The 56042-nt window shown below is 66.9% G+C and carries 53 protein-coding genes and 2 tRNA genes (2 of these 55 cut by a window edge); 32 read left to right on the forward strand and 23 right to left on the reverse strand.

Features of this window, described 5'->3' with window-relative positions:
- The 4 genes in view from G539_RS0115400 to G539_RS0115415 are tightly spaced (each overlapping or abutting the next) and all read left to right on the forward strand, a layout consistent with a single transcriptional unit that may run on beyond the window.
- Positions 1-1175, forward strand: partial view of a phenylacetate--CoA ligase family protein gene (locus G539_RS0115400; protein WP_029075985.1) — the 3' portion only. The gene continues 223 nt to the left of window position 1, outside the view; 1175 of the gene's 1398 nt are visible here — the last part of the coding sequence; its start codon lies beyond the left edge, outside the window; the stop codon is at positions 1173-1175.
- On the forward strand, positions 1172-2515 hold the full coding sequence (locus tag G539_RS0115405) for an amidase (RefSeq protein WP_051231479.1): 1344 nt from the start codon (positions 1172-1174) through the stop codon (positions 2513-2515). Before G539_RS0115400 ends, G539_RS0115405 begins: the two co-directional genes overlap by 4 nt.
- On the forward strand, positions 2515-3111 hold the full coding sequence (locus tag G539_RS25045; protein ID WP_051231481.1) for a GAF domain-containing protein: 597 nt from the start codon (positions 2515-2517) through the stop codon (positions 3109-3111). The genes G539_RS0115405 and G539_RS25045 overlap by 1 nt, the downstream gene beginning before the upstream one ends.
- Positions 3108-4844: an acyl-CoA dehydrogenase family protein gene (locus G539_RS0115415; protein ID WP_029075987.1), complete on the forward strand. Its 1737-nt coding sequence runs from the start codon at positions 3108-3110 to the stop codon at positions 4842-4844. The genes G539_RS25045 and G539_RS0115415 overlap by 4 nt, the downstream gene beginning before the upstream one ends.
- Before the next feature lie 115 nt (positions 4845-4959).
- Here the strand turns inward: G539_RS0115415 and G539_RS0115420 are convergent, their stop codons facing one another.
- The 6 genes from G539_RS0115420 to G539_RS0115445 all read right to left on the reverse strand — a co-directional run bounded on the left by G539_RS0115420 (position 4960) and on the right by G539_RS0115445 (position 9762).
- Positions 4960-5319, reverse strand: a complete 360-nt coding sequence (locus G539_RS0115420; protein WP_029074845.1) for a RidA family protein — start codon at positions 5317-5319, stop codon at positions 4960-4962.
- A gap of 24 nt (positions 5320-5343) precedes the next feature.
- Complete coding sequence (locus tag G539_RS0115425) at positions 5344-6603, reverse strand: D-amino acid dehydrogenase (RefSeq protein ID WP_029075988.1); 1260 nt, start codon at positions 6601-6603, stop codon at positions 5344-5346.
- Positions 6604-6691: 88 nt separating this feature from the next.
- The gene (locus G539_RS0115430; protein ID WP_029075989.1) at positions 6692-7459 is read right to left on the reverse strand and encodes an amino acid ABC transporter ATP-binding protein; all 768 of its coding nucleotides are present in this window, start codon (positions 7457-7459) and stop codon (positions 6692-6694) included.
- Positions 7460-7470: 11 nt separating this feature from the next.
- Positions 7471-8127, reverse strand: a complete 657-nt coding sequence (locus tag G539_RS0115435; protein WP_029075990.1) for an amino acid ABC transporter permease — start codon at positions 8125-8127, stop codon at positions 7471-7473.
- Positions 8128-8132: 5 nt separating this feature from the next.
- Positions 8133-8795 carry an amino acid ABC transporter permease gene (locus G539_RS0115440; protein ID WP_029075991.1) on the reverse strand — a complete coding sequence of 221 codons (663 nt, stop codon included), beginning with the start codon at positions 8793-8795 and terminating at the stop codon, positions 8133-8135.
- A gap of 133 nt (positions 8796-8928) precedes the next feature.
- Positions 8929-9762, reverse strand: coding sequence for a transporter substrate-binding domain-containing protein (locus G539_RS0115445; protein WP_029075992.1), 834 nt, complete (start codon positions 9760-9762; stop codon positions 8929-8931).
- Between the two features lie 118 nt (positions 9763-9880).
- Between G539_RS0115445 and G539_RS0115450 the strand changes: the two genes are divergently transcribed.
- Complete coding sequence (locus G539_RS0115450; protein ID WP_029075993.1) at positions 9881-10681, forward strand: IclR family transcriptional regulator; 801 nt, start codon at positions 9881-9883, stop codon at positions 10679-10681.
- An 80-nt stretch (positions 10682-10761) separates the two neighbouring features.
- Here the strand turns inward: G539_RS0115450 and G539_RS0115455 are convergent.
- Positions 10762-10846, reverse strand: a tRNA-Leu gene (locus tag G539_RS0115455).
- Between the two features lie 204 nt (positions 10847-11050).
- On the opposite strand from G539_RS0115455, the gene G539_RS0115460 reads away from it, so the two are divergent.
- Positions 11051-11722, forward strand: a complete 672-nt coding sequence (locus G539_RS0115460; protein WP_029075994.1) for a hypothetical protein — start codon at positions 11051-11053, stop codon at positions 11720-11722.
- 9 nt (positions 11723-11731) lie between these two features.
- Here the strand turns inward: G539_RS0115460 and G539_RS0115465 are convergent, their stop codons facing one another.
- Entirely contained in the window at positions 11732-12595 is an 864-nt protein-coding gene (locus G539_RS0115465; protein WP_029075995.1) for a LysR family transcriptional regulator, read from the reverse strand.
- Positions 12596-12733: 138 nt separating this feature from the next.
- Here G539_RS0115465 and G539_RS0115470 point away from each other — a divergent pair, with 138 nt between their 5' ends.
- Entirely contained in the window at positions 12734-13639 is a 906-nt protein-coding gene (locus G539_RS0115470; RefSeq protein WP_035831461.1) for a DMT family transporter, read from the forward strand.
- A gap of 73 nt (positions 13640-13712) precedes the next feature.
- On the opposite strand, the gene G539_RS0115475 is transcribed toward G539_RS0115470, so the two are convergent.
- The 3 genes from G539_RS0115475 to G539_RS0115485 all read right to left on the reverse strand — a co-directional run bounded on the left by G539_RS0115475 (position 13713) and on the right by G539_RS0115485 (position 15419).
- Positions 13713-14054, reverse strand: a complete 342-nt coding sequence (locus G539_RS0115475) for a hypothetical protein (protein ID WP_029075997.1) — start codon at positions 14052-14054, stop codon at positions 13713-13715.
- A 12-nt stretch (positions 14055-14066) separates the two neighbouring features.
- Complete coding sequence (gene gpt, locus G539_RS0115480; RefSeq protein WP_029075998.1) at positions 14067-14564, reverse strand: xanthine phosphoribosyltransferase; 498 nt, start codon at positions 14562-14564, stop codon at positions 14067-14069.
- A 96-nt stretch (positions 14565-14660) separates the two neighbouring features.
- On the reverse strand, positions 14661-15419 hold the full coding sequence (locus tag G539_RS0115485; RefSeq protein WP_029075999.1) for a competence/damage-inducible protein A: 759 nt from the start codon (positions 15417-15419) through the stop codon (positions 14661-14663).
- A gap of 215 nt (positions 15420-15634) precedes the next feature.
- On the opposite strand from G539_RS0115485, the gene map reads away from it, so the two are divergent.
- The gene (gene map / locus G539_RS0115490; protein WP_029076000.1) at positions 15635-16468 is read left to right on the forward strand and encodes a type I methionyl aminopeptidase; all 834 of its coding nucleotides are present in this window, start codon (positions 15635-15637) and stop codon (positions 16466-16468) included.
- The gene (gene radC / locus G539_RS0115495; protein ID WP_029076001.1) at positions 16465-17166 is read left to right on the forward strand and encodes a RadC family protein; all 702 of its coding nucleotides are present in this window, start codon (positions 16465-16467) and stop codon (positions 17164-17166) included. The genes map and radC overlap by 4 nt, the downstream gene beginning before the upstream one ends.
- Here the strand turns inward: radC and G539_RS25050 are convergent.
- Complete coding sequence (locus G539_RS25050) at positions 17153-18640, reverse strand: MFS transporter (RefSeq protein ID WP_084640031.1); 1488 nt, start codon at positions 18638-18640, stop codon at positions 17153-17155. The two genes, radC and G539_RS25050, sit on opposite strands and share 14 nt — an antisense overlap.
- Positions 18641-18969: 329 nt before the next feature.
- On the opposite strand from G539_RS25050, the gene G539_RS0115505 reads away from it, so the two are divergent.
- The 4 genes from G539_RS0115505 to G539_RS0115520 are packed head-to-tail and all read left to right on the forward strand — an operon-like array spanning position 18970 to position 22440.
- On the forward strand, positions 18970-19872 hold the full coding sequence (locus tag G539_RS0115505) for a metal ABC transporter substrate-binding protein (protein WP_156912061.1): 903 nt from the start codon (positions 18970-18972) through the stop codon (positions 19870-19872).
- Positions 19869-20744: a manganese/iron ABC transporter ATP-binding protein gene (locus G539_RS0115510; protein WP_029076003.1), complete on the forward strand. Its 876-nt coding sequence runs from the start codon at positions 19869-19871 to the stop codon at positions 20742-20744. Before G539_RS0115505 ends, G539_RS0115510 begins: the two co-directional genes overlap by 4 nt.
- 35 nt (positions 20745-20779) lie before the next feature.
- Complete coding sequence (locus tag G539_RS0115515; RefSeq protein ID WP_051231774.1) at positions 20780-21601, forward strand: metal ABC transporter permease; 822 nt, start codon at positions 20780-20782, stop codon at positions 21599-21601.
- 35 nt (positions 21602-21636) lie between these two features.
- The gene (locus G539_RS0115520; RefSeq protein ID WP_051231776.1) at positions 21637-22440 is read left to right on the forward strand and encodes a metal ABC transporter permease; all 804 of its coding nucleotides are present in this window, start codon (positions 21637-21639) and stop codon (positions 22438-22440) included.
- Positions 22441-22553: 113 nt separating this feature from the next.
- Here G539_RS0115520 and G539_RS25055 read toward each other — a convergent pair whose 3' ends face one another.
- The 3 genes from G539_RS25055 to G539_RS0115535 form a co-directional block, all read right to left on the reverse strand.
- A complete protein-coding gene (locus tag G539_RS25055; RefSeq protein ID WP_084640032.1) occupies positions 22554-24227 on the reverse strand; it encodes a L,D-transpeptidase family protein in 1674 nt (557 codons plus the stop codon).
- Entirely contained in the window at positions 24208-25218 is a 1011-nt protein-coding gene (locus G539_RS0115530) for an amino acid ABC transporter substrate-binding protein (RefSeq protein ID WP_029076006.1), read from the reverse strand. Before G539_RS0115530 ends, G539_RS25055 begins: the two co-directional genes overlap by 20 nt.
- Before the next feature lie 242 nt (positions 25219-25460).
- Positions 25461-26327 carry a class I SAM-dependent methyltransferase gene (locus G539_RS0115535; protein ID WP_425402370.1) on the reverse strand — a complete coding sequence of 289 codons (867 nt, stop codon included), beginning with the start codon at positions 26325-26327 and terminating at the stop codon, positions 25461-25463.
- Positions 26328-26800: 473 nt separating this feature from the next.
- Here G539_RS0115535 and G539_RS0115540 point away from each other — a divergent pair, with 473 nt between their 5' ends.
- Complete coding sequence (locus G539_RS0115540) at positions 26801-27793, forward strand: AraC family transcriptional regulator (RefSeq protein ID WP_029076008.1); 993 nt, start codon at positions 26801-26803, stop codon at positions 27791-27793.
- Positions 27794-27845: 52 nt separating this feature from the next.
- On the opposite strand, the gene G539_RS0115545 is transcribed toward G539_RS0115540, so the two are convergent.
- Positions 27846-29177, reverse strand: coding sequence for a ferredoxin reductase family protein (locus G539_RS0115545; RefSeq protein WP_029076009.1), 1332 nt, complete (start codon positions 29175-29177; stop codon positions 27846-27848).
- Between the two features lie 227 nt (positions 29178-29404).
- On the opposite strand from G539_RS0115545, the gene G539_RS0115550 reads away from it, so the two are divergent.
- Positions 29405-29746 (forward strand): YciI family protein, encoded by a 342-nt coding sequence (locus G539_RS0115550; RefSeq protein ID WP_029076010.1) that lies wholly within the window; start codon positions 29405-29407, stop codon positions 29744-29746.
- Between the two features lie 70 nt (positions 29747-29816).
- Here G539_RS0115550 and G539_RS0115555 read toward each other — a convergent pair whose 3' ends face one another.
- A complete protein-coding gene (locus G539_RS0115555) occupies positions 29817-29981 on the reverse strand; it encodes a hypothetical protein (protein ID WP_156911995.1) in 165 nt (54 codons plus the stop codon).
- A gap of 305 nt (positions 29982-30286) precedes the next feature.
- Between G539_RS0115555 and G539_RS0115560 the strand changes: the two genes are divergently transcribed.
- Genes G539_RS0115560 through G539_RS0115580 form a run of 5 tightly spaced genes read left to right on the forward strand, consistent with a single transcriptional unit; the run spans position 30287 to position 33903 of the window.
- Positions 30287-30568 (forward strand): PepSY domain-containing protein, encoded by a 282-nt coding sequence (locus G539_RS0115560; RefSeq protein WP_029076012.1) that lies wholly within the window; start codon positions 30287-30289, stop codon positions 30566-30568.
- A complete protein-coding gene (locus tag G539_RS0115565; RefSeq protein WP_156911996.1) occupies positions 30561-31136 on the forward strand; it encodes a cytochrome b/b6 domain-containing protein in 576 nt (191 codons plus the stop codon). The genes G539_RS0115560 and G539_RS0115565 overlap by 8 nt, the downstream gene beginning before the upstream one ends.
- Positions 31133-31813, forward strand: coding sequence for a response regulator (locus G539_RS0115570; protein WP_029076014.1), 681 nt, complete (start codon positions 31133-31135; stop codon positions 31811-31813). Before G539_RS0115565 ends, G539_RS0115570 begins: the two co-directional genes overlap by 4 nt.
- Positions 31806-33284: a sensor histidine kinase gene (locus G539_RS25060; RefSeq protein ID WP_051231489.1), complete on the forward strand. Its 1479-nt coding sequence runs from the start codon at positions 31806-31808 to the stop codon at positions 33282-33284. The genes G539_RS0115570 and G539_RS25060 overlap by 8 nt, the downstream gene beginning before the upstream one ends.
- Positions 33202-33903 carry a VIT1/CCC1 transporter family protein gene (locus G539_RS0115580; protein ID WP_029076015.1) on the forward strand — a complete coding sequence of 234 codons (702 nt, stop codon included), beginning with the start codon at positions 33202-33204 and terminating at the stop codon, positions 33901-33903. The genes G539_RS25060 and G539_RS0115580 overlap by 83 nt, the downstream gene beginning before the upstream one ends.
- A gap of 323 nt (positions 33904-34226) precedes the next feature.
- Here G539_RS0115580 and putA read toward each other — a convergent pair whose 3' ends face one another.
- Both putA and G539_RS0115590 read right to left on the reverse strand, forming a co-directional pair.
- The gene (gene putA / locus G539_RS0115585) at positions 34227-38102 is read right to left on the reverse strand and encodes a trifunctional transcriptional regulator/proline dehydrogenase/L-glutamate gamma-semialdehyde dehydrogenase (protein WP_342665073.1); all 3876 of its coding nucleotides are present in this window, start codon (positions 38100-38102) and stop codon (positions 34227-34229) included.
- Positions 38103-38250: 148 nt separating this feature from the next.
- Positions 38251-39693: a Glu/Leu/Phe/Val family dehydrogenase gene (locus tag G539_RS0115590; RefSeq protein WP_035831462.1), complete on the reverse strand. Its 1443-nt coding sequence runs from the start codon at positions 39691-39693 to the stop codon at positions 38251-38253.
- Positions 39694-39813: 120 nt separating this feature from the next.
- On the opposite strand from G539_RS0115590, the gene G539_RS0115595 reads away from it, so the two are divergent.
- On the forward strand, positions 39814-40305 hold the full coding sequence (locus G539_RS0115595; protein ID WP_029076018.1) for an Lrp/AsnC family transcriptional regulator: 492 nt from the start codon (positions 39814-39816) through the stop codon (positions 40303-40305).
- Positions 40306-40482: 177 nt separating this feature from the next.
- On the opposite strand, the gene G539_RS0115600 is transcribed toward G539_RS0115595, so the two are convergent.
- Both G539_RS0115600 and G539_RS25065 read right to left on the reverse strand, forming a co-directional pair.
- The gene (locus G539_RS0115600) at positions 40483-42078 is read right to left on the reverse strand and encodes an ABC transporter substrate-binding protein (RefSeq protein ID WP_029076019.1); all 1596 of its coding nucleotides are present in this window, start codon (positions 42076-42078) and stop codon (positions 40483-40485) included.
- Positions 42075-42728 (reverse strand): helix-turn-helix domain-containing protein, encoded by a 654-nt coding sequence (locus G539_RS25065; protein WP_029076020.1) that lies wholly within the window; start codon positions 42726-42728, stop codon positions 42075-42077. Before G539_RS25065 ends, G539_RS0115600 begins: the two co-directional genes overlap by 4 nt.
- Before the next feature lie 211 nt (positions 42729-42939).
- Here G539_RS25065 and G539_RS0115610 point away from each other — a divergent pair, with 211 nt between their 5' ends.
- Genes G539_RS0115610 through G539_RS0115635 form a run of 6 tightly spaced genes read left to right on the forward strand, consistent with a single transcriptional unit; the run spans position 42940 to position 48321 of the window.
- Positions 42940-43944 carry an ABC transporter permease gene (locus G539_RS0115610; protein ID WP_051231491.1) on the forward strand — a complete coding sequence of 335 codons (1005 nt, stop codon included), beginning with the start codon at positions 42940-42942 and terminating at the stop codon, positions 43942-43944.
- Complete coding sequence (locus G539_RS0115615) at positions 43944-44849, forward strand: ABC transporter permease (RefSeq protein WP_029076022.1); 906 nt, start codon at positions 43944-43946, stop codon at positions 44847-44849. The genes G539_RS0115610 and G539_RS0115615 overlap by 1 nt, the downstream gene beginning before the upstream one ends.
- Positions 44846-45676: an ABC transporter ATP-binding protein gene (locus G539_RS0115620; protein ID WP_029076023.1), complete on the forward strand. Its 831-nt coding sequence runs from the start codon at positions 44846-44848 to the stop codon at positions 45674-45676. Before G539_RS0115615 ends, G539_RS0115620 begins: the two co-directional genes overlap by 4 nt.
- Positions 45673-46413 carry an ABC transporter ATP-binding protein gene (locus G539_RS0115625; protein WP_029076024.1) on the forward strand — a complete coding sequence of 247 codons (741 nt, stop codon included), beginning with the start codon at positions 45673-45675 and terminating at the stop codon, positions 46411-46413. Before G539_RS0115620 ends, G539_RS0115625 begins: the two co-directional genes overlap by 4 nt.
- A gap of 45 nt (positions 46414-46458) precedes the next feature.
- On the forward strand, positions 46459-46965 hold the full coding sequence (locus tag G539_RS0115630) for a GAF domain-containing protein (RefSeq protein WP_029076025.1): 507 nt from the start codon (positions 46459-46461) through the stop codon (positions 46963-46965).
- 54 nt (positions 46966-47019) lie between these two features.
- A complete protein-coding gene (locus G539_RS0115635) occupies positions 47020-48321 on the forward strand; it encodes an alpha/beta fold hydrolase (RefSeq protein WP_029076026.1) in 1302 nt (433 codons plus the stop codon).
- Between the two features lie 618 nt (positions 48322-48939).
- Here the strand turns inward: G539_RS0115635 and G539_RS0115640 are convergent.
- A tRNA-Gln gene (locus G539_RS0115640) sits at positions 48940-49013 on the reverse strand.
- A gap of 545 nt (positions 49014-49558) precedes the next feature.
- Between G539_RS0115640 and G539_RS0115645 the strand changes: the two genes are divergently transcribed.
- The 5 genes from G539_RS0115645 (at position 49559) to G539_RS0115665 (ending at position 55703) form a co-directional block, all read left to right on the forward strand.
- The gene (locus G539_RS0115645; protein ID WP_029076027.1) at positions 49559-51247 is read left to right on the forward strand and encodes an arylsulfatase; all 1689 of its coding nucleotides are present in this window, start codon (positions 49559-49561) and stop codon (positions 51245-51247) included.
- Between the two features lie 410 nt (positions 51248-51657).
- Complete coding sequence (locus G539_RS0115650) at positions 51658-52761, forward strand: ABC transporter substrate-binding protein (protein WP_029076028.1); 1104 nt, start codon at positions 51658-51660, stop codon at positions 52759-52761.
- A gap of 188 nt (positions 52762-52949) precedes the next feature.
- Complete coding sequence (locus G539_RS0115655) at positions 52950-53834, forward strand: ABC transporter permease (RefSeq protein WP_029076029.1); 885 nt, start codon at positions 52950-52952, stop codon at positions 53832-53834.
- Complete coding sequence (locus G539_RS0115660; RefSeq protein ID WP_029076030.1) at positions 53831-54616, forward strand: ABC transporter permease; 786 nt, start codon at positions 53831-53833, stop codon at positions 54614-54616. Before G539_RS0115655 ends, G539_RS0115660 begins: the two co-directional genes overlap by 4 nt.
- Before the next feature lie 16 nt (positions 54617-54632).
- A complete protein-coding gene (locus G539_RS0115665; RefSeq protein WP_029076031.1) occupies positions 54633-55703 on the forward strand; it encodes an ABC transporter ATP-binding protein in 1071 nt (356 codons plus the stop codon).
- Positions 55704-55840: 137 nt separating this feature from the next.
- Here G539_RS0115665 and G539_RS0115670 read toward each other — a convergent pair whose 3' ends face one another.
- Positions 55841-56042, reverse strand: partial view of an aldehyde dehydrogenase family protein gene (locus G539_RS0115670; protein WP_029076032.1) — the 3' portion only. Its footprint extends 1235 nt past the window's final position; the window shows 202 of its 1437 coding nt (coding positions 1236-1437); its start codon lies off the right edge, out of view; its stop codon occupies positions 55841-55843.

A 56042-nucleotide genomic window follows, 5' to 3' on the forward strand; every position in this document is an offset into this window, starting at 1 on the left:
TCGAGGACATCGTCAAGCTGCCGGCCTATTCGAAGTCCGACCTGATGGCCTCGGTCGAGGCGCATCCCCCAATCGGCGACTTCCACGGCCTCGACGCCTATCCCGCCGACCAGCGCCCGCCCCTCGTCTTCCAGACCACCAGCGGCACGACAGGCAAGCCGCAGCCGCTCCTCTTCGGCGCGAAGAGCCGCGAGATCCAGAACCTCCTGCTCGGCCGCTTCTATGCGCTGCAGGGCATCACGCGGGACGACATCGTCCACTCCGTGTACGGCCACGGCATGGTCAATGGCGGTCACTATGTCCGTGAATCGATCCTGCACTGGGTCGGCGCGCAGATGATGACGGCCGGCACCGGCGTCGAGACGCGCTCCGCCAACCAGGTCGGCCTGATGAAGGAATTCGGCGCCACAGCGATCGTCGGCTTCGGCGACTACATCAAGCGCCTGTCCGACGTCGCCCGCGAAGCCGGCCTCGAGCCCGGCCGGGACATCCCGGTCCGCGTGATCTCCGGCCATATGGGCGCGGAAAGCCGCGAGACCATGAGCCGCGCCTGGGGCGGCTCGCAGGTGTTCGACTGGTACGGCGTCGGCGACACCGGCGCGATCGCCGGCGAAGGCCCCGACCTTTCCGGCATGTATGTGCAGGAAGACGCCCAGTATCTGGAAATCCTCGACATCGCGACGGGCGCGCCGGTCGCCGACGGCGAGAGCGGCGACATGGTCTGCACCTGCCTGTTCAAGGACGACGTCTTCCCGATCATCCGCTTCAACACGCACGACGTCTCGGCGTTCAAGACCGATTCCTCGCCGCTCGGCCTCAACCTCCGCCGCATCGTCGGCTTCCTCGGCCGCAGCGACAACATGGTCAAGCTGCGCGGCATCAACATCTATCCGACCGGCATCGGCGCCCTTCTGACCGAGAACCACGCCGATCTGATGAGCGAGTATGTATGCCAGGTCGAGCGCGTCGGCGGACGCGACGAGATGACGGTGCATATCGAGGCGAGCGGCGCGCTCGACCGGCCGACCGAGGCCTATGAGGCGCTGCTCAAGACCCGCCTCGGCGTCGAGATCGCGGTCAAGCTGGCCGCGCCGGGCGCGCTGGTCCACCTGACGCAGATCGAGGTGCGCCAAAAGCCGATCCGCCTGATCGACAACCGCAAAGACGCGTCATGAGCGACCTGCCGAGCGCCACGACGCTGGCCGGCGATCTCGCGGCCGGGCGGACGAGCTCGGCCGCGCTGACGCGGGCCGCGCTCAACCGCATCGCCGCGACCAACGACGACTGGCACATCTTCATCACCGTCGCGCCGGAGACGGCGCTGACGGAGGCGGCGGCGAGCGACGCGCGGCGCGCCGCCGGCCGTCCGCTCGGCCCGCTCGACGGCGTGCCGATCGCGGTGAAGGACAATATCGACGTCGCCGGCATGCCGACGACGGCCGGCATCGCCGCCTATCGCGACCGCGTGCCGGCGGAAGACGCCGGCGTCATCGCCCGGCTGCGCGCGGCCGGCGCCGTGCTGCTCGGCAAGCTCAACCTGCACGAAGGGGCACTCGGCGCGACGACCGACAACCCGACCTATGGCCGCTGCGAGAACCCGCGCGTGCCGGGCTGCACGCCGGGCGGCTCCAGCGGCGGCTCCGGCGCGGCGGTGGCGGGCGATCTCGCCGCCATCACGCTCGGAACCGACACGATGGGCTCGGTCCGCATCCCCGCTGCCTATTGCGGCACATGGGGACTGAAGCCGACCCGCGGCCTCATCGGCAATTCCGGCCTCACCTATCTCTCCTGGACACTCGACACGATCGGCCCGCTCGCCCATTCGCCCGCCGACCTCGCGCTCGCCATCGCCGCCATGGCGGGAGCGGACGCGAGGGATCCGCGCAGCGTCGCAGCGCCGGCCGGATGGGACCCGACGCCCGTTCCGGCCGACCTCGCGGGAGTGGTGCTGGGACGCCCCTCCGTCGTCGACGCCGTGCCCTGCGAAGAGGAAGTGCGCGCCGCCTATGACGCGCTGCTCGCCCGCGCCGAGCGGGCCGGCGCGACCATCCGCGACGTGACGATCCCGGGCTGGGATACCGGCAAGGCCCGCCGCGCCGGGCTGCTGATTTCCGAGGCCGAAGCCGGCAGCCTGCTCGCCCACGATCTCGACACGCTCGGCGCCGGCTTCTCGGACGGCTTCCGCAGTTTCCTGAACTATGGCCGCAAGGCGCCCGGCGAGCGGATCGCCGCCGCTTACTGGGCGCTGGAGCAGCTCGGCCATGCCGCGCGGCAGTCGCTTGACGGCGTCGACGCGCTGATCCTGCCGACGGCGCCACAGCGCGCTTTCCCGCACGGATCGCCCGCACCGGCCGACCAGGCCGACTTCACCGCGCTCGCCAATATCGCCGGCCTGCCCGCCGTCGCCTTCCCACTGCCGGGCGACAAGCCGAACTCCGCCCAGCTCGTCGGCCCCGCCTTCGCGGAAGGCCGCCTGCTCGGCATCGCCTCTGCGCTTTCGGAGATGACAAGCTGATGATCGACGACCCGCTCGACTTCGTCGCCGCCGCCGGCCGGGAGGCCATTCAGGCCAGCAACGCCGAGGCCGCCATCCACACCATCATGCGCCGCGCCTCGGAGCTCGGCGATCCGGACGCGCATACCCGTCCGGGCGCGCTCGATCCGGGCCAGAAGCAGTTCTACGTGTCCGGCGGCTTCATGATCACGCCGGACCGGGACTATCTGATGCTGGTCGGCAATACCGGTTTTCCCGCCGAGCAGAGGCGCCTGATGGTGCCGATCGACGGCGGCAATCCGGGCTGGGTGGTCGCCAACCGGAAGTCGCTGGTGCTGCCGAACACCGACGAGGACCGCTCGTTCCGGCAATATCTGAAGACATCGCGCATGGGATCGGCGCTCTATGCCCCCATGCTCTGGGAGGGTGAAATCCTCGGCCTGATCCTCGTGGCGGCGCAGGCGCGCAACACGCTGAGCAGCGCGGATCTCGCCATCCTGGATGCGCTGGCGCCGCTCGCCGCCGCGAGCTGGGTCGCCAAGGGCGGTCCGGCCTGGATGGCCTCGACCTATCCGCCGGCCGACGCCTGGCGCGCTTCCTCGGAAGGATTGAAATGACCTGTGCCGCTCCCGTCGCCGACATCCTCGCGACGCTCCGCGCCTCCGGCGAGCTCGACAGCCTGCTGGACGACACTCTGACGCTCGATCTTGTCGAGACCATCCTGACGGAAGCCACGCGTTTTGCCGCCGAGGCGATCGCGCCGCTGAACGCCATCGCCGATCGCAATGGCCCGCATCTCGCTGAGGGCGTCGTCACGACCTCGCCTGGCTGGAAGGCGCTCTACACCGACTGGCGGACGTCGGGCTGGAACGCCCTCTCGGCTCCCGAGGCCTGGGGCGGACAGGAACTGCCCGGCATCGTGCAGGCGGCCTGCCGCGAGATCTGGAATTCGGCGTCGATGTCGTTCGGCATCGGCCCGACCCTGACCGAGGGCGCCATCGAGGCCCTGATCAGCCATGCGCCGGAAGCCCTGCAGCGGCTCTATCTGCCCCGCCTCGTCTCCGGCGAGTGGATGGGCACGATGAACCTGACCGAGCCGCAATCGGGCTCGGATCTCTCGGGCATCCGTACCCGCGCCGAAGCTGCCGACGACGGCACCTACCGGATCTTCGGCCAAAAGATCTTCATCACCTATGGCGAGCATGACCTGACGGAGAATATCGTCCATCTCGTGTTGGCGCGGTTGCCGGGAGCCCCCGAGGGGACCCGCGGCATCTCGCTGTTCCTGGTGCCGAAATTCCTCGTCAATCCGGACAGCTCGCTGGGCGAACGCAACGACCTCGTCTGCGTCGGCCTGGAGCACAAGCTCGGCCTGCACGGCTCGCCGACCTGCACCATGGCGTTCGGCGAGGCGGGCGGCGCGATCGGCTATCTGATCGGCGAGGAGAATCGTGGCCTGAACTGCATGTTCACCATGATGAACAACACCCGCCTCGCCGTCGGCATCCAGGGCGTCGGCGTCGCCGAGCGCGCCTACCAGAAGGCCCGTGCCTTCGCCGCCGAGCGCCGCCAGGGACGCGCCGACCCGGCGGTCAAGGAACCGTCGCCGATCCTCGCCCATCCCGACGTCCAGCGCATGCTCCTGACCATGAAGGCGCAGACGGCGGCGGCGCGCGGCATCTGCTACAGGGCGGCGGCCGCCATCGACCGCAGCGAGCACGCCGAGGACGAGGCAGAGCGACGGCGCGCGCTGGCGATCGCCTCGCTGCTGACGCCGATCGCCAAGTCGTTCGCCACCGACACCGGCGTCGAGGTCGCGTCGCTCGGCGTCCAGGTGCATGGCGGCATGGGCTATATCGAGGAGACGGGGGCTGCCCAGTATTATCGCGATGCCCGCATTGCCCCGATCTACGAGGGCACCAACGGCATCCAGGCGATCGATCTGGTCACCCGCAAGATCGGCCAGGAGGACGGCGGCGTCATCGCAGCGCTCATCGCCGAGATGGAGACGGTGCTCGCGGCATCGACCAGGGAAGCCGACAATCGTCACCTTCGCGCGGCCGTGGAAATCCTCCGCGCCACGTCCCGTCACTTGCTGGACGGGATGGCCGGCGGACGGCGGGACGAGGTTCTGGCGTCGGCGACACCCTATCTCCGGCTGTTCGCCCTGACTCTCGGCGGCATCGAGTTGCTGAAGCTGGCCAACGCGGCCGGCGATGCGGCGCCGGCCCGCCGCCTGCTGTCGCGCTTCTTCAACGCGACGCTCGCCAGCACCATCCCGGGCCTCGGCCAGTCGATCCTGAACGGCGCGCCCCTGAACCCGGCCGAGGCGGATAGCGCCCTGAGCTGAACGTCCCGTCTGACAGGTTGGAAGCGAAACGGGCCCGCCATCCCTGAGGGAGGCGGGCCCGAGCCTTTTCAGTCGACGCGATACGCTGCCATGCGGCAGGCGACGTCGATCCCGGTTACGACGCCTTGTGGGCGAAGACCTGGATCTCGACCTTGAGCGCCGGATCGGCGAGCTTGGCCTCGACGGTGGCGCGGGCCGGCGCCGAACCGGGGGCGAGCCACTTGTCCCAGACGGCGTTCATGGCGTCGAAGTCCCCAATGTCCGGCAGCCAGATGTAGGCATAGAGGGCATCGGCCTTGGAGACGCCGGCATCGGCCAGCAGGCGGTCGATCTTCGCCAGCACGTCGGCGGTCTGGCCGGCGACGTCGAGCGTCTTGTCATCGGCGACCTGGCCGGAGACGACGACCATCGAGCCGGAGGCGGGCCAGGTGACGACGCCGCTCATGCGCTGGTTCTGGTGCAGACGAGTGATCATGAAATGTCCTCTCTCGTTCAGGGGTTATTGGTAACGGGTGCCCGAAAAGGCGGAAATGTCGACGGCCGGCCGACGCCCGGCGACCAGATCGGCGAGAACGCCGGCCGCGCCGCAGGACATGGTCCAGCCGAGCGTGCCGTGTCCGGTATTGAGGTAGAGATTGCTGATGCCGGTCTTGCCGATGACCGGCGGACCATCCGGCGTCATCGGGCGCAAGCCGCTCCAGCGCTCCGCATTGGCGATCGCCTCGCGGGAAATCTTCGGGTACAGCGCCTGCGCCACATATTCGAGCCCCTTGTAGCGGTGCTCCGGGCGCGAAAGATTGTAGCCGGCCAGTTCGGCGGTTCCGCCGACGCGGATGCGGTCGCCGAGATAGGTGACGCCGATCTTGAACGTCTCGTCCGAGACGGTCGAATGCGGCCCGATCGCGTCGCTATCCGCCTGGATCGTCAGCGAATAGCCCTTGAGCGGATAGATCGGCAGCTTGATCCCGAGCGGGGCCAGCAGCCTGGCGCTACCGACGCCGAGACAGGTGACGACCGCGTCGCAGCTGTATTCGTCCTTGTCCGTGATCACGGAGCGGACGCGATCGCCGCTGACCTTCAGCTCTCGGATCGTCTCGCCATAGCGGAAGCTGACGCCGTCCTGCACGCATTGCGCGGCGAGCGCCTGCGTGAAGCGGTGGCAGTCGCCGGTCTCGTCGCCAGGCAGGAGCGCCGCGCCGACGATGCCGTTCTCGCGGATGGCGAGGTTCGGCTCGCGAAGCGCCAGCGCATCGGGGCGCAGCGTCTCGGCCGGCACGCCCATCGCGGCGAGGGTCTTCATGTCGCGCTCGTAGATGCCGAGCTGCTTCTCGGAGCGGAACAGCACCAGCGTGCCGCGGTCGCGCCCGTCATAGTCGATCTGGATCGCGCTGCGCAGCTCGCGGAAGCGGTCGCGGCTGTATTCGCCGATCGCCACCATCGCCCGCTTGGAGCGCTCATATTGCTCCGGCGAGGCGGCGCGCCACATGCGCCACAGCCAGCGGACCATTTCCGGATCGGGAAACTTGCTGATGATGAGCGGCGGGTATTTCTCGAACATCCAGTGCAGCGCCTTGCCGACCAGGCCGGGAACCGCCCAGGGGGCGGAAAGCGCCGGCGATATCTGGGCGGCGTTGGCGTAGCTGGTGCCGAGACCGGCGGCGGGCTCCTTCTCCAGGAGGACGACCTCATGCCCTTCCTGACGAAGGGCATAGGCCGTTGTGACGCCGATGACTCCGCCACCGAGCACAATGATACGCATATGAAAGTCTCCAGAATGAACTGTGCTCGGTGGGGCCGGCCCGAGAGGCCGGGCCCTCCCTGGTCAGGGCGAGGCGGCGCCCATCATATTATTGGAATTTCGACTTTCCGAGGAATTCGGCGAGCCGCTGCGACTTCGGGTTGTGGAACATTTCCTTCGGGTCGCCCTCTTCGGCGATCACGCCATGCTCCATGAAGATGACCTTGCTCGACACCTGGTAGGCAAAGCGCATCTCGTGGGTGACGAGCAGCATGGTCATGCCGTCATTGGCCAGGTCCTGAATGACGTTCAGGACCTCGTTGACGAGTTCCGGATCGAGCGCCGAGGTGACCTCGTCGAACAGCATCAGCTTCGGGTTCATGGCGATGGCGCGGGCGATGGCCACGCGCTGCTGCTGTCCGCCGGAAAGCTGGATCGGATAGTGGTTCTTGCGCTGGGACATGCCCACGCGCTCCAGCCACTTCTCGGCAACGGATATCGCCTCGTCCTTGCCCATGCCGCGGGTCTTGCGCAGGCCGAGCGTGACGTTGCCGAGGGCCGTCATGTGCGGGAAGAGGTTGAACTGCTGGAACGCCATGCCGGTCAGGGCGCGGTTCTTGGCGCGCTCGCGCTCGGGAAGGGCAACGCGCTTGCCGTTGCTGGTCTTGTAGCCGATGAGCTGCCCGTCGATGCGGATGTCGCCGCCCTGGAACTCCTCGAGCAGGTTGATGCAGCGCAGCAGCGTCGTCTTGCCGGAGCCGGAGGAACCGATGATCGAGACGACCTCACCCGGCTTCATGGACAGGTCGACGCCCTTGATGACCTCGAGCGGGCCATAGCTTTTGCGGAGGCCTGAGATTTCGAGAATGCTGTTCATGATGGATTTCCTCAGAATGCCAGACGCTTTTCGACCAGCTTGCCGAACTTCGACAGGGTGAGGTTGATGGCGAAATAGATCAGGCCGCAGACCAGGTAGAACTCGGCGTTCATGAAGTTGCGCGAGACGATCTGCTGCGTCGTGAGCAGCAGTTCCGGGACGCTGATGACGGCGAGGAGCGACGAGGCCTTGACGATCTCGACCGCCGCGTTGATCCAGGCCGGCAGGGCCTGGCGCAGCACCTGCGGCAGCAGCACGTAGAACAGGATCTTCGGGAAGGTCAGGCCAATGCTCTTGGCGGCCTCGGACTGGCCCGGCGGCACGGCGGCCAGGCCGCCGCGGAACACTTCGGCCACATGCGCCGTGCAGAAGGCCGACAACGCAAGAATGCCGGCGCCGGTCGACGACAGGCCGAGGCCCGCGAGCGGCACGATGTAGAAGCTCGCCAGCATCAGCACCAGCACCGGCGTGCCGCGGATGAAGTCGAGGTAGATCCAGCCGCAGATGCGGGCCGGCATCCGGCCGTAGAACATCATCAGGCCCAGCAGCGAGCCGAAGACGCTGCCGATCGCGATGGCCTGGAACGAGACGGTGATCGTCGCGATCGAGCCCTGCAGCAGGCGGGGCCAGACATTGGCCAGTTCGACGAAGAAGGCGGAAAGATCCATGACCGTCACCTCTTGATGACCAGACGCGCCTCGAGGAGGCGGAGCAGCGAGGCAATGGTGAAGGTTGCCGCCACGTAGAGCAGGCTGGTGACGATCCACGTCTCGATGATGCGGAAGCTCTCCACATTGATCTTGCGGGCGTAGAAGGTCAGCTCCGGCACCGCGATCGCGGCCGCCAGCGACGTATCCTTGAAGAGCGAAATGAACGCGTTGCCCATCGAGGGCAGCGTCGAGCGCAGCATCAGCGGAATGATGATCGAGAGGCGGATCTGCATCGGGCGCAGGCCGACGGCGAGCCCCGCCTCGGTCATGCCCTTCGGGATCGCCTGCAGGCCGCCGCGGAACACTTCCGCCAGATTGGCGCCGGCATAAATCGACAACGCCGCGACGAACGACGTGATCTTGCTGAAGCGGATGCCCAGCTGCGGCAGAGCGAAGAACATGAAGAAGATGACGAGGAGGATCGGGATGTTTCGGATGAAGGAAACATAGAGACCCGCGATCCAGGCGGTCGGCTTATTCTTCGAAACCAGACCGAACGCCACGATGCCGCCGATCACAACTCCGATCAGAATCGACAATGCCGCCAGCGAGAGACCGATCCCGAGGCCGTACAGCAGGGTGTCGAAGTTGCGCCAGATCGGCACAAAGTCAAATGAGTAGTTCATTCACGTTTCCGTCGAAGCTGTCGATGGCGACCGAATGCGCCGCCCTCCCCGCCGGAGAGAGCGGCGCCCACGCATGCTTCCGTCCTGTCCGATGGCCCCGCAAGCGGCGCCACCGGACAGCGAACCGTCCCGACTAGCGGAATTCGACGGGCGCACCGATCGCCGGCGGGGCCAGCTCGATGCCGAAATACTCGTTATAGGCCTTGGCGTAGTCGTCGAAGTTGACGCCGGCGATGGCCTCCTGGATGGCCGTATTCAGCCAGTTCAGCCACTCCTGGTCGCCCTTCTTGACGGCGCAGGAATAGGTCATCGGCTGCCAGTAGTAGCCGATGTCGATGTACTTCGCCGGATCCTGCTTGACGAGCCAGCGGATGTTCGAGGCGTCGATGACCGCCGCGTCGACGCGGCCGCTGTTGACGGCCTGGGCCACGAGGTCCTGGCTCTCATACTGGTCGACCGTCGCCTCGGGCAGCGTCTTGTGCGTGAACTCCTCGGCGAAGACGTTCTGCAGCATGGAGACGGTCACCGAGCTGCCGGCGGCCTTGAGCTCCTCGAGCGTCTTGTACTTCGAGTTCGGGCTGACCAGGAGGCCGACACCTTCGCGATAATAGGGCGCGGTGAACTCGACCTGCAGGGCGCGCTGCGGCGTCACGGTGATGAACTGGCAGGTGATGTCGACCTTGTCGGTCACCAGGTTCGCGATGCGCGCGTCGGCCGACTGGTCGACGAACTCGATCTTGGTCTCGTCGTTGAAGAGGCTCTTCGCGATGATCTTCGAGATCGCGACGTCGAAGCCCTTCAGCTCGCCCTTCTCGTCGATGTAGTGCCACGGCGCATTGGTGCTGCCGGTGCCGACAACGATCTTCCCGCGCTTCTGCACGTCCTCGAGCTTGCCAGCGAAGGCGGCGCTGCCCGATGCGGCCACGGCTGCGGCGGCGATCAAGGTTGCTGCGAGCGATTTTTTCATTGCACGTCCCCTCTTTCTCTTACAAGAGACATATGTCCTTGTAAGGACGAGTATTCACTATAGGGGACATGGCGTGTCAAGCGCGTTTGTGAAAAATGAAAACGACAGGGGGAATCAGATGCAGCGCGCCAAGGGAACCGACCGCATCCTGGACATTCTCGATTTTTTCGAGAGTTCGGACGGGCCAGCGACGAGGAACGCCATCGCCAGCGCCATCTCCTGTCCGCGTTCGACGCTGTATACGCTTGTGGATATGTTGATCGATCGGGGCTGGCTGGCGCAAACGGCCGACGGGCTCATTTCGCCCGGCAACAAGTTCGCGCGGATGGGTTTCGCCTATTCCCGCCACGCGAAATTCGAGCAGATCGCGCGCGAGATCCTCGGCAACCTGGCCCGGGAGACCGGCGAGGTGATCGAGCTCAACATCATCGACAACTGGAAGCAGCTGATCGTGCTGTCGGCCACGCTCAAGGAGCACAGCTACCTGCGCACCGTCGAAGGCGCCATGGTGCCGGTGCCGGCCACGGCGGCGGCGCGGGTCCTGCTCTCCGACGTCCCGGCGGCGATCATCGCCAGGCATGTGCCGGCCAGCGATTTCACGCTGAATTCCGGCGTCCGGATCTCGCTCGACGAGTTCATGGCCGAGATCGAGCAGGCCAGGATCGACGGCTATTTCGTCGGCTACAAGCTCATCGACGACTTCGTCAGCACCATCGCCGTGCCGATCTTCAACCGGCGCAGCGAGCGAATCGGCGCGGTCAGCATCGTCATGCCGACCTCGCACCTGGAATCCCGCACGCAGGAGCTGGTCGAGAAGCTCGCCCGGACCGCCGAGCAGGTCAGCGACTTCCTCCGCCTGACGCCCTGGGACCTCGGCCAGAGCGCCTATGAAAAGCTGATGGCCGCGAGCGCGGCCTGAGGCCCGAGGGCCTCGCCTACTCGCAGAATCTCAAGGCTTCCGGGCATCGGACCACCGAGCGACAGCATGTATCGGGACGATGGTGCGGGCGGCGGGGATCGAACCCGCATGACCGAGGTCGAGGGATTTTAAGTCCCTTGCGTCTACCAGTTTCGCCACGCCCGCAGCGGCGGCTTTCTGCCATTTCCGGAAGGGGTTGGATAGCCTCCTTGCACAACCGCCGCGCCGGTTGTGCAAATCCGCCGCTGGCGGCCTGGGCGGCGGCGGCCTTCCAGCAGCAAGCGCCGCCTGCTACATCCCGGATCGGGTGAACGTGGCACCACGACGGCTCGCCCCTGATTCTCTGCTCCGAGCCAAAGAGGTGCTTCCATGACCGAACCCGCTTCCCATCGCCATGCCCTGCCGCTGGAGCCGCTCGCCGTGCTCGGCCGCGTTCCCGCGATCGGCAGCGTCCTGATCGGCATCCGGGCCGGCGGCGCGCTGCTCGAGGGAATCGGGACGATCGAGAGCGTCGGCGAAGAGGCCGGCGACATCGTGCTTCGTGGCCCCGGCCGGGAGACGCGAATCGCCGCCGATGCGATCGCCCAGGTCGTCATCGACCAGATGGCGATGAAGACCGTCATGCCGTTCATCGAGCTCTTCGACGCCGACGGCAACGCCCTCGCCAAGATCACGGCGCTGGACGGGCTGGAGCCTTTCGACGCCGCGCTCGAAGGCATCGCCCGCACACCGCTCGCCGCCGCAGCTCCCGCCGCCCGCCCGGCGCCCGGCGAGGGCGAACCGGCCGACGGGCCCCTCAAGGCAGCCGCCGACGCCGGCAAACCGGTGACGCTGGCAGCAAAGAAGCCCGGCATATCGCATCGCTGGACCGGCACGATCTCCGGGGCCTCCTTCAGCCACGGCTTCCTGAACCTGATCCAGCCCGACATGCACCTGCATGTCCGCGCCGGCGCGATCGCCGACTGGCGCGAGGGCCCGGACGGCACGTTCGGCGCACTCGACGCCGACGGCAAGGCAATCGGCCTGACCCTGACGGCCTGAGCGTTTGCCTCACGCTGCGCGCGCGAGTCCCTCGCGCTCGCAGAAGCGGATGATCAGCTCGGCAAGCTCCAGCACGGGGCGGCGCGCGCCCGGCGCCATGCGCAAGGCGAGCTCGGTCGGTGGCACGGAAGGAAACCCGTCCGCCGGCGCCAGGACACGATAGCCCGGCTTCTGCGCCCGCGCCTCGATCAGGGCGACGCCCAATCCCCCCGAAATCGCCGCCTCGACGCCGATCAGGCTGGCGCTCTCATAGGCGACGCGCCAGCGCCGGCCGGATGCCTCGAGCGCATGGACGGCGCGGTTGCGATAGCGGCAGCCCTGCGGGAAGGCGATCAGCGGCACGGGATCGGCGCGGCGCCAGTCGCGCCCCTCGCCGCCTACCCAGAGCAGTTGCTCGCGCCACGCGCCCTCGGCCGGACCGCCATCGGCGTCGCGCTTCACGAGCACGATGTCGAGATCGCCCCGTTCCAGCCCCGTTTCCAGCGCCACCGACAGATCGCAGCGGACGTCGAGCCGGCAATCCGGACGCATCTTCGAGAAGTGCGACACCAGCCCGGTCAGCTCGGCAATGGCAAAATCCTCCGTGAGGCCGAGGCGCACCTGCTCGACGGAAGCGGCAGCGCCCACGGCGCTGCGCGCCTCTTCGGAAAGGGCGAGGATGCGGCGCGCATAGCCGACCAGCCGCTCGCCCTCGGCGGTGAGCCGCACCCCGCGCCCCTCACGCAGCAGGAGCGTCGCGCCGGCGGCCTCCTCGAGCTTGCGGATCTGCTGGCTGACGGTCGACTGGGTCCGGTGCACGCGCTCACCCGCCCGCGTAAACCCGCCGGAATCCACCACCGAGACGAAGGTCTTCAACAGGTCGAGCTCGAACATCGCCGCGCCTCCGGATCGATATTTCAAATGCAAGACATCCAGACATCGAATTTCATAATAGCATGGAAACGGGCTATTGCAGCGTGCAACCGGCCCGGCCGGGACTTCACCAGCGGCAGGCGGACGATGACGGATCGAATGACAGCAATCGCGGCGGCCACGGCCCCTCGTCCGGGACGCGCTGGCAATCTCGCCGGTCTCGGCATGATTGCGCTATTCTGCCTGATATGGAGCTCGGCCTTCGCGGCGGCGAAGTTCGCCCTGCCCTATGCGCCGCCGCTCTCGCTGCTTTCGAGCCGTTTCGTGGTCGCGGGCCTGCTGCTACTCGGCCTCGCCTGCGCGGCCGGCCGCTTCCAGGCGCCCGATCGAACGACGCTGGCAAAGCTCGTCGTTCTCGGCGGACTGAACAGCGCGCTGTATCTCGGCCTGAGCTTTTCCGGCATGCAGACGGTTTCCTCCGCCTTCACGGCCGTGCTGATCAGCGCCAACCCGCTTCTGACGGCGCTGCTGGCGGCGCCGATGCTCGGCGAGCGGCTGACACCGCTGAAGCTCGGCGGCCTGCTGCTCGGCATGATCGGCGTCGCCATCGTGCTGCGCTCGCGGCTTTCGGGCGGCACCGAGGACTGGCACGGCACGCTGCTGGTGCTGGCCGGCCTGCTCTCGCTCGTTGCCGGCACGGTCTTGTTCAAGGCGTGGAAGCCGGCGGGCGATCTCTGGACCGGCACGGCGATCCAGTCGTTCGCCGCCGGCATCCTGCTCTTGCCCGTCGCGCTGGCGCTGGAAGATCCGGCCGCGATCCAGTTCACGCCGTCGCTGATCGGCGGCTGGCTCTATCTCGTCGGCCCCGTGTCGATCGGCGCCTATCTGCTCTGGTTCCGCCTGCTGCAGACCAAGACCGCGACCGAGGCGTCGTCGCTGCACTTCCTGATGCCGCCACTCGGCCTCGCCTTCGGCTGGCTCATCTTCCGCGAACCGGTCAGCCTGGTCGATTGCCTCGGCATCGTGCCGATCGCGCTGGGGATCGCGATGGTCACGCGCGGCTGAGGCGGAGCGGACATGAAGACGGCGGCGCCCGCGAGGGCACCGCCGCTTCCGGAATTTGCGGATCGAGACGGGCTCAGGCCTCGCCTTCGCCCTCTTCGCGCTGCGCCTTGACCTCGGCGATGAAGCCTTCGGCGTCCTGCTTGGCCGAGCGAGCATGCTCCTCGGCGTCCTTGTTGAAGCGGTCGAGCTCCATCTTCAGGCCGCTGACGGACGGCTTCTCGACGCTGTTGGCATAAGCGATCATGCGCAGCGAGACGGCCAGGTCGAGCACCATGGCGGCGAGCAGGCCGTCATCGAGCTGCTGGTCGTCGGCGTAGTCCGAGATCAGGTCATAAAGAGCGTCGCGATGCTCTTCATATTCCTCGGCAAAGGCCTCGAAATCCTCGTCGTCGGCGGGCTCGTTCGGTTCGCTCATCTTCGTAGTCTCCTAGCCGACGATCGGCGGTTGGAATGCGAGACCCATGTCCCACGGAAAATAGATCCACGTATCCTGTGACACTTCGGTGATGAATGTGTCGACGACGGGGCGGCCCATCGGCTTGGAATAGAGCGTGGCGTAGTGCGCCTTGGGCAGCATCTCGCGGACGAGGCGAGCGGTGCGGCCGGTATCGACGAGATCGTCGATGACGAGCACGCCGGCGCCCTCGCCGCCGCCGATGTTCATGACCTCGTCGCTGACCGGCTTCAGGACCTTGAGCGCGCCCTGCTCCTGATAGTCATGGTAGGAGGCGACGCAGATCGTCTCGATCATGCGGATGCCGAGCTCGCGCGCCACGATCGCCGCCGGCACGAGGCCGCCGCGCGTGACACAGACGATCGCCTGCCACTTCTGGTCACCGGAAAGGCGCCACGTCAGGGCGCGCGCGTCCCGGTGAAACTGGTCCCAGGATACGGGGAACGCCTTGTCGCTGCGAGCGTCGACCATCATTGTCTCCTGCGCGTGTTTGGAGCGGAACCTGTGTGATGCGGCTCCTTGCCATGCAATCGGGCCGGATGTCGATCCACAGAATTTGCCGTCATGTCAGCCATTCGCCTGCATCATGGCTGCCACCATCTTCTCCACCGCGGTTGCAGCCTCGTCGAGGCGGCCCGCATCGCGCGAGCGCAGCACGATGTCGGTGGCGAAGGCGCCGTCGAGCATCTTCGGATAGCTGCCGATCGACACGTCGGGAAAATCCGCCTGGATCGCACCAAGCTGGCTGGCGATCCGCCCCTCGCCCATGCCGACGGGCACGGTGCGCGACAGCATCTTCGCGCCGGTCGGGATCTTCGCCGTCACCTCGTCGAACATCGCCTGCATGATCGAGGGCACGCCGGCCATGACATGCACGTTGCCGAGCGTGAAGCCGGGCGCCTTGGAAACCTTGTTGAGGATCAGCTCGGCGCCGTCCGGGATGCGGGCCATGCGCAGCCGCGCCTCGTTGAGCTGGCCGGGCGGATAGTGGTCGGTCAGGATGGCGACGGCGCGCGGATCATGGTCGATCGGAACCCCGAAGGCGGCCGCCATCGAATCCGCCGTGATGTCGTCATGCGTCGGCCCGATGCCGCCGGTCGAGAAGACGTGGTCGTAGCGGGCGCGCAGCGCGTTCACCGCCGCGACGATCTCTTCCTCGACATCCGGGACGATCCGTACCTCGCGGATGTCGATGCCGATATTGGTGCAATATTCGGCGATGTAGCCGATGTTCTTGTCCTTGGTGCGCCCCGACAGGATCTCGTCGCCGATGACGAGGATCGCTGCGGTAACGACGGGCGCGGCTTCCGTGGCGGGTTCAGCCATTCACAAACTCCATCGGTCTGCCCCCCGGTTTAGCGCTCCCGCACCCGCCGCTCAAGGGAGCTCGGGCACGGCGGCGCAGCGTCGCGCCTGGCCGCCTTCGGCGTGAAAACTCTTGTAACTCGCCGCCCGATACGCCAGATCGGGGGCAATCCTTCAATATTCAGGCTTGTCCCGAAGGCCGCGCAGTGATGTGCTGACGGAACACGGAGTATCCTATGGTCACCTATGTCGACGCCGATGCCACCCCGCTGAGGAACACGGGGCAGATCCGCCTCTATGGCAAGGAGGCCTTCGCCGCGATGCACCGGGCTGGCCAGCTGGCGGCCGCCTGCCTCGACGGTCTCGCCGACATCGTCAAGCCGGGCGTCGCCACCGACGAGATCGACCGCTACGTCTACGAATTCGGCGCCGCCCATGGCGCGCTGCCGGCGACGCTTGGCTATCGCGGCTACACCAAGTCGACCTGCACCTCGATCAACCACGTCGTCTGCCACGGCATTCCCGACGACAAGCCGCTCAAGGACGGCGACATCGTCAATGTCGACGTCACCTACATCGTCGACGGCTGGTACGGCGATTCGAGCCGCATGTACCTGGTCGGCGACGTCAAGCGCGCCGCCGTCCGCCTGGTCGAGGTCACCTATGAATCGCTGATGCGCGGCATCGCGGCGGTGAAGCCCGGCGCCACCACCGGCGACATCGGCTACGCGATCCAGTCCTATGCCGAGGCCGAGCGCTGCAGCGTCGTGCGCGATTTCTGCGGCCATGGCGTCGGCAAGGTCTTCCACGACACGCCGAACATCCTGCACTACGGCAATCCCGGCGAGGGCGTCGAGCTGCGCCCCGGCATGATCTTCACCATCGAGCCGATGATCAATCTCGGCCGGCCGCATGTGAAGGTCCTGCGCGACGGCTGGACCGCCGTCACCCGCGATCGCTCGCTCTCGGCCCAGTTCGAGCACACCGTCGGCGTCACCGAGACGGGCTGCGAGATCTTCACGCTCTCGCCGCGCGGCTATGGCTGCCCGCCCTACCCGACAGGGGCATGAGCAGGTTCGCCGAGAACCCCGAGGATGCGCCCCATTTCCTGGGGCATCGCGAACGGCTGAAGACGCGTTTCCGCGACCAGGGCGGCGACGCCATGGCCGACTATGAGCTGCTTGAGCTGATCCTGTTCCAGGCCGTGCCGCGGCGGGACACCAAGCCGCTCGCCAAGGCGCTCATCGCCCGCTTCGGCACCTTCTCCGACGTGCTGGCGGCGCCCGAGGCGCGGCTCGTCGAGGTGCCCGGCATCGGCCCATCGGTCGCCACCCACCTCAAACTGGTGCACGCCGCCGCCACGCGCTATGCGCGCGGCGCCGTTCGGCAGCGCCCCCTGCTCGGTTCCTGGAGCGCGGTGATCGACTATTGCCGCGCCGCCATGGCCTATGAGGAAAAGGAAAAGTTCCGCATCCTCTTCCTCGACCGCAAGAACGTCCTCATCGCCGACGAAGTGCAGCAGGTCGGCACCGTCGACCACACGCCCGTCTATCCGCGCGAGGTGATGAAGCGGGCGCTGGAGCTGTCCGCGACCGCGATCGTGCTGGTGCACAACCATCCCTCCGGCGACCCCACCCCCTCACGCGCCGACATCGACATGACCAAGACCATCGTCGAGATCGCGCAGCCGCTCGGCATCGCCGTGCACGACCACATCATCGTCGGCCGCCAGGGCCATGCGAGCTTCCGCGCCCTCAAGCTGATCTGAGCGACACCGTCTGCCGGGCCGGCGGCGGCTCCGGCGCGTCCGGGGCGTGGCGCGCCTCGAGGCTCTTGGCCCCGCCGAGTTCCTCGACCAGCAGCGCCGTGATCAGGGCGCCGGCCAGACTGACCAGCGCCACCAGCATCAGGACCGCCGAGAGGCCGTACTCCGCCTTCACTACAGGAAGGAAGAAGGCGCCGAGCGCCGCACCGACCTTGGCGGAGGCCGAGGCGAGGCCGGAGCCGGCCCCGCGCAGCTGCGTCGGGAACAGCTCCGCCGGCAGCGCGAAGGTGGTCGAATGCGGGCCGGCATTCATGGCGAGATTGAACAGGATGAAGCCGGCGAAGATCACCGCCACCGCCGGATGGGCCGGGTTGCCTGCCCAGAGCGCGGCGACGAGCACCAGCATGCCGACCGTCATGCCGAGGAAGCCGGCGACCTGCGGACGCAGATGCCCATAGCGCGGCACCACCCAGAAGGCGGCGAGGAAGCCGACGACCAGGAAGATGTCGATCAGCGAGGTGCCGCCGATCTCCGAGAAATCGGCCGCGACGAGATTGCTTCGCGTCGAACCGAAATGCAGGTCCGCCAGCAGCATCGGCGTAAACAGGCCGATGCCGTAGGAGGCGATGTCCATCAGGAACCACGGCACGCAAGCAAGCGCGGTGCGGCGCCGGTAGGCGGCGCCGAACAACGCCGCGTTGCCGCGGTTCTTCACCTCCTCCGGCGCCTTGGCGACGAGATGCACCGCATCGGCGGCCCCGTCGCCGAGAGCCGCGAGCTGTTGCCGGTCGGCGACGATCACGGCCCCGATGGCGTCAGCGGCCGCGCGGTTGCGCCCCTTGCCCATCAGCCAGCGCGGGCTCTCCTGCATGAACAGGCGGCCGATCAGGAACAGCAGCGGCAGCGCCACCAGCGTCGCCATGAAGCCTCGCCACGCCGCATCGGCGTCGACGACGGCCAGGATCGCGGCGGTCAGCGCCGCCGCCACCATGAAGCCGACCGCCTGGAAGGTGATCGTGGCGACCATGACGCGGCTGCGCGTCGCCGCCGGCATCCACTCGGCGACGTAGCTGCTCGACACCGGATAGTCGATGCCGACGCCGACGCCGAACACGAAGAGGCCAAGCGTCAGCATCGTGGCGTCGCCGGCGAAGGCGGCAATCAGCGCGCCGACGATCATCACGACGGTATCGAGGAGCATCAGTGGCTTGCGGCCGAAGCGATCGGCCAGCGGACCGCCAAACGCCGCGCCCGGCACGGCACCGGCGAGCAGCGCCGCGCCGAGCAGGCCCTGCATCGCGGCATCGAGGGCGAAGCTCTGGATGAGGAGCGGCAGCGCTACGCCCAGCGTGAACACCGAGACGCCGCCGAGCATGGTGCCGCCCGTCGACAGCAGGAAGATCCAATAGTGCGGCCATCCCATCGGCGCGCGATCCAGCATGCCCAGCATGGCCTGTTGGTGGGAAGTCTGCTGCATGTCCAATCCTCATCGGCCGCCCGAGCGAGCGGCAAGTTCCGCCCACCTTTGTCGCCGCGGCAGGGATTCGCAAGAGTTGCACGGGCTCGGCGCGGCAATCGGCACGCCGAGCCCTCCGCCGATCGCCAGACCGGCACGGAAGCGTTGGCCGGCCCGCGGCCTCCTCTCGGCCTGTCGCGACGACTGCCCCGAATTCCGCATCGTCATTCTTTTTGCGAATGAGTTGCAATTGCCGAACCGCCATGCAAACTTAATGCGAGTAATTTGCAGTTGCAGAGACAAGGACGACCGGACCGATGATCCTCGATCGCGCACGACGCCGCTTCCTGATGACGATTTCCGGCCTGGTGGCCGTCGCCACGCTGCCGGGGCTCGCCGGCGCGGCCGAGGGCGCGAAGCCCTTCAAGGCGGTGACGACCTTCACGATCATCGCCGACATGGCGCAGAACGTCGCCGGCGACGCGGCGATCGTTGAATCGATCACCAAGCCGGGCGCCGAGATCCACAATTACCAGCCGACGCCAGGCGACATCGTGAAGGCGCAGGACGCGGAGCTGATCCTCTGGAACGGCCTCGGCCTGGAACTCTGGTTCGAGAAGTTCTTCGCCAATCTCGACAAGGTCGCCGAGGTGACCGTCTCCGCCGGCGTCGAGCCGATCGGCATTTCCGAGGGCCCCTATTCCGGCAAGCCCAACCCGCATGCCTGGATGTCGCCGGACGCCGCGCTCGTCTATGTCGACAACATCCGCGACGCCTTCGTGAAGCACGACCCCGCCAACGCCGACGCCTACAAGGCGAATGCCGAGGCCTACAAGGCGAAGATCAGCGCCACCGTCGCGCCGATCCGCGACGCGCTCACCGCCATTCCCGAGGAGAAGCGCTGGCTCGTCTCCAGCGAAGGCGCCTTCTCCTATCTGGCGCGCGACTTCGGCCTGAAGGAGCTCTATCTCTGGCCGATCAACGCCGACCAGCAGGGCACGCCGAAGCAGGTGCGCAAGGTGATCGACGCCGTCCGCGCCAACAACATCCCGGCCGTCTTCAGCGAGAGCACGGTCTCCGCCAATCCGGCCAAGCAGGTGGCGCGCGAGACGGGCGCGGCCTATGGCGGCGTGCTCTATGTCGACAGCCTCTCCGAGGCGGACGGCCCGGTGCCGACCTATCTCGACCTGCTGCGCGTCACCTCCGAGACGGTGGCCAAGGGCATCTCGCAGAAAGAGGCGAGCGCGGAATGAACGCACCCGTGACCCTGCAGTCACGTGACGCCGCAACCGGCGAAGGCATCACGGTCGCCGGTGCGACCGTGACCTATCGCAACGGCCACACGGCGCTGCGCGACGCCAGCTTTTCGATCCCGACCGGCACGATCACCGCGCTGGTAGGCGTCAATGGCAGCGGCAAGTCGACCCTGTTCAAGGCGATCATGGGCTTCGTCCGCGTCTCGGGCGGCACCATCCGCGTGCTCGGCCAGCCGGTCGAGCAAGCGCTGAAGAAGAACCTCGTCGCCTATGTGCCGCAGAGCGAGGACGTCGACTGGAACTTCCCGGTCCTCGTCGAGGACGTCGTCATGATGGGGCGCTACGGCCACATGAACATGCTGCGCATTCCCGGCGTCCGTGACCATCAGGCCGTCGCCGACGCGCTCGAGCGGGTCGGCATGACCGCCATGCGCAAGCGCCAGATCGGCGAGCTTTCCGGCGGCCAGAAGAAGCGCGTCTTCCTCGCCCGCGCGCTCGCCCAGGACGGCCGCGTCATCCTGCTCGACGAGCCGTTCACCGGCGTCGACGTGCAGACGGAAGCGGCGATCATCGAGCTGCTGCGCGCGCTTCGCGACGAAGGCCGCGTCATGCTGGTCTCGACCCACAATCTCGGCAGCGTGCCGGAGTTCTGCGATCGCGCCGTTCTCCTGAACCGCACCGTGCTCGCGCATGGCCCGACGCGCGAGACCTTCACCCGCGCCAATCTGGAGAAGACCTTCGGCGGCGTGCTGCGCCATGTCGTGCTCGACGCCGACATCGCCGGCGGGTCGATCGACATCCTTTCCGACGACGAGAGCCCGTTGCTCCTACCCGACAAGTCGCCTGCGCCGACGGAGCCGCGGCCGTGACCGAAGCCCTGCTCGAACCCTTCGCCTACAACTACATGGTCAACGCCATGTGGGTCAGCGCGCTGGTCGGCGGCGTCTGCGCCTTCCTCTCCGCCTATCTGATGCTGAAGGGCTGGTCGCTGATCGGCGACGCCCTCTCCCACTCGATCGTGCCCGGCGTCGCCGGCGCCTACATGCTCGGCCTGCCGTTCTCGATCGGCGCCTTCTTCTCCGGCGGCCTCGCCGCCGCGGCGATGCTGTTCCTGAACCAGCGCACCAAGCTGCGCGAGGACGCGATCATCGGCCTGATCTTCACCGGCTTCTTTGGTCTCGGCCTGTTCATGGTGTCGCTGTCACCGACATCGGTAAACATCCAGACCATCGTGCTCGGCAACATCCTCGCCATCACGCCGGAGGATACGCTGCAGCTCGCCATCATCGGCTTCGTCTCGCTCGCCATCCTCATGGTCAAGTGGAAGGACCTGATGGTCACCTTCTTCGACGAAAGCCATGCCCGCTCGATCGGCCTGAACCCGACCGCGCTGAAGATCCTGTTCTTCACACTGCTCTCCGCCTGCACCGTCGCGGCGCTGCAGACGGTCGGCGCCTTCCTGGTCATTGCCATGGTCGTGACGCCGGGCGCCACCGCCTATCTGCTCACCGACCGCTTTCCGCGCCTGCTGATGATCAGCGTCGCGGTGGGCGCGGCGACCAGCTTCGTCGGCGCCTATCTCTCCTATTTCCTCGACGGCGCCACGGGCGGCATCATCGTCGTTCTGCAGACCCTCATCTTCCTCGCAGCCTTCGTATTCGCGCCCAAGCATGGCCTGCTCGCCGCCCGCCGCCGCGCGGCCGAGGCCCTGGAGACGACGCCGTGATCGACACGCTCCTGCAACCGTTCCAGTTCGCGTTCATGCAGAACGCGCTCGTCATCTCGGTGCTGGTCGCCGTGCCGACGGCGCTGCTCTCCTGCTATCTCGTGCTCAAGGGCTGGTCGCTGATGGGCGACGCCATCTCGCATGCCGTGCTGCCGGGCGTGGTCATCGCCTATATCGTCGGCCTGCCGCTCGCGATCGGCGCCTTCGTCGCCGGCATGGGCTGCGCGCTGGCCAGCGGCTATCTCAAGGAAAACAGCCGCATCAAGCAGGATACGGTGATGGGCATCGTGTTCTCCGGCATGTTCGGCGTCGGCATCGTGCTCTACACCAAGATCGAGACCGACGTGCATCTCGACCACATCCTGTTCGGCGACATCCTCGGCGTCGGCTGGCGCGACATTCTGGAGAGCGGGATCATCGCGCTCCTGATCACCGGCATCATCGCCGTCAAATGGCGCGACCTGCTGCTGCACGCCTTCGATCCGGTGCAGGCGCGCGTCGTCGGCCTCCCCGTTCGTCTGCTGCACTACGGCCTGCTGGCGATCCTGTCGCTCGCCATCGTCGGCGCGCTGAAGGCGGTCGGCATCATCCTCGCCATCGCCATGCTGGTCTCGCCGGGCGCCATCGCCTTCCTGCTGACCCGGAAGTTCAGCGCCATGCTGCTCGTCGCGACGGCGATCGCCGTCGGCTGCTCGCTTGCCGGCGTGTATCTGAGCTTTTTCCTCGACAGCGCGCCGGCGCCGACGATCGTCCTGCTGCTGACGATCGCCTTCGTCGTCGCCTTCATCGTCTCCACCCGCCGCACCGCCCGCGCCGAAGCCGCCGCCGGACCGAGCTGAAGCGGCACGACCGGCGGTGGGCGTGTCAGGCTGCACGCGGAATCGTGCCTCCGTTCAGCGTCTCCATGCGGCGCGGAGCGGGTCCGGACGTCCGGAAGCCCGCGGCCGACCGATCACCAGGCGAGCGCCTTGCCGTCGAGCGCAGCGAGGAGCTTGGCGTCCTGCTTGTAGATGTCCTTGCGGAAATTGACGCCGGTCTCGTCGACCCAGGCGGTCAGGTAGGTCAGGTGGATCGGCAAGGGCTTCGCCAGCTTGACGACGGTGTTCTTCTCCGTCGCCACGGTCTTGTTGATCCGGTCCATGCCCCAGCCGGAGACGCCGCCGGCGACCAGAAGCTGCTCCGCCAGGTCGAGCGGCTGGCTGACGCGGATGCAGCCATGGCTGAAGGCGCGCTCGCTGCGGGCGAACAGGCTGCGCGACGGCGTATCGTGCAGATAGACGTTGTGCTCGTTCGGGAACATGAACTTGACGCGGCCGAGCGCGTTCTTCGGGCCCGGCTGCTGGCGCAGCTGGAACGGGAAGTTGCCGGGACCGTAGTTCGCCCAGTTGATCGAGCGGAGATCGAGGACCTCCTTGCCGCGGATCGCCTCGAAGCCCTGCGCCGAGAGGCCGGCGGGATTGCTGCGCAGCTTGCCCAGCTCCTCCTTGACGGCGATGCCGGCCGGCACGGTCCAGTAGGGATTGAGCTCGATATAGCGGATCTGGTCGCTGAAGACGGGCGTGCGGCTATAGGGCTTGCCGACCACGACCGACATCCGCTGCTCGGTCTCGCCGTCCTTGACGCGGCGAAGATCGAAGCCGGCGATGTTGACCATCACATATTGCTGGCCGAGATCGCGCGGCATCCAGCGCCAGCGCTCCATCGCGAGCTCGATCTCCTGGATCCGCGTCTCGACCGGAACGTTCATCGCCACCAGCGCCGCCGGGCCGACGACGCCGTCGACATCGAGCCCATGCCGCGCCTGGAAGCGCTTGACCGCCGCGACGAGCTCGGGATCGTAGGTTTCCTGGCCGTCTGGGCCATCGGGGTCGGCCGCGTCGGTGACGGCCAGCCGCTCGCGGATGTCGGCGACGCGCGGATCGGTCATGCCGGGCTTCAGCGCCGGGCCGAGCGGCACCGGCGCCCAGCCACCCTCGGCCTCGAACTCCCGATATTGCGCCAACGCCCCGCGCAGCGACGCGTAATAGCTGCTCGACGGCTGCCAGGCCTCGAAGAAATCGTCGAGGCTCTCGGCCTCGCTGACGGCCTGCAGCGCCGCCGCCTGGTCGAGCGTGCGCGTCTTCAGGAAGAAGTTCGGGTCGACCTTGCTCGGCAGGAAGCGCCCGACCGAGAGATCGGCCGTGTATTCGAGGAAGGCGGCGGAGAAGAACAGCTCGATCAGTGCCAGGCCGCGGATGTCCTTGAAATCCGTTTCCTGGAGCAGGGTGATGAGTTGGCCTGTCGGATAGTCGGTCGGCCGGAGGCCATCCGCCGCCGCGCCATCGAGCGCCGCCACCAGTTGCTCGGGCCGGTCGTCGCGCAGCCAGAGCAGGTCGCCGCCCTTCTCCTCGTAATAGGCGCGCAGGATGTCGCGCCGCTGCTGGATCGGCAGCGGCAGACGCGGCTCGCGCGCCAGGAGGTCGATCGCGTTGATGCGGATCAGCGCCAGGCTGCGTTGCACCTCTTCCACCGTCGCGGCATGGGCGGGCGGCGGCGTGAAGGCGGCCGCGGCGAGCAGCAGGGCGGCGCCGGCCATCAGCCGGCGCGCGCAACGGGAAAGCGCTGAATTACTGAAGGGGCGGCGCATAGAGGATTCCGCCTTGGGTCCAGGGAGCGTTGATGCCACGGGCCAGCTGCATCGGCGTCTCCTCGCCGAGATTGCGTTCGAAGATCTCGCCGATATTGCCGACGCCACCGACAACGGTCGCCAGCCAGTCCTCGGAAAGGCCGAGCGGCGGGCCGCTCAGCGCGCCGAGCCGCTTCGCCTCGGCCGCCTGCGCGGCGGCGACATTGGCCTGCTCCAGGCCGATCTCCTCGGCGTCAATCAGGCCGAACAGGACCCAGCGCACCAGATTGATCCACTTCGCATCATCGTCGCGCACGACGGGGCCGAGCGGCTCCTTGGAGATCACGTCGGCCAGGATGGTGTGGCTGTCGGGCTTCGGCAGGTCGGCCCGCTCCGCCGCCAGCGCCGAGCGATCGGCGGTGTAGGCGTCGCACTTGCCGTCCGCATAGGCCTTGCGCGCATCCTGACGCTCAGCGAAGGGCAGGAACGACGCCTTGAGGCCGGCCTTCTCGAAATAGGCGCTGGCATTGTCCTGCGTGGTGGTTCCGCTGACGACGCAGATGGTGGCGCCGTTCAGCTGCAGCGGGCTGGTCGCGCCATAGATGGTCGGCACCATGAAGCCCTGGCCGTCGAAATAGCTGACGCCGACGAACTCGAGCGGCCGGCCGGCGTCGCGCAGGAGCGTCCAGGTGCTGTTGCGCGCGAGCAGGTCGACCTTGCCGCCGGCGAGCGCCTCGAAGCGATCGGTCGCCGAAAGCGGCACATAGTCGACCTTGGCGGCATCGCCGAGGATCGCCAGCGCCACCGCCTTGCAGAAATCGACGTCATAGCCGCGCCACGTCCCGGCCGCGTCCTTCTCCGAGAAGCCGCCCAGGCCCTCGCTGACGCCGCAGACGAGCTTGCCGCGCGCCTTGACGTCCTCCAGCGTCCCCGCGCCGGCCGTGGCGGCAACGAACGTCAGGGAGAGTGCCGTGGCGCGCGCCATCCAGCGCGCAGCGGAAATTCGTGTCATCGTGACCCCGTCCGGGAAGTTTCGCTTCGGCAGTCGCGCCATGATTGCATCGACCCCGGCCGCCAACAAGCATGTTCGCGCCGGCCATCGCAACAGCGGCGGGCGGCGCCGCGGCCCTTCCGCCGCGACACCGCCCGCCGTTCCTGTGCAAAGGGGTGGGATCCCCCGGGCCGGGCCGGAGCCGTTCGATGGCACCAGCCTCTCGCCGGGTCGATCCGGTATCGGCTTCGCTCGAAATCGAGCTAGCGCTTGGTCACGACGATCTCGAGATAGTCCGACGGCACCACCATCGTCCCGTCATCGGCCTTGTTGAAGCGCGCGATCAGATCGGTGATGTCCTTGGCAAGCGCCATCTGGCCGGCCTCGTCCAGCGCCCCGAAGGCTTTCAGCATCGGGCCATAGAAGCGGCGGAACACGTCGAGGAAGTGCTGCGGCGAGCGATAGCGGAAGACGAAAGTCCGCGTCTCGGCCGCGATGGCGCTCGCCTCGCCGCCGCACATCTCGTCGATCCGGGCGCGCGTGCCCCAGAGCGCCGGCGACTTGGCGCCCGGCGGCGGCGACACGTGCTTGCCGATCACCTTGAACATCTGGCCGATGAAGCCGTCCGGCGTCCAGTTGGCCATGCCGACCTTGCCGCCCGGGCGGCACACGCGCATGAGTTCCGAGGCGGCGCGGTCGTGATCGGCGGTGAACATCACGCCGAAGGTCGACATCACCGCGTCGAAGGTGCCGTCGGCGAACGGCAGGTCCTCCGCGTCGGCGGTCTGGAACATGACGCTGAGCCCCTCCGCCTCGGCGCGCTTGCGGCCCTGCATCAGCAGCGCGTCGACATAGTCCGTCGACGTCACGTCGCACCAGCGGCGCGCGGCGGCCAGCGTCGCATTGCCGTTGCCAGCGGCGACATCGAGGACGCTCTGGCCCGAACGCAGGTCCATCGCCTCGGCCAGGCATTCGCCGACGATCTGCAACGTCGTGCCGACGACCGCATAGTCGCCGGACGACCAGGTCGCCTGCTGCTTGGTCTTCAGCGCGACGAGGTCGGGAGCCGCCGCCATCGTGACGGCGGCGGCAGTGGCGGGGTTCATGGTTTCGCTTCCAATCGAGGTCATGGTCATGCTCGTCTCCTGACGGGTTCTGCGCACCGGGCGCGTTGTCGAGCGTTCAACCGGCCGCGCCTGGCGGCCGTGACGGGGGATGCGAAGCGCGGTCGCACCGCCAGTCGCCCGGCGCCGCGAAGAAATCGGCTGCGTTGTGAAGGCACCGATGAGCGAAAGCGGACGCCTTGTCCGCTGCCCGGGGACCCAGCCAACCCGACTGAGGCTGCTCACGCCCTGCCGCGCGGATCTGCCCGACACGATGTCCCTGGGGCGGCGCATTGGGTATCGCAGTTTCCGCTGGGGAAGAATGATCGCGCCGCCGGATTTCTTGCCCGAGCGTCCAGACCTGCTATTTTTGGCATGACCTAGGGTCACGTGCGCGACGCGGCGCGACACGCGACCCGGCCGCTACGGGCCCATGCGGGCATCCAGCGGCCATCCTCGCGTCTGGAACGCGTCTGTCTGCGGCGTTTTCGGTTTCGCTCATGCCTGTCGATGACAAGATCGACGTCCTTTCGGACGTGTTGTCCGCCATCCGGCTCACCGGCGCCGTGTTCTACGACGTCTCGGCCCGCGCGCCCTGGGTGGCGGAGGCGCCGCCGGCCGAGCGCTTCGGCGGCCTCGTCATGCCCGGCGCCCAGCACATGATCGAATATCATGTCGTCACCCGCGGCTCGTGCTGGATCTCGATCGTCGACCGTGGCGACTTCGAACCGGTCGAGCTGCGCGAGGGCGACATCGCCGTCATGCCGCAGGGCGATCCGCACGCCCTCTCCAGCCGGCCCGGCATGCGCGCCGAGCCGCAATGGAGCGTGCACCAGCGCCCGCCGGACGATTCGATGCTGCCCTTCCTGCTCAAGACCGGCAGCGACGGCCCGACCGAGACCCATCTCGTCTGCGGCTTCTTCAGCTGCGATGCGCGCCCCTTCAATCCGCTGCTCGCCGCCCTGCCCCGCTTCATGCGGCTCGGCCGCTCCGCCGGCACGCCAGGGAGCCGGCTCGAGCAATTCATCCGCCTCGCCACCAGCGAAGCGGAAAACAAGCGCCCCGGCAGCCAGAGCATCCTGAACCGCCTCTCCGAGCTGATGTTCCTCGAAGTCGTGCGCCAGCACATGGACGAACTCGGCGCCGACCGCACCGGCTGGCTCGCCGGCCTGCGCGATCCCCTGGTCGGACGTGCCCTCGCCCTGCTGCACGCCACCCCGGCGCGCGCCTGGACCCTGGAGGATCTCGCCGCCGCCGCCGGCGCCTCGCGCTCGGCGCTGGCGGAACGCTTCACGCAGCTCGTCGGCTGTCCGCCGATCCAGTACCTGACGCAATGGCGCATGCAGATCGCCGCGAGGCGGCTCGCCGAGGGCGGCGTCAAGGTCGCGGCGGTGGCGCAGGAGATCGGCTATGATTCCGAAGCCGCCTTCAGCCGCGCCTTCAAGAAATTCGTCGGCCAGTCGCCCAGCGAATGGCGCGCCGGCGCGGGGTGAGGCCCAGCCTCGGATCGAGGCCCGTCTCGCGGTCCGTCGAAGCTCCGCGCCGCTAGCGCATGGCGAAGACTTCCTGGTGGAAGTCGCGCGGCGCGATGCCGGTCGCCACCAGGTCGGCCTTCAGCGACGCACCGAAGCCCTCCGGCCCGCAGAACCAGTAGCTGGACTCGCGCCAGCCCTCGACCTGCTCGCGGATGGTGTCGCCGGTCAGATGCGGATCGCGCGGGGTCACGATGAGATGCAGCCGCACGCCAGCCGCCGCCGCGTCGGCCGACAGCTTCGCGAGCGCCAGCTCCGACACGTCGGCGGTCGAATGGAACAGATGAACGATCTGGTCGCCGCCATGCTCCGCCAGGTATTTCATGCGCGCGACGAAGGGAGAGATGCCGACGCCGGCGCCGATCCAGACCTGATGCGGCTTCGTATCCGAGAAGGTGAAGCAGCCATAGGGGCCCTCGACGGCGGCGTGGCTGCCGGGACGGAACTCGTCGCGCAGCCGTGTCGTGAAGTCCCCGAGTTCCTTGGCGATGAACTTGACGCGCCGCTCCTGCGGGTTCCAGGCAGAGGCGATGGAAAAGGGATGCGCGCCCTCGAACCGGTTCGTCGTCACGAAGGCGAACTGCCCCGGCACATGGCCAGCCCAACCCGGCTGGAGCTCGATTTCCGTTTCGATCACGCGCAGCTCCGGATAGTAGTGCTCGGAGATCACGGTCCCGCTCACCGGCCGCAGCAGGCCGAGGCGCCGCGCCAGAACGACCGCCGCGCCCGCCAGCCCCGCCAGCATGACGGCGGCGAGCAGGATGCCGACCGGCTCGGTCCAGTAGGCGACCCGCACCAGCACCGCGGAATGATACAGCAGCGCCAGGAATACCGCCGTGATCAGCATGTGCGTCTTGGCGAACACGCCATAGGGAATCCGCCGGATTAGTGCGACCGCGATCAGCGCGACGACGATGTAGAAGCTCCATTCGCCGACGACATGGGCCAAGCCGCGCTGCCCCTCGAAGATCGCCAGCATCGGTTCGCCCGGCCCCCGCGGTCGCGGCGCGCCGCCGGGGGCCGGCGTCGGCGGGAACAGCATGCGGCGGCCGGTGGCGTACCACCAGTGCACGGCGGCGAAGACGAGCGCGCCGATCCCCAGCCAGCGATGCAGCCTGTACATCTTGTCGAGCCCGCCGAGATAGGGCTCGAGCCATTTCGGACGCGCCGCCAGAAGCGTCGCGAACGACATCGTCGCGATAGCCAGGATCCCGGTCAGCTGGATCGCCGGCCGCCGCTGGATGTCAAACAGCGAGAACGGTGTCGGAAACAGGCTGTCGGCGAAAGCCCACAGGACGACGAAGAGGGCGATGAAGATCCAGAACACCCATCCAATGACACGCATCCACGCACTCCAGGTCCCTGCCCCGCCGCAAGCAGGCCGATATCATGGGCGGAGCCTACAGCAGAGCTCGGGAACTGACGAGACGCGCGCCGCGTCGGCCCCGCATGACGGCGGGTCGACGCACGGCTTATTTTGCCGTCGCCTGTCGAAGGCCGGGCCCGTCCTTCGTCGCAGGCATGGATGCGGGACATCCGTCCCGCCGGCCGATCGCCTCAGGAGGAACAGCCATGACGCAATACTGGGTCGCCATTCACCATCCCGACGACTACGACCCCACCGCCCTGGAGGACGAGGCGATGCATCGCGACATCGACGCGCTCAACGACGAGATGGTCGCGGCCGGCGCCCGCGTCTTCGTCGGCGGCCTGCGCCCGGCCGGCAGCGCCAGGTCGGTTCGCCGCGAGGCCGATGGCCGGCTGGTTGTCACCGACGGTCCCTATGCGGAGGCGAAGGAGCATGTCGGCGGCTTCTGGGTGCTCGAATGCGCGAGCCTCGACGCCGCGCTGGACTGGGGCCGCAAGGCGGCGGCAGCCTGCCGCGCGCCGGTCGAAGTGCGTCCCTTCTTCTGAGGCCGCAGCCAACCTTCCGGAGGTCGCTAACCGCGTCTGGCGGCGCCTCGGACGCCGAGGCTCGACGCGCCTATCGGTCGGAGTTCTGCCTGTTCACGGCCCGTTCCAACGTCGCTTCCAGGCGATCCAGGACGACCACGGAACGCTTCAGCGCGATCTCGCCCGCTTCGAGCATCTCCCGGTCGGCCGCCTGCAGCCGCGAATGGACGGACGGGCGCGAGAGAGAGCGCTTCATCGTGACAGCCTCCATCTTCTGATCTGAAACGATCGCCCGGGATCGATGAGCCTCGCTTACAAAACTCCGGAGCGGATTTCGACTGCTAGATCGATCGGTTGACAGCTGCGCCGGCGAAGGGTCGCGCGGGCCGCGCCGCGCGGGCACTCGGAAAAGGTTCGCCCGGACCTCGGCCACGGCATGAGCCGGCGCCGGGCTCCCCGCCGTCGAACCGGCAAGCACCACCACTGACAGCAGACTGACAGCTTGCTCCGCCACATTGCGATGGCCGGCCGGTGGCCGAGCCAACCCAACCCGGAGCTAACATGCGTATTCTCTCGACTGTCGCTATCGCCGCGCTGACCATGCCCTTGCTGGCCGGTGCCGCCCTTGCCAGCCCGACCTGCACCAAGGAGCCGAAATCGGCCTGGATGAGTCAGGACGCCATGAAGGCCAAGATCGCCGAGATGGGCTACCAGAAGATCAAGACCTTCAAGGTCACGGGCTCCTGCTACGAGATCTACGGCTACGACAAGAACAACAAGAAGGCCGAGGTCTATTTCAATCCGGTCGACGGCTCCGTCGTGAAGGCTGAGATCGGTGACTGATCGCGGCGAGACAAGTGTCCCGTCGGAGGACTTCACGGCCGCCCCGGACGAGGCGGCCACGATCCACGTCTGGGACCCGATCGTCCGGCTGTTTCACTGGACCATCGTCACCGCCTGCGCCCTCAACCTCTTCGTGCTGGAACCCGGCCACACGCTGCATCGCGCCCTCGGCTACGCGGTCGCGGCCGCCCTGACGATCCGCCTGGTGTGGGGCTTCATCGGCACCCGCCATGCGCGCTTTGCCGATTTCTTCCCGACCCCGCGTCGGCTCGTGCCGTATCTGCGCGCGCTGCTGCAAGGCCGAGCCCCTCGCCATCTCGGCCACAATCCGGCCGGGGCGGTCATGATGATCCTTCTCATGGTCCTGCTCTCCGGCGTATGCTTGACCGGCTGGATGATGGGGCTGGACGCCTTCTGGGGCGAGGACTGGCTGGAAGAGCTTCACGGAACGCTGGCGAACGCCATCCTGGTGCTCGCGCTGGTCCATGCCGCCGCCGCGCTCTTCGAGAGCCTCCATCACCGCGAGAACCTGGTTCTGTCGATGGTGACGGGGCGCAAGAAAGCATGAGGATCCTCCTCGTCGAAGACAGCCCGCGCCTGCGCGACCTGTTGATCGAATCGATCCACAAGGCGGAATGGCGCGTCGACGCCGTCGAGACGGCCGTCGACGCGCAAGCCGCGATCGACGTTGCGCCCTATGATCTGGCGCTCGTCGATCTGGGCCTGCCGGACGGCGACGGGCTCGATCTCGTGCGGGCTCTCCGCTCCGCCGGCTTCACGGCGCCCATCCTGATCATCACCGCCCGGGGCGCGGTCGACGAGCGCATCGCCGGGCTGGATGCCGGCGCGGACGACTATCTGGTCAAACCGTTCAACCACTTCGAGCTTCTGGCCCGCTGCCGCGCCCTGCTACGGCGGGCGCCGGCGCATGTGGCCGACATGCTGGAGCTCGGCAACGTCGCCTTCGATCCGACGAGCGCGGTCCTTTCCTGCGCTGGTGAGACGGTCAACCTGTCGCCTCGCGAGCGCTCGGTTCTGGCGGTGCTGCTTCGCAACGCCGGCTCGGTGGTGCCGAAGGAGCGGATCGAGGCGAAGCTTTCCGAATTCGGCGACGAGCTCTCCGCCAATGCGATCGAGCTCGCCGTCTCGAGGCTGCGCCGACGGCTGGACGGCATCGAGGCCGGCATCTCGATCGAGACGGTGCGCGGCGCCGGCTACCTGCTCCGGGACCTGACGAATGGCTGAAGCGGCGGCGCAGCGCTCCGGCCTCGTCGCGACGATCGCCCGGCGGATCGTCCTGTTCGCCCTGATCGCCATGGCGGCGCAGCTCGTCATCGTCTTCGCCGACTATTATTTCGACGATCCCGAACTGGGGTCGCTGATGGTCGAGCGCGAGACGGCGCTGCTCGCCGAAGGAATCTCGCATCGGGACGGGCAATGGAGCTTCCGGCTGCCGGAGGGCGCCGTGGACTATGGTCCCGGCAGCACCACGCGCATCGCCCGAATCCGCCCGCAAGGCGGCGGGCTGATCTTCTCGAACTGCGGAGAGCAGTGCCTGCTCCACCTGCTGCCGGAAGAAATCGATCCGCCCGATCGCTGGATGCGGCTTCTCGGGCCGGGCAAGCCGATCGCCGTTGCCGGCGGCCGCACCCTCTGGATCGACGGCAAGCCGGTCATCATCGAGATCGCCATCCTGGACAAGGACGAAGCCGTGATGTGGCGAGCTCTCGGCCACGAATTCGCGGATCATCTCGCCATCCCGATGTTCCTGCAGCTGGTGCTGGTTCTCGGCGGCTCGCTGATCTCGACCTGGCTGGCGTTGAGGCCAGTCAGGGCCGCCGCCCGCCAGGCCGGCTCCATCGACCCGCTCGACCCCGAGCACAGGATCGACGTCAGCGCGATGCCGCGGGAAGTCGCCGAGCTCGGCGCCGCCGTCAACCGATCCCTGGCACGCATCGGCCGCCTGATGCGCGAACAGCGGCTGTTCACCACGGCCGTCGCGCACGAGATCCGCACGCCGCTCGCGATGCTGCAGCTCGAGCTTGGCCAGATCGACAGCCCGCGCGCGCGGCGCATGGAGCAGGATGTCGAGAGCCTGGCGCGGTTCGTCGGCCAGATCACGGCGCTCGGCCGCCTGGAAGCCATCGAGCGCAAGGGGTTCCAGCCGATCGACCTCGCGGAACTCGGCCGCAACGTCGTCGCCTCGATCGGGCCATGGGTCTATGACCGCCGTCATTCCATCGGCTTCGTGGACAGCTCCGCCGCCGCGATACAGGGCGACCGCGCGCTGCTGGAGGATGCCCTGATGAACCTCGTCACCAACGCCGTGACCCATACCCCGGACGGCACCGAGATCGAGGTCCGCGCGGGGCCCGGCGCCTCCATCGCGGTGATCGACAAGGCGGCGCTCTACCGGCCCGTCGCCCACGACGATACAAGGATCACCCGATCCGGCGACCGGCTCGGCATCGGCCTCGAGATCGTCAAGCGGATTGCCGCCATCCATGATGGCGCATTCTCGATTTCGGCCGATCCCGCGATCGGCACATTGGCTATCCTGACCTTCCCGCCGCACCCTGTCCCGGGCGCCGCTCGGCCCCGCGCGATCCCCTCCCACCTTCAGGAATCCCAAGATGCCGCGTCACCTAACCCACCGGGAAAACCATCTGGTCCATCGAATCGGCTGGCTCAGGGCCGCGGTCCTCGGCGCCAATGACGGCATCCTGTCGACGTCGAGCCTGATCGTCGGCGTGGCCGCCGCCGCCTCCGGCCCGAACGAGATCCTGCTCGCCGGCATCGCCGGGCTGGTGGCCGGCGCGATGTCGATGGCGGCCGGTGAATATGTCTCCGTGAGTTCGCAATCGGACACCGAGAATGCCGACCTCGCCCGGGAGCGCGCCGAACTGGCGGCCGATATCGAGGCGGAGCATCGCGAGCTGGCGGCGATCTACGAGCAGAGAGGGCTCGACAAGGAGCTCGCCCGGCAGGTGGCCGAGCAACTGATGGCCAAGGACGCGCTCGGCGCGCATGCGCGCGACGAACTCGGCATTTCCGAGATCACGACGGCGCGGCCCGTCCAGGCGGCGCTGGCCTCGGCGGCGACCTTCGCGTTCGGCGCGCTGATGCCGCTCCTGATGGTGCTGATTTCGCCGCGCGAATGGCTGGTTCCGACGGTGTCCGTCGCCTCGCTCGCCTTCCTGGCGCTGCTGGGCGCGATCGGCGCCAAGGCCGGCGGCGCCAATGTGCTGAGGGCGATGATCCGCGTCGGCTTCTGGGGCGCGATGGCGATGGCGATCACTGCGGGCATCGGCGCCGCCTTCGGCACGGTCGTCTGATCGATCCGGCCGGCGCTTCCCGCGCCAGAGCGAGCTCCTTGCCCTGGCGCGGGAAGCGCGGCCACGGCGCGAGAAGGCGCCGATCCCGGATGACGAGCGCGGCCCCGGCCGCGCCTCATCGCATCGCCAGCCGCGCATCCGGCACAACGGCCGAAGCCGGGCAGATCGGCGCGCAACCCGGACGCGACAGGTCCGGCCAATGCCCCTGCAGGATTCCATCACAAGCGCCATCCATCACTTAGTGGGAAATGGTGCCGGAAGTGGATCGGACTGGCATCGGGATAGGCGCCCCGGCAAGCAGGGCGCCCACAGGGCGGGCGCGGCTATCCGATCGTCATCAGGCTGGCATTACCGCCGGCAGCGGCGGTGTTGATGGACGTGGAAACCTCCTCCACCAGCCAGTTCAGGCAATAGGATTCGACGTCGGCCTCGATCTCCGAACTCGTCGCTGACTGGACAAGAACCAGCGGTCCGTCGAGCGCGGCGATCGCCTGGTTGACCGTGCGTACGCGCTCCGCGCTTCCCTCGACGAGGGCCGCGCAGAAGGGGCCGTCCTTGTTCCAGTCCACCGTCCATGACACACGCCCCGCCACACTCGACGGGAGGTCGCCAAGCAACGACTGCAGTCCGGACGCCGCGTCGACGAAGATCCGGTTGCCCGTGGCAAGGCCCGCCGCGACCTGGCGATAGAGGCCCGTCTCGGTGAGCGGGGCGAGCAGGACGGCGCCGCGCGGATGCAGCGCATAGAGGTTGCGCTCGCCGACCGGGCCGACGAGTTCCCGTTCCATTCCGACGGCGGAACGGCTGCCGAGTTCCCGTGCGGCGACGGCATCCCTTGCCCTGCCCTTGTCCGCCAGCCATGCAGCGAAATCTACAAGCGCCGGATCGGTGTGGCCCGGGCTCTGCCGCGGCGGTGCCGGGGCCTTCTGCACGAGGCGGCCGATATAGAGCGGTCCGCCCGCCTTCGGACCCGTTCCGGAAAGACCTCGGCCGCCGAAGGGCTGGACGCCGACGACCGCGCCGATGATGTTGCGGTTCACATAGAGATTGCCGGCCTGGATCCGCCCAGTGACATGGGCGATGGTCTCGTCGAGACGGGTGTGAAGGCCGAAGGTCAGGCCATATCCCGAACCATTGATGTCGTCGATCAGCCGATCCAGGTCCTCGCGGCGATAGCGGATGACGTGCAGCACCGGCCCGAAGATCTCCTTCTCGAGATCGGAGAGCCGGTTGATCTCGATGATGGTGGGCGCAACGAAGGTGCCGAGGCCAGCCGTCGGCGGCAACGGCAATTGCTCGACCTTGCAACCACGCGCCTTCATCTTCTCGATATGAGCGTCGATCTCGGCCTTCGCGCCTTCCGTGATCACCGGGCCGACATCGACGCTCAGGTGGTCGGTGCGCCCGATCGCGAGCTCCCGCAGCGCCCCCTTCAGCATGGTCAGGACGCGATCGGCCACATCCTGCTGCAGGCAAAGCACGCGAAGCGCCGAGCAGCGCTGGCCGGCGCTGTCGAAGGCGGATGCGATCACGTCGCCGACGACCTGCTCGGCAAGCGCGGAGGAGTCAACGATCATGCCGTTCTGGCCGCCGGTCTCGGCGATCAGTGGAATGGGCTTGCCCGACCTTGAAAGCCGGTTGGCGAGCTGAGCCTGGATCAGGCGGGCGACGCCCGTCGATCCCGTGAACATGACGCCGGCCGTCTCTTCGGCGTCAATGAGCGCGGCGCCCAGCTGCCCGCCGCCGGGCACGAACTGGAGCGCGGCGCGCGGTACACCGGCCTCGTGCAGGATCTTCACGCTCTCGAACGCGATGATCGGCGTGACGCCCGCGGGCTTTGCCATGACCGCGTTGCCGGCGACCAGCGCGGCGGCCACCTGGCCGGTAAAGATCGCGAGCGGGAAGTTCCAGGGGCTGATGCAGACGATCGGGCCAAGCGGCGCGTGCGTGGCGTCGAGTGTGCGGCGCGCCTGTTCGGCGTAGTAGCGCAGGAAGTCGACGGCCTCGCGCACCTCGCCGATCGCGTTGGCGGCAGACTTGCCCGCCTCGCGCATGATGACGCCCATCAGCGGCTCGATGCGCGCCTGCATGATCTCGGCGGCCCGATCCAGGCAGGCCGCCCGGTCGGCCGGCGCGACCGCGGCCCATTCGCGCGCGCCGATTTCGGCGAGCCGCGCGATCCTGGGGGCGGCGTCCGGTTCCAGTTCCGTGACCCGGCCGACGACGTCGCCGTAATCGGCGGGATTGAGGATCGGCCGGGTCTTGCCCCCCGCCTCGCCATCGGCGAGGAGCGGGGTGGCATGCCAGGCTTCCGTCACCGTCGCGCGCAGGCTGTCCGCCAGCCGCGCCAGTTCCGTCTCGTTGGAAAGATCGATGCCGGAGGAGTTCCGACGCTCCGCGCCATAAAGGTCGCGCGGCAACGCGATCAGGTCGTGCGGCTTTCCGACCGGAGCGACCGCTTCGACGGCATCGACCGGATCGGTGGTGAGTTCGTCGACGGAGACGTTCGGATCGGAGATGCGGTTCACGAACGAGGAGTTGGCACCGTTCTCCAGCAGACGGCGAACCAGATAGGCGAGCAGCGTCTCGTGCGTGCCGACCGGCGCGTAGATCCGGCACGGCCGGTCGAGGTTCTGCTTGCCGACGACTTCGTCATAGAGGGGCTCGCCCATGCCGTGGAGGCACTGGAACTCATACTTGCCAACCTCGAACTCGGGACCGGCGAGATGGTAGATCGTGGCCAGCGTCTGGGCGTTGTGCGTGGCGAATTGCGGGAAGATCGCGTCCGTCGCGGCCAGAAGCTTCCTGGCGCAGGCGACATAGGAAACGTCGGTGTGAACCTTCCGGGTGTAGACGGGAAAATCCGGGAGACCGTCGAGTTGGGCGCGCTTGATCTCCGCGTCCCAGTAGGCGCCCTTGACGAGGCGCACCATCATGCGGCGTCCGGAGCGGCGCGCCAGGTCGATGATGAAGTCGAGGACGAACGGGCAGCGCCTGCCATAGGCCTGGACGACGAAGCCGAGGCCGTTCCAGCCCGCGAGCCCGGCGTCGAAGCTCAGCGCCTCCAGCAGGTCGAGCGAGAGCTCGAGGCGGTCCGCTTCCTCCGCGTCGATGTTCAGGCCGATGTCATAGCGGCGAGCGAGCAGCGCGAGCGCGCGAACGCGCGGCAGAAGTTCGTCCATGACGCGCGTCGACTGCGCGCGGACGTAGCGCGGATGCAGCGCGGAAAGCTTGATCGAGATGCCGGGGCCCTCATAGACGCCGCGGCCGTCCGACGCCTTGCCGATCGCATGGATGGCGTTCTCATAATCGCGATAGTAGCGCTCGGCGTCCGCGGCCGTCGTGGCGGCCTCGCCGAGCATGTCGTAGGAGTAGCGGAAGCCGCGGGTTTCGAGCGAACGCGCCCGCTTCAGCGCCTCGTCGATCGTCTCGCCGGTCACGAACTGCTCGCCCATCATGCGCATCGCCATGTCGACGCCACGGCGGATCACGGGCTCGCCGCATCGGGCGATCAGCCGCGTCAGCGCCGCCGAAAGGCCGCGGTCGTTGACACTGGCAGTGAGCTTGCCGGTGACGACAAGGCCCCAGGTCGCCGCATTCACGAACAACGACCGGCCGCCGCCGACATGGGACTTCCAGTCGCCCTCGGCGATCTTGTCGCGGATCAGGGCGTCGCGCGTTGCCGTGTCCGGAATGCGCAGCAGCGCTTCGGCCAGACACATGAGGGCGACACCCTCCTGGCTCGACAGCGAGTATTCCTGGACAAGCCCTTCGACACCCGTTCCCCTGTGCTTGGCGCGAAGCGCCTCGATCAGCTTGCTGGCGGTGGCGCGGACGGTCGCCTTCTGCGCGGCGGGAAGCCGCGCGGCGTCGAGGAGCGGCGGCAGGCATTCGGTTTCGGGCCGCCGATAGGCCGCCGTCACCGCCTTGCGCAGTTCGGATTGCTCGCGGATCGGGGGGGCAAACTGCGAGAAGGGAGCAGAGGCGTCTGCAACGTGATCGGTTTCGGCGACGATTTTGAGCATTTTGGTTCCAGGAGGAGCGCTTGCGCGCGAAGTGGGGAGCGGCACGCGCGCAGAAGACGCGATAGGCCCAACGAAATGGAGAGTGGCCTGGCGAACTCGGCGGTCCGGCAGGGTTTCGGCAGGGGTTCGGGCCGGAGCAGATCGACCGGAAAGGCATCCCTCGGGGGGCCCGATCCTTCCCGGCGGGCACGGCGATCGCCGCCCCCGCTGTCTCGCCTCGGATCAGGCGGTATCTTGCGCCGGATCGAGCGGCCAGCGGTCCCGCCTGGCTGTCGCGTCTTTCATGACGAACCGAGCCTGTTTGCTTGTGCCTGGCCCATGATCAGATCCCGATTGCCTTATAGGCATCACCGATTTCCTTCAGGGCGACATAGTAGGCGGCCGTGCGGAAATCCTGGATCTCCGGCATATCGCGCAGGACGGACGTCATGCGCTCGTAGCCCCCTCGCATGACATCGTCGAGGCCGGAGCGAACGAGATCGATCTCGCTCCCTCCTTCGAGAAACTCATCCCGCATGTCCTCGGGAAAGGCCTTGCCGGTCATCGATTCCAACGCGCTGGTGATCTGTGCGTTGCGGCGTTCGCGGCGGCGACGCTCCATGAGGCCGAACGGGATGTGCGTCAGATTCTTGACCCACTCGAAATAGCTGACGATGACGCCTCCGGCATTGACGAAGAGATCCGGCAGAATGACGACACCTTTTTCGAGGAGCGTCGCCTCGGCCGCGAAACTCACGGGTCCGTTGGCGGCCTCCGCGATCAGCCTTGCGCGAATTCGATCGGCATTGTGCGACGTGATTGCGTTTTCCATCGCCGCCGGGATGAGAATGTCGCAATCGACCTCCAGACCTCGATCCTTGTCGGGGGAGCTGATTGCGCCCTCGAATCCAAGGATGCTTCCGGTACGAAGGCGATGCTGCCGCACCGCCTCGACGTCGAGCCCGGCGGCATCGAAGATGTACCCGTCGCGCTCGACGATGCAGACGATTTTGGCGCCGTCTTCCTCGCTCAGGAACTTGGCAGCGTGGAAACCGACATTGCCGAAGCCCTGAACGGCGACAGTCATGCCGGACAGGTCGCGCCGGCCCTGAATGCCCTGGTGCGCGCGGTCGCGAAGATAGCAATGGATCGCATACTGGACGCCCCGCCCCGTAGCTTCGGTGCGACCGGCAATTCCGCCGCGTGACAAGGGCTTGCCGGTGACGCAGGCATTCGCGTTGACGATATCGGCAGGGCCGGTGCGCTTGTACTCGTCGGCCATCCAGGCCATCTCGCGCTCGCCCGTCCCCATGTCGGGAGCGGGAACGTTGCGGCCGGGCGAGATCAGGTTGCGCTTTGCCAACTCCTGCGTGAAACGGCGGGTGATGCGCTCAAGCTCATGGACCTCCCATTGCTTGGGATCGATGCGGAGAGCGCCTTTTGAGCCGCCGAACGGCACGTCGACCAACGCGCATTTAAGGCTCATGAGCGCGGCGAGCGCCTCGACCTCATTCGCGTTCGCCGCCGCGTCATAGCGAATGCCACCCTTGGCGGGCTCGACATGCTCGCTGTGAACCGACCGCCAGCCCGTAAAGCTGTACATGCGCCCGCGCAGTCGAACCCCAAACCGAACCGTATAGGTGGAGTTGCAGGCGCGGATCCGCTCGGCGAGGCCCTCGGGAAGGTCGAGATGCGCAAGGGCCCGGTCGATATAGCTCTCGACACTGTCGAGGAAGGTTCCTTCTTGCGAAGCGGATGCGTTCTCTTGTTCCAGCGCGATATCCATACGCCACTTCCTCCAGCCGACAGGCAGAGAAAGCTAACACGACAGATCCAAGCCCTTCCCACTTTGTTTCGGCCGAATTCCAGTGGTATGAGCTAATAGTGCGGCCGAAAGGGATCCATTATGACTAAAGATGCCCATGTTTTTGGTGAACTTGACCAGTTCGACCAGCACATTCTCCAGGCCCTGTCGGAGGATGGCCGCATGTCGATCACCGATCTGGCGGCGCGCATCGGCCTATCCAAGACCCCCTGCCAGATCCGCTTCAGGCGCCTGATCGCAGAGGGGTACATCGAAGGCTTCAAAGCCATCCTGAACCCGACGAAAATGCAGCTCGACCATGTCGCCTTCGTCGAGGTGAAGCTGACCGATACGCGGGAGGCCGCCCTGAAGAGCTTCAACGACGCCGTCAAGAAAGTCGCGGAGGTTGACGAATGCCACATGATCGCGGGCCGGTTCGACTACCTTCTGAAGGTGCGGACGCGCGATATCAGCAAATACCGGCGGGTCCTCGGCGACAAGATATCGACCCTCCCCTATGTTGGCAGCACGTCGACCTACCCCGCCATGGAAACCATCAAGGAAGGCTGGAGCAGGGTCACGTCGATTGCCTGAGCGCGATGATCAGCCGGCGTGCCGGATCGGAAACTGAATCCCCCTTTCGGCAGGGGGAGGAGAAAGGCAGCGATTCAAGGCAAATGCATCCTGCCGTGCCGGCCGCGACCTGCGGCACAAAAAAGGGCCGCTCTTGCGAGCGGCCCTCCATGCCGGATCGGCCCCGCCGGGCGCCGATCAGTTCTTTTTGACCTGACGGTAGAACACGAAGTCGGAGAGGGCGCCGTTGACGTAGCCCTCGACGTTCTTGGCGCGGGCGACCTGGGTGGCGGCCTGGAACATGATGACGATCGGCGAGTTCGCCTGCACCTTCTTCTGCAGATCGATGTACATCGCGTCGCGCTTGGCCGGGTCGGCCTCGGCGAGCGCCGCCTTCGTCTCCTTGTTCATCTCGTCCGGCACGGCCCAGCTGTTGCGCCATGCGGCGCTGCCCTGGACATGGTCGTCCGAGTTGTCCGCATTGTAGGCGAAAGCCGCTGCGTTGGAGTCCGGGTCCATGAAGTCGGGAGCCCAGTACAGCAGCATCGCCTCGTGCGTGCGGGAACGATACTTGGTGATCACCTGCGAGCCGGTGCCCGGGATGATGTCGAAGGTGATCCCCGCTTCGGCGAAGCCCGCCTGCAACGACTGCGCGATATCGGTGAACGGCGTCGAGTTGATGACGTCGAGCGTTACCTTGATCGGCGTCTTGATGCCGGCATCCGCCAGGATCTGCTTGGCCTTGGCCGGATCATAGCTATAGGGATTCTCGTCGAGCGAGCCCGGGAAACCCTTCGGCCAGAAGGCCTGGTGCGTCTCCATCTGACCCTTCAGGAAGGTGTCGGTCATGCCCTTGTAGTTGACCAGATAGCGGGCAGCTTCCCAGACGGCCGGCGGCGTCAGCGCCGCGGTCTTCTGGTTGAACGACAGGAAGTGGACGGCCGCCTGCGGATAGGTCTCGGTCGCCAGCTTGTCGTTGCCGGCGAGGCTGGCGATCTGGTCCGAGGTCAGGTTCTTGGCCATATCGACGTCGCCCGACTGCAGCAGCAGCTGCTGGGTCGCGGCTTCGGCGACATGGCGGATGATCACGCCCTTGAGCGCGGGAGCGCCGTTGAAATAGTCGGGATTGGCCTTCAGGTTGATGAGCTCGCCCGGGCGGAACGCCTTGAGCACGAACGGGCCGGTGCCGGCCGAATTCGCCTTCAGCCAGGCATTGCCCATGTCGCCATTGGCTTCATTCGCCTGCACGGTGACGGCGTCGACGATCGAGGCAGGACGGGAAGCGAGCACGTTGAGCACGAAGGCCGACGAGAAGTCGCCCTCATACTTCACCTTCACCTTGCCGTCGTCGACCGTGACCATCTTGTCGTAGTTCTCGGGCGTCCAGCCGAGCTGCGTCAGGATGAAGGCCGGCGCCTTGTTGAGGTCGACCACGCGCTTCCAGGAATAGACCACGTCCTCGGCGCGGAGCGGATTGCCGGAACTGAACTTGACGCCGTCGCGCAGCGTGAAGGTGATCGTCTTGTTTGCGTCGTCGGCGACCCACTCCTTGGCGAGGCCGGCAACCAGCGCCTTCGGATTGGGGGCATCGTACTGCACGAGACGGTCATAGGTCTGGGTTGCGTATTCGCCGGACGAGAACTCGTAGGCCTCGGCCGGGTCGATGCTCACGATGTCGTCGATGTTCTGCGCAACGACAAGCACGTCGGCCGGCGTCGCAGCCCAGCCCTGGATCGGCAAAATCGGCATTGCCAGCGCTGCTGCGAGCAGCGCGACCCTGAATACTTTCGTCATATTTTCTCCTCGTTGGTTCCCGTCTTCTTGGTCCTGCCCCCGGTAGCACGCAGGGGCGGATGTTCCGTGCGCGACCTGAATATCGGCATGGTGCCGGTCCAGAGCATGCGCGCGAACGTCTCGGTGTCGTTCGACCAGGAATGGAGGCGATTGCCGCGAAAATGCAGGCTGTCGCCGGCCGAAAGCACCATTTCGTCGTCCTCGAGGCGGTGAGCAATCTGGCCTTCGAGAATGAACACAATTTCCTCACCCTCGTGGCTCACGGTCTCGGACCGGTAGCCGGGCGGAATATGGAGAATGAAGGACGACAGCACGTTGCCTGTGAAATCGGCCGCGATGCGCTCGTAGATGACCGACGAGCCGTCAACCGAGAAGCGGCTGCGCGCGGTCGCACGCGTCAGCCCGTCCTCCATCGACGTCGTCGCGATGAAATAGTCGATCGGCACGTCGAGCCCGCGCGCAATATGGGCGAGCGTACCGAGCGACGGGGTGGCCTGATCGCGTTCAACCTGGCTCAGATAGCCGACGGAAATGCCTGCGGCATTGCACAATTCCTGCAATGTCATTGACAGCTGCCGGCGGCGGCCACGGATCAGCGCCCCCACCTTCGGCTGGCCCGCCTTCGCTTTCCTGCTGGTCTCCGAGGACACGCTCGCTTCGCTCCATCAAATTTTTTTTGATTTAATCAAAGTTATTTGTATGGTCCAAGCGGAATGTTTCTCGACTAACGACATCCGTGCCGCACTCGCGCCACGGCCATTGGAGCAGGACCCACACCACGTGGCATCAGAAACCGACCCCGCGCTGGCGCTTCCATCCGGCTCCAGAGGCGCATCGCACACGGCGCGGCGCGCCTGGAAAATGGGCAAAGGGCTGCTCAGCATCCTCTTTGCCGTTGCCTTTACCTTCCTCGGCCTCCTTGCCATCACCTTTTTCATCGGCCGCGTCGTGCCGATCGATCCGGTGCTGGCCGTTGTCGGCGACCGCGCTCCGCGCGCCGTCTACGAAGCGGCCCGCCTCGAGATGGGCCTGGACAGGCCGCTGATCGTCCAGTTCCTCGATTATGTCGGGAATGTGCTGACGGGAAATCTCGGCATGTCGGTGTCGACCGGCCGGCCCGTCGCCGAGGATCTCGCCCGTGTTTTCCCCGCCACGCTGGAGATGGCGACGCTCGGCATCCTCATCGGCGTGCTGCTCGGCGTGCCAATGGGGGTTTATGCCGCCAGCCGCCAGGGCAGCCTGGTCGACCAGGTCATCCGCGTCGTTGGCCTGCTCGGCTATTCGATACCGGCGTTCTGGCTCGGCCTTGTCGGTCTCGCGCTGTTCTACGCCAAGCTGCAATGGGTCGGGGGACCCGGCCGTATCGACGTCTTCTATGACGGCATGGTGGATCCCGTCACGGGCCTGCTGCTGGTCGACAGCCTGCTCGCCGGCGAAACCGAGATCTTCTTCAATGCCTTATCGCATATCTTGCTGCCGGCGGCGGTGCTTGGCTTCTTCAGCCTGGCCTACATCGCCCGCATGACGCGCTCCTTCATGCTCGACCAACTGGCGCAGGAATACATCACCACCGCCCGCGTCAAGGGCGTGCCGGAGCGCCTCGTCCTCTGGCGCCATGCGTTCCGGCCGATCCTCGTGCCGCTGATCACTGTCATCGCCCTGTCCTATGCCGGCCTGCTCGAGGGCTCGGTCATGATCGAGACCGTCTTTTCCTGGCCCGGCATCGGCAACTATCTTACCACGGCGCTGCTCAACGCCGACATGAACGCCGTTCTGGGCGCAACGCTGGTCATCGGCGCCGTGTTCATCGGCATCAACAAGATTTCGGACGTGCTCTACCGCGTCCTCGACCCGAGGGCGCGCTGATGGCGACCACACGCGACTGGCTTCTCGACGATTCACCGTCCTCGCGCCTGCAGGCGCGCCTTGGCCGCGGCTATCGTCTGTCCCGCGCCCTGATGCGCAATCCGCTGGCGATGGTCGGTGCCCTGATCGTGCTGGCGCTGATCCTGGCCGCGCTGTTTGCGCCCTGGATCGCCACCCATTCGCCCATCACCCAGGACCTCGCCATGCGGCTCAAGCCGCCAAGCGCCGAGTACTGGATGGGCACGGACGAACTCGGCCGCGACATCTGGAGCCGCGTCGTCTACGGCGCCCGCATCACCCTGATGATCGTGATGCTGGTGGCGGTGCTCGCGGCGCCCGTCGGGCTCGTCATTGGCGCGATCGCCGGCTACTATGGCGGCTGGGTCGATCGCATCCTGATGGGCATCACCGACATCTTCCTGTCGATGCCGAAGCTGATCCTGGCGCTGGCTTTCGTCGCAGCCCTCGGGCCCGGCATCCAGAACGCCATCATCGCCATCGCGATCGCGACCTGGCCGGGCTATGCCCGCATCGCCCGCGCCGAGACGCTGACCATCCGCAACTCGGAGTTCGTCTCCGCGGTCGAGCTTCAGGGCGCGTCATCCTTCCGCGTCATCGTCAACCACATCCTGCCGCTGTGCAGTTCGTCGATGATCATCCGCGTCACGCTCGACATGGCCGGCATCATCCTGACCGCGGCGGGCCTCGGCTTCATCGGCCTCGGCGCGCAGCCGCCGCTGCCCGAATGGGGCGCGATGATCTCGCGCGGCCGTTCCTTCATCCTCAACGAGTGGTGGGTTGCGACCATGCCGGGCTTCGCGATCGTCATCGTCAGCCTCGGCTTCTGCTTCCTCGGAGACGGCCTGCGCGATGTCCTCGACCCCAAGCATGGAGACCGTCAATGAGCGCCTTGCTTGAAATCGAGAACCTGCGCGTCACCTTCCCGACCGCGCGCGGTCCGGTCGACGTGGTCAAGGGGCTGTCGCTGACGCTCGGCCGCGAGCGCCTCGGCATCGTCGGCGAAAGCGGCTCCGGCAAGTCGATGACCGGTCGCTCGATCCTGCGGCTGATCCGGGCCCCGGGCAAGGTCACGGCCGACAAGCTGCGCTTCGACGGCATCGACCTGCTCGCCCAGTCGGATCGGCAGATGCGCGCCATCCGGGGCGCGCGCATTTCGATGGTCATGCAGGACCCGAAATATTCGCTCAATCCGGTCATGACCATCGGCGCCCAGATCGCCGAGGCGCTGCTGACGCACCAGAAGCTCGGTCGCACCGACATCCGCGGCCGCACCCTCGCCATGCTGGAGGCCGTTCGCATCAACGATCCCGCGCGCGTGCTCGGCCTCTATCCGCACGAGGTCTCCGGCGGCATGGGCCAGCGCATCATGATCGCCATGATGCTGATCCCGGAGCCGGACCTCCTGATCGCCGACGAGCCGACCTCGGCGCTCGACGTATCGGTACAGGCACAAGTGCTCGAGATCATCGACGATCTCGTCAAGCGCAAGGGCATGGGGCTGATCCTGGTCAGCCACGACCTTGACCTGGTGTCGGGCTATTGCGACCGCATCCTGGTGATGCGCGCCGGCGAGGTGGTGGAGGAGTGCATCGCAAGCGAGCTCCGCAACGCCAAGCATCCCTATACGCGCGGCCTGCTCGCCGCGATCCCGCGTCTCGATGAGGATCGCGAGGAATTGCCGGTCCTGCAACGCGACGAGGCTTCGACATGAGCGCGCTGACGATCGAAAACCTTGATATCTGCTACGGCGAATCGAAGGTTACGCACGACATCAACCTCTCGGTCGCCGAGGGCGAGAGCTTCGCGCTGGTCGGCGAGAGCGGCTCGGGCAAGACCACGGTGCTCAGGGCCATTGCGGGCATCGCGACGAGCTGGACCGGTTCCATAACGGCATTCGGCCAGGCCCGTTCGCCCGGCATCGATCGCGGCTTCGCGCGCCAGTGCCAGATGGTGTTCCAGGATCCCTACGGCTCGCTCCACCCGCGCAAGACGGTGGATGCGACGCTGAGCGAGCCGCTGGCCATCCATGGCATCGCCGACAATGGCGAGCGCGTCGACGAGGTGATGCAATCGGTCGGCCTCGACCGCCGCTTCCGCTTCCGCTTCCCGCATCAGCTCTCCGGCGGCCAGCGCCAGCGGGTGGCGATTGCGCGGGCGCTCATCCTCAGGCCCAAGCTGCTGCTGCTCGACGAACCGACCTCGGCGCTCGACGTCTCGGTGCAGGCGGAGATCCTCAACCTGCTCAAGCGCCTGCGCCGCGAGCAGGGGCTGACCTATCTGATGGTCACCCACAATCTTGCCGTCGTCTCCTTCCTCTGCGATCGGCTGGCCGTCATGCGGCATGGCCGCATCGTCGAGGTCGCCAGCGCCGATCAGCTCAAGCGCGGCGCACTGGAAGACCCCTATTCGCGCGAACTGATCCAGTTCAGCCCGTCCCACCCGGCTTGAGCCCTCCCAGGCCGAACTCCCAAGATCTGAAATATCGAGATTGCCATGACCGACACCGCAATCGCCGAGGCGCTGGTCGCCTTCGACGCCGCCATCGCGACGACAACGGAGGTCGAGGGCGTCTGGAAGGCGCTCCAGGCGCTGGCCGATGTCATCGTCGGCGCCAAGCTCTTCACCGTCATGCGGCTCGACTGGGCCAACGACTGCTCGGCCCGCACATTCACCAGCCACCCGGATGCCTATCCGGTCTCCGGCACCAAGCCGATCAACCGCACCCATTGGTTCGAGACGATCCACGTCAAGCGCCAGCCCTTCGTCGCCAACACGATCAAGGACATAGCCGACGTCTTCCCCGACCATGAGACGATCTGGTCGCTCGGCACCGGCTCGGTGCTCAACTGGCCAGTCTTCGTCGGCGACAGGATGCTTGGCACCGTCAACATGCTGCACGAGGAGCACTACTACACGCCCGAGCGTGTCGAGGCGGCCAAGTTGCTGTCGCTGGCGGCCAAGGCCGCCTTCCTCGCCGTCGAGCACCTCGAACGCGGCTAAGTCATCCCTCGCCCTGGAAAATGACGGGCCGGGCCTCAAGCGAGAGCGAACCACATGATCGTTTCGGAATACACCCTCCCGGGCATGCACATCCGCGACCATGTCATTCCCGTGCCGCTCGATTGGTCGAATCCGGCCGGCCCGGCCATCCAGCTGTTCGCGCGCGAGGTGGTCGATCCGGCCCGCAAGTTCGAAGATCTTCCGCTGCTCTGCTTTCTTCAAGGCGGCCCAGGTGGCAAGTCCCCTCGTCCAACCGGCAACTCGCCCGGTTGGCTTCACGAGGCCCTGAAGACCTATCGGGTCGTCCTCCCGGACCAGCGCGGCACCGGACGCTCGACACCCGTGACGTCGGGCACCATGGCCCGATTTGCCGATGGCGAGGCCGCGGCTGACCATCTGCAGCTGTTTCTGGCCGATTCCATCGTCGCGGATCTCGAACATCTGCGAAATTCCGCGTTTGGCGGCAAGCGCTGGCAGACGCTCGGCCAAAGCTATGGCGGCTTTCTGACCCTGACCTATCTCAGCCACGCGCCCGAGGCGCTGACGGCCTGCTACATTACCGGCGGCCTGCCTGGCCTGGGCACATCCGCGGCCCAGACCTACCAGCATACCTATCCACGCGTTGCCGCGAAGAATGCCGCCTTCTACAAGCGCTTTCCGCAGAATATCGCCCGCGTGGCCGATATTGCCGATCGGCTGGAGGAGCGGACGCCGACACTCCCGGACGGCGACAGGCTCACGGTTCGGCGGCTCCAGATGCTTGGCATCGATTTCGGCCTGAAGCTCGGATTTGAGAACACCCACTGGCTGTTGGACGAAGCGCTCGATGACGCTGCGCAGTCCGGCCTTTCCGCGCTGTTCATTCGCTCGGTCTGCGATGGGACGTCCTTCGCGAGCAATCCGCTCTATGCCGTCCTGCAAGAGGCCATATACGCCGGAGACGAACCAACGGCCTGGAGCGCGGAACAGCAAAGACCGGCTCTCTTCTGTTCGAGTGCGCGGCCGCTCCTGTTCACCGGCGAGATGATGTTTCCGTGGATGTACGACGACATCGCTGCCCTCAGGCCGTTCAAGGCTGGCGCGGAGGCGCTTGCGCGACGCAAGAACGAACGTCGGTTCTACGATAGCGCCAAGCTCGCTGCGAATGCCGTTCCCGTGGCCGCCGCGATCTACCATGACGACATGTATGTCGACGCTGAGCTATCGCTTCAGACGGCCCGGCATGTCGGAAACTTGGACTACTGGATTACCAATGAGTTCGAGCATGACGGCCTCCGCCAGTCCGGTTCGGTACTCACGCGGCTGGTCGGCATGGTCGGGGACAAGGGCGGCCCCCTTCTCGGCTCTCCGTCTTGACCGCCGCGATATCGAACCAGCAGGACGATGCGGGGTAGCCAGTCGATGGGACCGGGGCGCCCAGCGCCCCGCCATCGCCCTGTCCGCCCGGCATCGTGCCAAGGGCGTCGACTGGCCAGGGTGCGTCGCCCTCCTCCGTGCCCGGCTCTCCGCCCCGCCATCCGGCAAACGGATCGGCACCGGAGACTTCGTACCGCTTCGCCGCCCCTTCCACACTGCAGCGAGATCGGAAGCGAACCGGGTGATGTGCGACCGGAAATGCGCTCGCCCCCATTCGGATGACGGGGACAGGGTCCCGGCGAAGAAAGGCGGCGTGGTCTTTGAAATGGTGACCTGGCCTATGAGGAAGCGCGGGTGGAACCGAGCCCGTGGACGGTCCCTAGCCGGCCGATGGTCTGGTCAGCCAGGCTAGAGCGCCTGTCCCTCTGACGGCCTCTCCAAGAGCCGCTTGACGAGTTCGGAGAACGGCGTCCTGAAGCGGTCAGGCAGGGGTGAGTTGCGGACTTGCAGGAAATCCTGCAAGGGGAGCGGCCCTACGGGCCGTCGAGAAAATCGAGGGGCCCAAACTCAGGCCACCAAGCTCGCACAAGCCGTCAACATTGTCGATTTCTGAGAAAGTGGCTGGGGAACCTGGATTCGAACCAAGACTAACGGAGTCAGAGTCCGTCGTTCTACCGTTAAACTATTCCCCAACTAAGCGCTTGATCGACCTCACCTTTTTTCGGACCTAGGGTCCGGCGGGGAGGCGTCTGCAACGAGCGCCGCGTCGTGGGTGTGGAGATAGGCGGTTTCGGCGGGAGGGTCAAGCGCCTGTTTTCCGAAATTCACACCCCGGTGATCGAAGCCTGGGGATTGTCGCGCGCCGCCTGCCATCCACCGCCGGCCGCCCGAGCGCCGCGAGCACGACCGCCGCGACCACCACAGCCGGGGCCAGCCTCCCCTCGCCTGCCGCCTCGCCGCGCGCCATCCGCCGGCCGCGCCCTGCCCGGCAAAGTGCCGGCGCCGCGACGCCGGGCGACAAATGTTTCGGCGCGGGTCGCGCCCGTCGGCCGCCCAACGCATCCGGTCCTCACTGCCGGTGACAGGATTGTGTGTTAGCCGCCCCGACAGCCCGTAGTATTGTCCGCGCCGGCGGAAAGACCGCCGCAGATCAGCAGTCCAAATCGCGCATTCCCCTGTCGCGTTCCTTGTCGCGCGCCCATCCGCGCGCGCTCATTCATTTGAAAAGGACGACAACATGCATGCCATGCGAAATATTTGCGCCGGCTTGCTGTCCTCCACGTTCATCCTTGCCATGAACACGGCGGCCCCGGCCCAGCAGGCGAACCAGGCCAGGCCCAACATCGTCGTGATCATGGGCGACGACGTGGGCTGGTTCAACATCGGCGCCTATCACCGCGGAATCATGTCCGGCAAGACGCCGAACCTCGACCGGCTGGCGTCGGAGGGCATGATGTTCACCGACTATTACGCCGAGGCGAGCTGCACGGCCGGCCGCGCCAGCTTCATCACCGGCGAGATCCCGCTGCGCACCGGCCTGACGACGGTCGGCCAGGCGGGCGCCGATGTCGGCATGCCGGACAAGGCGGCGACGATCGCCTCCGCGCTCAGGGAACAGGGCTACGCCACCGGCCAGTTCGGCAAGAACCACCTCGGCGACCTGAACAAGTACCTGCCGACGCTGCACGGCTTCGACGAGTTCTTCGGCTACCTCTATCACCTCGACGCGATGTCGGACCCGTACTGGTATTCCTTCCCGGACGACCAGTCGTACCGGGACAAGGTCGGTCCGCGCAATCTCGTGCACAGCTACGCCACCGACGTCGACGACGCGACGGTGATGCCGCGCTGGGGCAAGGTCGGCAAGCAGCGCATCGTCGACGAGGGGCCGCTGGCGCCCTATCCCGACATGACCAACGTGCCGAACATGCACGACATCACGCCGAAGGCGAAATACGACATGGGCACCTTCGACGAGGTGCTGGTGAAGGCGTCCTGCGACTTCATGGACAAGGCGAAGACGGACGGAAAGCCGTTCTTCCTCTGGCACAACACGACGCGCATGCATGTCTGGACCTTCCTGTCGCCGAAATACCAGGCGCTGATGAACGCCGACACCAATTACGGCCTCGAGGAAGCCGGCATGGCGCAGCTCGACGACAATGTCGGCGCGCTGATGAAATGCATCGACGACGCCGGCGAGGCCGACAACACCATCCTGGTCTTCACGACCGACAATGGCGCCGAGGTGTTCACCTGGCCGGATGGCGGCATGACGCCGTTCAAGGGCACCAAGGGCACGGTGATGGAGGGCGGCTTCCGGGCGCCGGCGATCATCCGCTGGCCGGGCAAGGTCAAGCCCGGCACGGTCGAGAACGGTATCTTCTCGGCGCTCGACTGGTTCCCGACGCTGGTCGCGGCGGCTGGCAATCCCGACATCACGGCCCAGCTCCTGAAGGGCGTCCAGCTCGGCGACCGCACCTACAAGAACCATCTCGACGGCTATGACCAGACCGCCCTGCTGACCGGCAAGGGCCCGTCGGCGCGGCACGAATTCTTCTATTTCGGCGGCCCGGAACTCGGCGCCGTCCGGATCGACAACTTCAAGTTCCAGTTCTTCCAGCAGCCGGGCGGCTGGCCGGGCGCCAAGGAAACGACCGACATGCCGGTCATGGTCAACATCCGCCAGGATCCGTTCGAGCGCACGCCGTCGACCGGCGGACAGAGCCTGAACGACCTCGGCGGCGGCTACATGAACGACTTCTACGCCCGCGAGTTCTGGCGCTTCGTCAGCGTGCAGAACGAGGTCGCCAAGCTGGCGATGACGGCGATCGACTATCCGCCGATGCAGGACCCCGCCTCGTTCAATCTGGACGCGGTGAAGCGGAAGATCGACGCCGCGATCAAGAACCAGCCCGGCAACTGAGCCGGCCCGCCGGCGGCGCCCCCCGCCGTCAGGTTGAGCTCGACGCGGGGGTGGCGGCTGGCAGCAGGCCGCCGCCACGCCCGCCGCGGCGGCGCCGGATTCGCCCAATCTCCCCCGCAGCCATCCCTCCGAATCCGACGCGATGAGCCGCCTTACGAACCGTCGCGAGCTGCGATATGGTTGCATCGTCGGTGTCCGCGCCCGTTTCCGGCGGCAGGCAGCGTCCTGGACAAACGCTCGAGCGCACGGGAGGCGGAAGGCGGATCTTCCACAGGCCGCGTCACGAATAACGAGCGACATCCAAGCTTCAAACTTGCGTGCTAGCTATCGCATGAGACGGCTTATCATCTGGCCGGCCAGGGGGCCGAGCCGGGGCAATCGGGCGATGATGTGCCGAGGGGAGAACAAGCATGAAGACGAACTGGCTGCGGATTTCGGTATCCGCGCTCGCCATCTGCGCGACCACGGGCGTTGCGCTCGGACAGAACCTCGACGAGCTGATCGCGGCGGCCAAGAAGGAAGGCCAGCTGACGACGATCGCGCTGCCGCATGACTGGTGCGGCTATGGCGCCGTCATCGAGGGCTTCAAGAACAAGTACGGCATCGCCGTCAACGAGCTGAACCCGGACGCCAGCTCCGGCGACGAGATCGAGGCGATCAAGGCGAACAAGGGCAATACCGGCCCGCAGGCCCCCGACGTGATCGACGTCGGCCTGCCCTTCGGCCCCTCGGCCAAGGCCGAGGGCCTGCTGCAGCCCTACAAGGTCTCGACCTGGGACACGATCCCGGACGCCGCCAAGGACGCTGACGGCTACTGGTACGGCGACTATTACGGCGTGATGTCGTTCCTGGTGAACACCGACATCATCAAGACCGTGCCGCAGGACTGGAAGGACCTGCTCTCGGATGAATACGCCAACTCCGTCGCCCTCGCCGGCGACCCGCGCGTCGCGGCGCAGGCGATCCAGGGCGTCTTCGCCGCCGGCCTGTCCGGCTCGAAGGGCGACATCGCCAAGGCCGGCGACGAGGGCCTGAAGTTCTTCGCCGAGCTGAACAAGAAGGGCAATTTCGTGCCCGTCATCGGCAAGGCCGCGTCGCTGGCGCAGGGCTCGACGCCGATCCTGATCGCCTGGGACTACAATTCGCTTGCCTGGCGCGACGTGCTGAAGGGCAACCCGGCCGCCGAGGTCGTGGTGCCGAAGACCGGCGTCGTCGCCGGCGTCTACGTGCAGGGCATCAGCGCCTACGCCCCGCACCCGAACGCCGCCAAGCTCTGGATGGAGTATCTCTATTCCGACGAGGGCCAGCTCGCCTGGCTCGCCGGCTACTGCCACCCGATCCGCTTCGACGATCTCGCCAAGAACGGCAAGATCCCGGCCGACCTGCTCGCCAAGCTGCCGCCGGCCGAGGGCTACGCCAAGGCCGTCTTCCCGACGGTCGAGCAGCAGAACGCCTCCAAGGAAGTGATCGCCAAGCAGTGGGATTCGGTCGTCGGCGCCGACATTCCGAAGTAAGGCGCTTCGCCGGACAGGCGGCGCTTCGGCCCGCGCAGAACAAGGAGCCCGGCCCCGGCCGGGCTCTTTCCCGTGATGCAGCCGCCCCGCCCCGGCGGCGACTCTCCCGTATTATTTAGCCGCCTGCCCTTGCCTCGATCCGGGCGGGCCAGCATCCTCAGTTCCCGAGCAACCGCAGACAGGCCGCCATGGCAGCATCCGCCGCAGAGTCCGCCCGAGCGAGACCGCGCCCCCTCTCGCTGACCTGGCTCGGCGTCGTGCCCTTCATGCTGTTCGCGCTGATGTTCCTGATCATACCGGCGACGCTGCTGATGATCGGCGCCTTCCAGGATCCGCAGGGCAATTTCACGCTGCAGAACATCGCCAACCTGAACCAGCCGACGATCATCAAGGCCTATCGCACCTCGATCGCGATCAGCGCCGCCTCCGCCTTCGGCGGCGCGCTGATCGGCTTCGGGATCGCCTATGCAGTGGCGCTCGGCCGCGTGCCGCGCTGGATCCGCCCGACGATGATGACGTTCTCGGGCGTGGCGTCGAATTTCGCCGGCGTGCCGCTCGCCTTCGCCTTCATGGCGACGCTCGGCCGAACCGGCCTCGTCACGGCGCTCCTGACCAGCATCTTCGGCTTCAACATCTACCGCTACGGCTTCAACCTGCTGAGCTTCGGCGGCCTGACGCTGACCTATCTCTATTTCCAGATCCCGCTGATGATCCTGATCATGACGCCGGCGATCGACGGGCTGAAGCGCGAATGGCGCGAGGCCTCGGCCATCCTCGGCGCCACGACCTGGCAGTACTGGCGCATGGTCGCCTTCCCGATCCTGTGGCCGAGCCTGCTCGGCGCCTTCCTGCTGCTCTTCGCCAACGCCTTCGGCGCCATCGCCACCGCCTATGCGCTGACCGGCTCGTCGCTCAACATCATCACCATCCTGCTGTTCGCGCAGATCCGCGGCGACGTTCTGCACGATCCGAACCTCGGCTACGCGCTGGCGCTCGGCATGATCCTGATCACCGGACTTTCGAACGGCGCCTATATCTGGCTCCGCTCGCGCAGCGAGAGGTGGATGCGATGAAGCGTCCGGTCATCGGCCCCTGGATCACCATCATCCTCGGCGCGATCTATTTCCTCGTGCCGCTCGTCGCGACCTTCGAGTTCTCGCTCCGGATGAAGCGCGGCGAATATTCGTTCGAGGCCTACCGCGTCGTCTTCGGCGACCCGAACTTCCAGGCGAGCTTCACCTATTCGGCGCTGATCGCCGTCGCCGCGATCATCGTCGGCGTGCTGATCGTGGTGCCAACCGCCTATATCGTGCAGCTGAAGCTGCCGCGGCTGCGGCCGCTGGTCGAGTTCATCACCCTGCTGCCACTGGTGATCCCGGCCATCGTGCTCGTCTTCGGCTATATCCGGATGTACAATTCCTCGTCCTGGATCCCGCTCACCAATTCCGCGCGGGGAACGGACTTCCTGCTCACCTGCGCCTATGTCACGCTCGCCCTGCCCTACATGTACCGGGCGGTCGACACGGGGCTGCGCGCCATCGACATCCGCACGCTGACAGAGGCCGCGCAGAGCCTCGGCAGTTCCTGGCCGCGCATCCTGTTCCAGGTGATCCTGCCGAACGTGCGCGTCGCGGTGCTCTCCGGTGCGTTCCTTACCTTCGCCATCGTCATCGGCGAGTTCACCATGGCGAGCCTGCTGAACCGGCCGGCCTTCGGACCCTATCTGCAGCTCGTCGGCGCCAATAGGGCCTATGAGCCGGCGGCGCTCGCCATCATCGCCTTCATCATCACCTGGGCCTGCATGGGCCTGATCCAGCTCTTCGGCGGCGGCCGCCGCAACGACACCCGCCGTTGAACCCGGGACCCCGCGCATGGCTTTCCTGACGCTCGAGAAGATCACCAAGACCTTCGGCAACCAGACGACGATCCACGGCATCGACCTTGCCGTCGAGCGCGGCGAGTTCGTCTCGTTCCTGGGGCCGTCGGGCTGCGGCAAGACGACGACGCTCAGGATGATCGCCGGCTTCGAGACGCCGACGTCCGGCACGATCAAGATCGACGGCAAGGACGTCACCGACCTCCGCCCGAACCAGCGCAACATCGGCATGGTGTTCCAGGCCTATGCGCTGTTCCCGAACATGACGGTCGCCGACAACATCGCCTTCGGCCTCAAGGTGGCGAAGAAGTCCTCGGCCGAGATCGCGGCGCGGGTGAAGGAGATGCTGGCGCTGATCAAGCTGCCGGATGTCGGCAACCGCTTTCCCTACCAGCTCTCCGGCGGCCAGCAACAGCGCGTGGCGCTCGCCCGCGCGCTGGCCATCCAGCCGAAGATCCTGCTGCTCGACGAGCCGCTCTCCGCCCTCGACGCCAAGATCCGCATCGCGCTCCGCGACGAGATCCGCGCCGTGCAGCGCTCGCTCGGCATCACGACCATCTATGTGACGCACGACCAGGAAGAAGCGCTCTCCATGTCGGATCGCATCTGCGTCATGAACGAGGGCCGCATCGAGCAGCTCGGCACGCCGTTCGAGATCTACAACAACCCGAAGACGCGCTTCGTCGCCACCTTCGTCGGCACGCTCAACGTGCTGAACGGCACGATGGTCGACACCGCCACCGGCCGCATCGCCATCGACGGCCAGGAGGTCGTGGCGACGCGCGGCGCCAACGGCGCCTCGACGGGTGACAGCCTCGCCGTGGCGCTCCGGCCCGAGGCGCTCTCGATCGGCGAGACGGAGCCCGGCCGGAACGGGCTGAAGGGCGTCATCGAGGAGGTGCATTTCCTCGGCCCCGTCGTCCGCATCCGCGTCCGCTTCGGCGACAACGTCGTCTCGCTCGACACCTTCAACCGCCCGCACAGCGCCCCGCCGGTGCGCGGCGAGCCGGTGAACGTGCATTTCGGTCATGAGGACCTGCTGGTGCTCGACCGGCCGGCGATCTGATCGATCGCGCCTGCGCGCCATGCGCGCGGCCTGTTGCCGCCGCCTCATGCCGATCGCGCGCCGCTCCGGCCCGACGGTGCGAAACGAAAACGGGCGCCCGAAGGCGCCCGTTTCCCTTTGCTCGAACCCGAGGCCGATTACGGCAGGGTGTAAGCGGTCTTAACGGTCGTGAAGAACTCGGCCGCGTACTTGCCCTGCTCGCGCGGGCCGTAGCTCGAACCCTTCCGGCCGCCGAACGGCACGTGATAGTCGACGCCGGCGGTCGGCAGGTTGACCATGACCATGCCGGCCTCGGAGTGACGCTTGAAGTGCGTCGCATGCTTGAGGCTGGTGGTCACG

Source organism: Kaistia adipata DSM 17808 (genome assembly GCF_000423225.1).
Classification (GTDB): domain Bacteria; phylum Pseudomonadota; class Alphaproteobacteria; order Rhizobiales; family Kaistiaceae; genus Kaistia; species Kaistia adipata.

Bases quoted from the DNA above. Each gene is read 5' to 3' on its own strand.
- G539_RS0115405 (WP_051231479.1), top strand. From the start codon at position 1,172: ATGAGCGACCTGCCGAGCGCCACGACGCTGGCCGGCGATCTCGCGGCC.
- G539_RS25045 (WP_051231481.1), top strand. From the start codon at position 2,515: ATGATCGACGACCCGCTCGACTTCGTCGCCGCCGCCGGCCGGGAGGCC.
- G539_RS0115415 (WP_029075987.1), top strand. From the start codon at position 3,108: ATGACCTGTGCCGCTCCCGTCGCCGACATCCTCGCGACGCTCCGCGCC.
- G539_RS0115420 (WP_029074845.1), bottom strand. From the start codon at position 5,319: ATGATCACTCGTCTGCACCAGAACCAGCGCATGAGCGGCGTCGTCACC.
- G539_RS0115425 (WP_029075988.1), bottom strand. From the start codon at position 6,603: ATGCGTATCATTGTGCTCGGTGGCGGAGTCATCGGCGTCACAACGGCC.
- G539_RS0115430 (WP_029075989.1), bottom strand. From the start codon at position 7,459: ATGAACAGCATTCTCGAAATCTCAGGCCTCCGCAAAAGCTATGGCCCG.
- G539_RS0115435 (WP_029075990.1), bottom strand. From the start codon at position 8,127: ATGGATCTTTCCGCCTTCTTCGTCGAACTGGCCAATGTCTGGCCCCGC.
- G539_RS0115440 (WP_029075991.1), bottom strand. From the start codon at position 8,795: ATGAACTACTCATTTGACTTTGTGCCGATCTGGCGCAACTTCGACACC.
- G539_RS0115445 (WP_029075992.1), bottom strand. From the start codon at position 9,762: ATGAAAAAATCGCTCGCAGCAACCTTGATCGCCGCCGCAGCCGTGGCC.
- G539_RS0115450 (WP_029075993.1), top strand. From the start codon at position 9,881: ATGCAGCGCGCCAAGGGAACCGACCGCATCCTGGACATTCTCGATTTT.
- G539_RS0115460 (WP_029075994.1), top strand. From the start codon at position 11,051: ATGACCGAACCCGCTTCCCATCGCCATGCCCTGCCGCTGGAGCCGCTC.
- G539_RS0115465 (WP_029075995.1), bottom strand. From the start codon at position 12,595: ATGTTCGAGCTCGACCTGTTGAAGACCTTCGTCTCGGTGGTGGATTCC.
- G539_RS0115470 (WP_035831461.1), top strand. From the start codon at position 12,734: ATGACAGCAATCGCGGCGGCCACGGCCCCTCGTCCGGGACGCGCTGGC.
- G539_RS0115475 (WP_029075997.1), bottom strand. From the start codon at position 14,054: ATGAGCGAACCGAACGAGCCCGCCGACGACGAGGATTTCGAGGCCTTT.
- gpt (WP_029075998.1), bottom strand. From the start codon at position 14,564: ATGGTCGACGCTCGCAGCGACAAGGCGTTCCCCGTATCCTGGGACCAG.
- G539_RS0115485 (WP_029075999.1), bottom strand. From the start codon at position 15,419: ATGGCTGAACCCGCCACGGAAGCCGCGCCCGTCGTTACCGCAGCGATC.
- map (WP_029076000.1), top strand. From the start codon at position 15,635: ATGGTCACCTATGTCGACGCCGATGCCACCCCGCTGAGGAACACGGGG.
- radC (WP_029076001.1), top strand. From the start codon at position 16,465: ATGAGCAGGTTCGCCGAGAACCCCGAGGATGCGCCCCATTTCCTGGGG.
- G539_RS25050 (WP_084640031.1), bottom strand. From the start codon at position 18,640: ATGCAGCAGACTTCCCACCAACAGGCCATGCTGGGCATGCTGGATCGC.
- G539_RS0115505 (WP_156912061.1), top strand. From the start codon at position 18,970: ATGACGATTTCCGGCCTGGTGGCCGTCGCCACGCTGCCGGGGCTCGCC.
- G539_RS0115510 (WP_029076003.1), top strand. From the start codon at position 19,869: ATGAACGCACCCGTGACCCTGCAGTCACGTGACGCCGCAACCGGCGAA.
- G539_RS0115515 (WP_051231774.1), top strand. From the start codon at position 20,780: ATGGTCAACGCCATGTGGGTCAGCGCGCTGGTCGGCGGCGTCTGCGCC.
- G539_RS0115520 (WP_051231776.1), top strand. From the start codon at position 21,637: ATGCAGAACGCGCTCGTCATCTCGGTGCTGGTCGCCGTGCCGACGGCG.
- G539_RS25055 (WP_084640032.1), bottom strand. From the start codon at position 24,227: ATGCGCCGCCCCTTCAGTAATTCAGCGCTTTCCCGTTGCGCGCGCCGG.
- G539_RS0115530 (WP_029076006.1), bottom strand. From the start codon at position 25,218: ATGACACGAATTTCCGCTGCGCGCTGGATGGCGCGCGCCACGGCACTC.
- G539_RS0115535 (WP_425402370.1), bottom strand. From the start codon at position 26,327: ATGACCTCGATTGGAAGCGAAACCATGAACCCCGCCACTGCCGCCGCC.
- G539_RS0115540 (WP_029076008.1), top strand. From the start codon at position 26,801: ATGCCTGTCGATGACAAGATCGACGTCCTTTCGGACGTGTTGTCCGCC.
- G539_RS0115545 (WP_029076009.1), bottom strand. From the start codon at position 29,177: ATGCGTGTCATTGGATGGGTGTTCTGGATCTTCATCGCCCTCTTCGTC.
- G539_RS0115550 (WP_029076010.1), top strand. From the start codon at position 29,405: ATGACGCAATACTGGGTCGCCATTCACCATCCCGACGACTACGACCCC.
- G539_RS0115555 (WP_156911995.1), bottom strand. From the start codon at position 29,981: ATGAAGCGCTCTCTCTCGCGCCCGTCCGTCCATTCGCGGCTGCAGGCG.
- G539_RS0115560 (WP_029076012.1), top strand. From the start codon at position 30,287: ATGCGTATTCTCTCGACTGTCGCTATCGCCGCGCTGACCATGCCCTTG.
- G539_RS0115570 (WP_029076014.1), top strand. From the start codon at position 31,133: ATGAGGATCCTCCTCGTCGAAGACAGCCCGCGCCTGCGCGACCTGTTG.
- G539_RS25060 (WP_051231489.1), top strand. From the start codon at position 31,806: ATGGCTGAAGCGGCGGCGCAGCGCTCCGGCCTCGTCGCGACGATCGCC.
- G539_RS0115580 (WP_029076015.1), top strand. From the start codon at position 33,202: ATGCCGCGTCACCTAACCCACCGGGAAAACCATCTGGTCCATCGAATC.
- G539_RS0115590 (WP_035831462.1), bottom strand. From the start codon at position 39,693: ATGGATATCGCGCTGGAACAAGAGAACGCATCCGCTTCGCAAGAAGGA.
- G539_RS0115595 (WP_029076018.1), top strand. From the start codon at position 39,814: ATGACTAAAGATGCCCATGTTTTTGGTGAACTTGACCAGTTCGACCAG.
- G539_RS0115600 (WP_029076019.1), bottom strand. From the start codon at position 42,078: ATGACGAAAGTATTCAGGGTCGCGCTGCTCGCAGCAGCGCTGGCAATG.
- G539_RS0115610 (WP_051231491.1), top strand. From the start codon at position 42,940: ATGGGCAAAGGGCTGCTCAGCATCCTCTTTGCCGTTGCCTTTACCTTC.
- G539_RS0115615 (WP_029076022.1), top strand. From the start codon at position 43,944: ATGGCGACCACACGCGACTGGCTTCTCGACGATTCACCGTCCTCGCGC.
- G539_RS0115620 (WP_029076023.1), top strand. From the start codon at position 44,846: ATGAGCGCCTTGCTTGAAATCGAGAACCTGCGCGTCACCTTCCCGACC.
- G539_RS0115625 (WP_029076024.1), top strand. From the start codon at position 45,673: ATGAGCGCGCTGACGATCGAAAACCTTGATATCTGCTACGGCGAATCG.
- G539_RS0115630 (WP_029076025.1), top strand. From the start codon at position 46,459: ATGACCGACACCGCAATCGCCGAGGCGCTGGTCGCCTTCGACGCCGCC.
- G539_RS0115635 (WP_029076026.1), top strand. From the start codon at position 47,020: ATGATCGTTTCGGAATACACCCTCCCGGGCATGCACATCCGCGACCAT.
- G539_RS0115645 (WP_029076027.1), top strand. From the start codon at position 49,559: ATGCATGCCATGCGAAATATTTGCGCCGGCTTGCTGTCCTCCACGTTC.
- G539_RS0115650 (WP_029076028.1), top strand. From the start codon at position 51,658: ATGAAGACGAACTGGCTGCGGATTTCGGTATCCGCGCTCGCCATCTGC.
- G539_RS0115655 (WP_029076029.1), top strand. From the start codon at position 52,950: ATGGCAGCATCCGCCGCAGAGTCCGCCCGAGCGAGACCGCGCCCCCTC.
- G539_RS0115660 (WP_029076030.1), top strand. From the start codon at position 53,831: ATGAAGCGTCCGGTCATCGGCCCCTGGATCACCATCATCCTCGGCGCG.
- G539_RS0115665 (WP_029076031.1), top strand. From the start codon at position 54,633: ATGGCTTTCCTGACGCTCGAGAAGATCACCAAGACCTTCGGCAACCAG.